The organism is Vreelandella maris, assembly GCF_013371085.1.
Taxonomy (GTDB): Bacteria; Pseudomonadota; Gammaproteobacteria; order Pseudomonadales; family Halomonadaceae; genus Vreelandella; species Vreelandella maris.
Map to the genome: position 1 here is coordinate 57,672 of NZ_JABWCV010000015.1, position 56,650 is coordinate 114,321.

The 56,650-nt window shown below is 57.3% G+C and carries 41 protein-coding genes and 1 pseudogene (1 of these 42 running past the window's edge); 15 read left to right on the plus strand and 27 right to left on the minus strand.

The window, feature by feature from the left end; all coding sequences use genetic code 11:
* The 4 genes in view from HUO07_RS13905 to HUO07_RS13920 are tightly spaced (at most 50 nt apart) and all read left to right on the plus strand, a layout consistent with a single transcriptional unit that may run on beyond the window.
* A protein-coding gene (locus HUO07_RS13905) for an FAD-dependent monooxygenase (RefSeq protein ID WP_176304084.1) crosses the window boundary here: on the plus strand, positions 1–34 show its end. Its footprint begins 1,127 nt before the window's first position; only the last 34 of its 1,161 coding nucleotides appear in the window; the start codon falls outside the window, past its left edge; its stop codon occupies positions 32–34.
* The gene (locus HUO07_RS13910; protein ID WP_176304085.1) at positions 31–849 is read left to right on the plus strand and encodes an alpha/beta fold hydrolase; all 819 of its coding nucleotides are present in this window, start codon (positions 31–33) and stop codon (positions 847–849) included. The genes HUO07_RS13905 and HUO07_RS13910 overlap by 4 nt, the downstream gene beginning before the upstream one ends.
* A gap of 30 nt (positions 850–879) precedes the next feature.
* On the plus strand, positions 880–1,647 hold the full coding sequence (locus HUO07_RS13915) for a maleate cis-trans isomerase family protein (protein WP_281362660.1): 768 nt from the start codon (positions 880–882) through the stop codon (positions 1,645–1,647).
* Between the two features lie 50 nt (positions 1,648–1,697).
* Positions 1,698–2,363 carry an isochorismatase family protein gene (locus HUO07_RS13920; RefSeq protein WP_176304086.1) on the plus strand — a complete coding sequence of 222 codons (666 nt, stop codon included), beginning with the start codon at positions 1,698–1,700 and terminating at the stop codon, positions 2,361–2,363.
* A gap of 44 nt (positions 2,364–2,407) precedes the next feature.
* Here HUO07_RS13920 and HUO07_RS13925 read toward each other — a convergent pair whose 3' ends face one another.
* Positions 2,408–2,887, minus strand: coding sequence for a MarR family winged helix-turn-helix transcriptional regulator (locus HUO07_RS13925; RefSeq protein WP_176304087.1), 480 nt, complete (start codon positions 2,885–2,887; stop codon positions 2,408–2,410).
* Positions 2,888–3,096: 209 nt separating this feature from the next.
* On the opposite strand from HUO07_RS13925, the gene HUO07_RS13930 reads away from it, so the two are divergent.
* The 3 genes from HUO07_RS13930 to HUO07_RS13940 all read left to right on the plus strand — a co-directional run bounded on the left by HUO07_RS13930 (position 3,097) and on the right by HUO07_RS13940 (position 8,586).
* Entirely contained in the window at positions 3,097–5,367 is a 2,271-nt protein-coding gene (locus tag HUO07_RS13930) for a xanthine dehydrogenase family protein molybdopterin-binding subunit (RefSeq protein WP_176304088.1), read from the plus strand.
* A complete protein-coding gene (locus tag HUO07_RS13935) occupies positions 5,367–6,335 on the plus strand; it encodes an XdhC family protein (protein ID WP_176304089.1) in 969 nt (322 codons plus the stop codon). The genes HUO07_RS13930 and HUO07_RS13935 overlap by 1 nt, the downstream gene beginning before the upstream one ends.
* A 265-nt stretch (positions 6,336–6,600) precedes the next feature.
* Positions 6,601–8,586: a methyl-accepting chemotaxis protein gene (locus HUO07_RS13940; protein ID WP_176304090.1), complete on the plus strand. Its 1,986-nt coding sequence runs from the start codon at positions 6,601–6,603 to the stop codon at positions 8,584–8,586.
* 76 nt (positions 8,587–8,662) lie between these two features.
* On the opposite strand, the gene HUO07_RS13945 is transcribed toward HUO07_RS13940, so the two are convergent.
* The 7 genes from HUO07_RS13945 to HUO07_RS13975 all read right to left on the minus strand — a co-directional run bounded on the left by HUO07_RS13945 (position 8,663) and on the right by HUO07_RS13975 (position 19,307).
* Entirely contained in the window at positions 8,663–9,700 is a 1,038-nt protein-coding gene (locus HUO07_RS13945) for a hypothetical protein (RefSeq protein ID WP_176304091.1), read from the minus strand.
* Positions 9,701–9,868: 168 nt separating this feature from the next.
* Entirely contained in the window at positions 9,869–12,022 is a 2,154-nt protein-coding gene (katG, locus tag HUO07_RS13950) for a catalase/peroxidase HPI (RefSeq protein ID WP_176304092.1), read from the minus strand.
* Between the two features lie 223 nt (positions 12,023–12,245).
* Positions 12,246–13,250, minus strand: a complete 1,005-nt coding sequence (locus HUO07_RS13955; RefSeq protein ID WP_176304093.1) for an aldo/keto reductase — start codon at positions 13,248–13,250, stop codon at positions 12,246–12,248.
* 31 nt (positions 13,251–13,281) lie between these two features.
* Entirely contained in the window at positions 13,282–15,045 is a 1,764-nt protein-coding gene (locus tag HUO07_RS13960) for an ABC transporter transmembrane domain-containing protein (protein WP_176304094.1), read from the minus strand.
* Positions 15,046–15,167: 122 nt separating this feature from the next.
* Positions 15,168–16,610, minus strand: coding sequence for an NAD(P)(+) transhydrogenase (Re/Si-specific) subunit beta (locus tag HUO07_RS13965; protein ID WP_176304095.1), 1,443 nt, complete (start codon positions 16,608–16,610; stop codon positions 15,168–15,170).
* Between the two features lie 16 nt (positions 16,611–16,626).
* Positions 16,627–18,198: a Re/Si-specific NAD(P)(+) transhydrogenase subunit alpha gene (locus HUO07_RS13970; protein ID WP_176304096.1), complete on the minus strand. Its 1,572-nt coding sequence runs from the start codon at positions 18,196–18,198 to the stop codon at positions 16,627–16,629.
* A gap of 185 nt (positions 18,199–18,383) precedes the next feature.
* The gene (locus tag HUO07_RS13975; protein WP_176304097.1) at positions 18,384–19,307 is read right to left on the minus strand and encodes a LysR family transcriptional regulator; all 924 of its coding nucleotides are present in this window, start codon (positions 19,305–19,307) and stop codon (positions 18,384–18,386) included.
* A gap of 165 nt (positions 19,308–19,472) precedes the next feature.
* Between HUO07_RS13975 and speB the strand changes: the two genes are divergently transcribed.
* Positions 19,473–20,375: an agmatinase gene (gene speB, locus HUO07_RS13980; RefSeq protein ID WP_176304125.1), complete on the plus strand. Its 903-nt coding sequence runs from the start codon at positions 19,473–19,475 to the stop codon at positions 20,373–20,375.
* Positions 20,376–20,484: 109 nt separating this feature from the next.
* Here speB and HUO07_RS13985 read toward each other — a convergent pair whose 3' ends face one another.
* From HUO07_RS13985 to HUO07_RS14020, 8 genes are all read right to left on the minus strand, one after another.
* A complete protein-coding gene (locus tag HUO07_RS13985) occupies positions 20,485–21,867 on the minus strand; it encodes an L-serine ammonia-lyase (RefSeq protein ID WP_176304098.1) in 1,383 nt (460 codons plus the stop codon).
* Positions 21,868–22,151: 284 nt separating this feature from the next.
* The gene (gene purU, locus HUO07_RS13990; RefSeq protein ID WP_176304099.1) at positions 22,152–23,018 is read right to left on the minus strand and encodes a formyltetrahydrofolate deformylase; all 867 of its coding nucleotides are present in this window, start codon (positions 23,016–23,018) and stop codon (positions 22,152–22,154) included.
* A 60-nt stretch (positions 23,019–23,078) separates the two neighbouring features.
* On the minus strand, positions 23,079–23,714 hold the full coding sequence (locus HUO07_RS13995; protein WP_176304100.1) for a sarcosine oxidase subunit gamma: 636 nt from the start codon (positions 23,712–23,714) through the stop codon (positions 23,079–23,081).
* Positions 23,707–26,757: a sarcosine oxidase subunit alpha family protein gene (locus HUO07_RS14000; protein WP_176304101.1), complete on the minus strand. Its 3,051-nt coding sequence runs from the start codon at positions 26,755–26,757 to the stop codon at positions 23,707–23,709. Before HUO07_RS14000 ends, HUO07_RS13995 begins: the two co-directional genes overlap by 8 nt.
* Positions 26,754–27,095, minus strand: a complete 342-nt coding sequence (locus HUO07_RS14005) for a sarcosine oxidase subunit delta (protein ID WP_176304102.1) — start codon at positions 27,093–27,095, stop codon at positions 26,754–26,756. The genes HUO07_RS14000 and HUO07_RS14005 overlap by 4 nt, the downstream gene beginning before the upstream one ends.
* A 24-nt stretch (positions 27,096–27,119) precedes the next feature.
* On the minus strand, positions 27,120–28,370 hold the full coding sequence (locus HUO07_RS14010; RefSeq protein WP_101145558.1) for a sarcosine oxidase subunit beta family protein: 1,251 nt from the start codon (positions 28,368–28,370) through the stop codon (positions 27,120–27,122).
* A 12-nt stretch (positions 28,371–28,382) separates the two neighbouring features.
* A complete protein-coding gene (glyA, locus tag HUO07_RS14015) occupies positions 28,383–29,696 on the minus strand; it encodes a serine hydroxymethyltransferase (RefSeq protein WP_176304103.1) in 1,314 nt (437 codons plus the stop codon).
* 297 nt (positions 29,697–29,993) lie between these two features.
* Complete coding sequence (locus HUO07_RS14020) at positions 29,994–31,100, minus strand: FAD-binding oxidoreductase (protein WP_176304104.1); 1,107 nt, start codon at positions 31,098–31,100, stop codon at positions 29,994–29,996.
* 364 nt (positions 31,101–31,464) lie between these two features.
* Here HUO07_RS14020 and HUO07_RS14025 point away from each other — a divergent pair, with 364 nt between their 5' ends.
* Both HUO07_RS14025 and HUO07_RS14030 read left to right on the plus strand, forming a co-directional pair.
* The gene (locus HUO07_RS14025; RefSeq protein ID WP_176304105.1) at positions 31,465–32,751 is read left to right on the plus strand and encodes an aromatic ring-hydroxylating oxygenase subunit alpha; all 1,287 of its coding nucleotides are present in this window, start codon (positions 31,465–31,467) and stop codon (positions 32,749–32,751) included.
* Between the two features lie 133 nt (positions 32,752–32,884).
* A complete protein-coding gene (locus tag HUO07_RS14030; protein WP_176304106.1) occupies positions 32,885–33,511 on the plus strand; it encodes a TetR/AcrR family transcriptional regulator in 627 nt (208 codons plus the stop codon).
* A gap of 67 nt (positions 33,512–33,578) precedes the next feature.
* Here the strand turns inward: HUO07_RS14030 and HUO07_RS14035 are convergent, their stop codons facing one another.
* Positions 33,579–34,385, minus strand: coding sequence for a pyrroline-5-carboxylate reductase family protein (locus tag HUO07_RS14035; protein WP_176304107.1), 807 nt, complete (start codon positions 34,383–34,385; stop codon positions 33,579–33,581).
* 173 nt (positions 34,386–34,558) lie between these two features.
* Here HUO07_RS14035 and HUO07_RS14040 point away from each other — a divergent pair, with 173 nt between their 5' ends.
* Positions 34,559–36,610: an NADH:flavin oxidoreductase gene (locus HUO07_RS14040; protein WP_176304108.1), complete on the plus strand. Its 2,052-nt coding sequence runs from the start codon at positions 34,559–34,561 to the stop codon at positions 36,608–36,610.
* A 20-nt stretch (positions 36,611–36,630) separates the two neighbouring features.
* Here HUO07_RS14040 and fdhF read toward each other — a convergent pair whose 3' ends face one another.
* From fdhF to fdhA, 3 genes are all read right to left on the minus strand, one after another.
* Complete coding sequence (fdhF, locus tag HUO07_RS14045; RefSeq protein ID WP_176304109.1) at positions 36,631–39,486, minus strand: formate dehydrogenase subunit alpha; 2,856 nt, start codon at positions 39,484–39,486, stop codon at positions 36,631–36,633.
* Between the two features lie 17 nt (positions 39,487–39,503).
* Positions 39,504–41,222 (minus strand): NAD(P)H-dependent oxidoreductase subunit E, encoded by a 1,719-nt coding sequence (locus tag HUO07_RS14050; protein WP_176304110.1) that lies wholly within the window; start codon positions 41,220–41,222, stop codon positions 39,504–39,506.
* Positions 41,223–41,401: 179 nt separating this feature from the next.
* Positions 41,402–42,592 carry a formaldehyde dehydrogenase, glutathione-independent gene (fdhA, locus tag HUO07_RS14055; protein WP_176304111.1) on the minus strand — a complete coding sequence of 397 codons (1,191 nt, stop codon included), beginning with the start codon at positions 42,590–42,592 and terminating at the stop codon, positions 41,402–41,404.
* Positions 42,593–42,835: 243 nt separating this feature from the next.
* On the opposite strand from fdhA, the gene HUO07_RS14060 reads away from it, so the two are divergent.
* The gene (locus tag HUO07_RS14060; protein WP_176304112.1) at positions 42,836–44,416 is read left to right on the plus strand and encodes a BCCT family transporter; all 1,581 of its coding nucleotides are present in this window, start codon (positions 42,836–42,838) and stop codon (positions 44,414–44,416) included.
* Positions 44,417–44,573: 157 nt separating this feature from the next.
* On the opposite strand, the gene etfB is transcribed toward HUO07_RS14060, so the two are convergent.
* The 7 genes from etfB to gbdR all read right to left on the minus strand — a co-directional run bounded on the left by etfB (position 44,574) and on the right by gbdR (position 53,794).
* A complete protein-coding gene (gene etfB, locus HUO07_RS14065) occupies positions 44,574–45,416 on the minus strand; it encodes an electron transfer flavoprotein subunit beta (protein WP_176304113.1) in 843 nt (280 codons plus the stop codon).
* A complete protein-coding gene (etfA, locus tag HUO07_RS14070; protein WP_176304114.1) occupies positions 45,406–46,710 on the minus strand; it encodes an electron transfer flavoprotein subunit alpha in 1,305 nt (434 codons plus the stop codon). The genes etfB and etfA overlap by 11 nt, the downstream gene beginning before the upstream one ends.
* Complete coding sequence (locus tag HUO07_RS14075) at positions 46,707–48,713, minus strand: (Fe-S)-binding protein (protein WP_176304115.1); 2,007 nt, start codon at positions 48,711–48,713, stop codon at positions 46,707–46,709. The genes etfA and HUO07_RS14075 overlap by 4 nt, the downstream gene beginning before the upstream one ends.
* A gap of 20 nt (positions 48,714–48,733) precedes the next feature.
* Positions 48,734–50,818 carry a dimethylglycine demethylation protein DgcA gene (gene dgcA, locus HUO07_RS14080; RefSeq protein ID WP_176304116.1) on the minus strand — a complete coding sequence of 695 codons (2,085 nt, stop codon included), beginning with the start codon at positions 50,816–50,818 and terminating at the stop codon, positions 48,734–48,736.
* A gap of 23 nt (positions 50,819–50,841) precedes the next feature.
* A complete protein-coding gene (locus HUO07_RS14085; RefSeq protein WP_176304117.1) occupies positions 50,842–51,387 on the minus strand; it encodes a DUF5943 domain-containing protein in 546 nt (181 codons plus the stop codon).
* A gap of 86 nt (positions 51,388–51,473) precedes the next feature.
* Complete coding sequence (locus HUO07_RS14090) at positions 51,474–52,451, minus strand: dipeptidase (protein ID WP_176304118.1); 978 nt, start codon at positions 52,449–52,451, stop codon at positions 51,474–51,476.
* A 200-nt stretch (positions 52,452–52,651) separates the two neighbouring features.
* A complete protein-coding gene (gene gbdR, locus HUO07_RS14095) occupies positions 52,652–53,794 on the minus strand; it encodes a choline metabolism transcriptional regulator GbdR (RefSeq protein ID WP_176304119.1) in 1,143 nt (380 codons plus the stop codon).
* Between the two features lie 384 nt (positions 53,795–54,178).
* Between gbdR and HUO07_RS22235 the strand changes: the two are divergent.
* The 3 genes and pseudogenes from HUO07_RS22235 to HUO07_RS14105 form a co-directional block, all read left to right on the plus strand.
* A pseudogene (locus tag HUO07_RS22235) lies at positions 54,179–54,283 on the plus strand (IS481 family transposase); the annotation flags it as partial.
* A gap of 45 nt (positions 54,284–54,328) precedes the next feature.
* Entirely contained in the window at positions 54,329–54,805 is a 477-nt protein-coding gene (locus HUO07_RS14100) for an NYN domain-containing protein (protein WP_176304126.1), read from the plus strand.
* Between the two features lie 338 nt (positions 54,806–55,143).
* Entirely contained in the window at positions 55,144–56,451 is a 1,308-nt protein-coding gene (locus HUO07_RS14105) for an ATP-grasp domain-containing protein (RefSeq protein WP_176304120.1), read from the plus strand.
* The last annotated feature ends 199 nt before the right edge of the window (positions 56,452–56,650 follow it).

Genomic DNA, 56,650 nt, shown 5'->3' on the forward strand with positions numbered 1-56,650 from the left:
GAAGCAACCAACCAGTCAAGGGAGCCCAGCATGAGCAGCACCTATCTCTATGGCGCCAACGTGCACGCCAATGGTATTCGTCAGCACTACCTGCGCTTCAGTGACAGCGCCGAGACCTCGCGCCAGCCGCTGGTACTGATACCAGGCATTACCAGCCCGGCCATCACTTGGCGTTTTGTGGCCGAGCGGCTCGGTCAGCACTTCGACACTTATGTGCTGGATGTCCGTGGACGCGGCTTGTCGTCTACCGGGCCCGAGCTCGATTATGACACCGACACTTGCGCCGACGATGTGATCGCCTTTATCGATGCGCTGGGTCTGAGCAATGTCATTCTGGCGGGCCACTCCATGGGTGCGCGCTTTGCGCTACGCGCCATGAATCGCGGCGCCAAGGGAATCGACAAACTGGTACTTATCGACCCACCGGTTTCAGGGCCCGGCCGCCGGGAGTACCCCAGCAAGCTGCCCTGGTACGTGGATTCGATTCGCGACTGCACACGTGGTGCCGATATCGAGACTATGCGCCACTACTGCCCCACCTGGAGCGACGAGCAGCTGCGGTTGCGCGCCGAGTGGTTACATACTTGCTTTGAGCCCGCCATCGTTCAGGCGTTTGAAGAGTTCCACAGCGTCGATATCCACCAGGATTTCCCCGCTATCAAAGTGCCCACGCTGCTGATGTGTGCAGGCAAAGGCGGTGTTATCCAGGATGAAGATCGCGCCGAAATACGCGCCCTTCTACCGACGGTTCGTATTTCTACCGCGGAACAAGCGGGTCACATGATTCCCTGGGATGACTTCGACGGTTTTTTTGCCGCGTTTGAAGACTTCCTGGGCACACAACTCTAACAAAGGCCAATGATCATGAATCACAGCACTATGTCTAACAATTCCACGACCAAAACATACCGCATCGGCCAGATCGTCCCCAGCTCCAATATCACCATGGAGACCGAAATTCCTGCCATGCTGACGGCGCGGCAGTTAATCCGCCCGGAACGCTTTACCTTTCACTCCAGCCGCATGCGCATGAAGAACGTCAGCAAGGACGAGCTGGCTGCCATGGACGCAGAGTCGGATCGCTGCGCCCTGGAGCTTTCTGATGCAGCGGTGGATGTGATGGGATATGCCTGCCTGGTTGCCATTATGGCGATGGGGCCCGGCTACCACCGAGAGTCACAAAAGCGTTTGCGCAGCCGCACCGAAGAGAACGGCTGCGACACGCCGGTGGTCACCAGCGCCGGTGCTCTGGTTGATGCCCTGGGTGTGATGAAAGCCAAGCGCGTGGTGGTAGTGGCCCCCTACATGAAGCCGCTGACCGAAATGGTGGTGGACTACATCCGTCAGGAAGGCATTGACGTGCTCGACTACCGGGCTCTTGAGATCCCCAATAACCTGGATGTCGCTCGCCACGATCCCGCCAATCTTCCCGAGATCGTAGCCAGTCTCGATTTAAGTAACGTGGACGCTATCGTCTTGTCAGCCTGTGTGCAAATGCCATCACTACCGGCCGTCGCCAAGGTCGAAGCCCTGACCGGCAAGCCGGTGGTTACCGCAGCTATCGCGACCACCTATGCCATGCTCAAGGCACTCGACCTGGAGCCCATCGTACCGGGCGCGGGCGCCCTCTTGTCAGGGGCTTACTAACAAAATCAGTTACTTATTGACGATATAGAGTACTGATTAAGGAGACGACCATGTCGCCACACACGACTGATAACAGCGATGGCGTTAGCGATAACACTGCCACGGACAACTACCGAGGCGTGTGGGATGGGCGCATCGGTTTTGGCAAAACGCCTGCGCTGCTGGTGGTTGATTTTATGCAAGGCTACACCACACCAGGTTCGCCGCTATTTGCCCAGGGCGTGGTGGATGCGGTGGCCAATATGCCGCCGCTACTCAATACCGCACGGCGCACTGGCACGCCTGTTATCCACACCAACATCCTGTATCACGCCCCGGATCAAATCGACGGTGGCATTTGGGTCAAGAAGGCGCCGGTCATGCGGGCGATGGTGGCGGGCAACCCTTACGCCGAGTTCTGCACCGAGGTGGCACCTCGTGAAGATGAGCTGGTAATGACCAAGCAGTATGCCAGTGCGTTCTTTGGAACTTCGCTTGCCTCCACACTGGTCGCCATGGGGATCGATACGCTGATCATCACCGGCTGCTCCACCAGTGGTTGCATTCGTGCCACCGCCGTTGACGGCGTACAGCACGGCTTTCGGGTGATGGTCGTGCGCGATTGCGTCGGTGACCGCCATCCCGCGCCCCATGAAGCCAACCTGTTTGATATCGATAGCAAATATGGCGATGTGATTGGACTGGATGAAACATTGGGATACTTAATGAAGCGTTAGGAGTATCCGAAAACGCAGGTAAAGCGGACGTCTCTGTTGAGTAATCAGTCCGCGTTCATTTTTTCCAACAGATGCATTAAGGCAACCCGCTCTGCCGGGTTGAGATTTTTCATGGTCTGATCGCTAATTTGCTTGGCACTGGGCACCATAGCCTCGACTAATGTCTCCCCGGCCCCAGTGATCACGACCATGACTTTGCGTTGATCATTGGGGTCGGTGGTTAGCGAGATCCACCCCCGCGCTTTAAGGCGTTTAATGACGCCACGGATAGTGGCGGGATCAATCGCCGTGGCGTTGACGATATCGGTTAACGAGCTGGGGCCACGCTCCATCACCGTGCACAGCGTGACAAACTGGATGGCCGTGAGCTGTTTATCGCTGCTGTAGCGCTGAAAAATAGCCGTATGCCGCTGGTAGGCTTTACGCAGTAGATGCCCTACTTGCTCAGAAAAATCATACCCCTGCTCTGAAGGTGTAGGGTGCTCGCCGGAAGACGAGTGGTTGAGCGCACTATCCGTTGTCATTCCATATCCTTAATCTATTGGCGACGTCGTGTATCGAGTATGGCACTGGTTAACAAAATGATGCATCAACGTATGAAATACTGCTTGCGCTGGATCAATTCATCATGCTTTTATGGCGTACACGCTATAATTTTACCTTAGTTATCGCTCTTTCATCATCTCAAATTCATCCGTACTGATCATCTTAAACACTAGCGTGGGAGGCAGACATGGCAGATAAATCAGACTATACAAGAGAGTCACTGCTGTATGGGTCTGATATTCTGGTGATCTATCGCGACCCGGTTACGCCTCCCAAGCCCGCGCCTGGACAGCCAGGTACACACTCAAACTTTACCCCACGTGAGCCTGAGATATTCATTGCTGTACTGAGCGATAGTCATATCGTGGCTTTCAACGGCCACGTAGACTTGGGCACTGGGATACGCACAGCGCTCGCTCAAATTGTCGCAGAAGAGCTTAGCGTCACGTTCGATAGCGTTACCATGGTGCTGGGCAACTCCGTTGAAGCCCCCAACCAAGGCCCCACCATTGCCAGTGCGTCGATTCAGATCACTGCCGAGCCTTTACGCCGAGCTGCGGCTCAGGCGCGGGAGTATCTATTAACACTGGCAGCAAAGCACTTTGACACCGAGCACTCGCTACTTAGCTGCCAGAACGGCGCTATTACGCCAAGTGATAATAACCGCTCATCCGTTAGCTTTGGGGAGTTACTGCTAGGCAGCCGCCATGCATTAAAGCTCGCCGATGAGGTGCTGCTTAAGCCGGTCAGCCATTATACTCTGGTCGGTCAATCGACCTCCCGCGTGGATATACCCGCCAAAGCCACCGGGCAATTGACCTTTATCCACGACTTACGCCTGCCCGGCATGCTGCATGGGCGAGTGATTCGCCCGCCTTATGTAGGCCATGATAGCGGCGACTTTATTGGCAACAGTTTAATCGCGGTAGATGAAAGCTCTGTGGCACATTTGCCTGGTGTGGTAAGTGTCGTGGTGGTCGGTGACTTTGTTGGCGTAGTGGCCGAGCGTGAAGAGCAGGCTGCCGCCGCAGCCAAACAACTAAAGATCCAGTGGCGTTCGATCAAGGGCTTGCCTCAGCTAGACAATATAGAGCAAGCACTGCTCGACCTGCCCAGCAAGCAGCGCATACTCCTCAAAGAGGGTGATCTGGACAGCGCTCTGGCCACCGCACAACATCCGCTCAATCGTCACTATGTGTGGCCTTTCCAGCTGCATGGCTCCATTGGCCCTTCGTGCTCCGTCGCCGATGCCAACGAAGATGGCCTTCACGTATGGTCGGGCACCCAAAATCCACACAGCCTGCGCGCCGACCTCGCCCGCCTTACCGGTTTGGACGAAGGCGTTATCACCATTACCCGCATGGAAACCTCGGGCTGCTATGGCCGCAACTGCGCCGACGACGTGGGTGCCGATGCGGTGCTGCTCTCTCAGGCGGTGGGCCGTCCTGTCCGCGTGCAACTAACCCGTGAGCAGGAGCACACCTGGGAGCCTAAAGGGGCTGCTCAGTATATGGCCATCCAGGGCGGCTTAAACGCCGATGGCAGCCCAGCAGGCTATCGCTTTAATACGCGCTACCCCTCTAACAGTGCGCCCACCCTGGCACTACTGCTGACTGGTGCTGCCTCACCGATTGATATCCCCTTTGAAATGGGTGATCGAACGTCGGTGCCGCCCTACCGCTACCCTCATCGTCAAATAGTGTGCGACGACGTTCCAACCCTGGTGCGTGCCTCCTGGCTGCGTGGTGTCTCGGCGCTGCCCAGCACCTTCGCCCATGAAAGCTATATTGATGAACTCGCCTACTTGGCGGATGAAGATCCTGTCACCTACCGGTTGCGCTACTTAGCCGATAACCGCGCTTGCGAGCTTGTCGAAGCGTTAGCCGAACGTGCGAACTGGAAACCCAGCACCGCCAACGCTAATCCGAGAAACGATGGCGAGTGGCGCTACGGCCGAGGCTTCGCTTACGCCCAGTACGTGCATAGTAAATTCCCAGGTTTTGGCGCCGCGCTCGCCGCCTGGGTGATTGAACTTAAAGTCAATGTGAAGAGTGGGCGGGTTGTCGTCGAGAACTTATATGTAGGTCAGGATGCGGGCTTGATGGTGAACCCCGCCGGCGTTCGCCATCAGGTGCATGGCAATGTGATCCAGATGCTCAGCCGCACTTTAAAGGAGAGGGTAACCTTTGAGGATGGTTTACCGACCAGCAGAGAATGGGGCGGCTACCCCATTCTGCGTTTCTCGGAGCTTCCTCCCATCGACGTCATGCTGCTTGATCGCCCTGAACTGCCCCCGCTCGGCGTTGGAGAATCCGCCTCGCTGCCCGGTGCTCCTGCGATTGCCAATGCGCTTTTTGATGCCACGGGGGTACGTTTTACCCATCCCCCTTTTACCCCTGAGACTATTCGCAACGCAGTTAAAGCCTCCTTTCGACTCCCCATGGAGGCAATCAGTTAATGCACCACCTTGATCTGCAGGTTATCGAACGCGCGTTGAAATGGGCCAATCAGGGGCTGACCGTTTGGCTCTGCACGGTTTTGAAAACCTTCGGCTCATCCCCCAGAGAACCGGGTGCCATGCTTGTCGCTTGTTCGACGGGAGACTATCTGGGATCACTGTCGGGTGGCTGTGTGGAAGAAGATTTTATCGCCCGACTGCAACGAGGCGAGTTTGACCAACCCGCCCAACGGATAATGTATGGCGGCGACGACAGCTCAACCACTGTTCGCTTGCCCTGCGGCGGCAGTCTGGAGGTGCTCGTTGAACAATTGGCCCCCTCTGCCGACAACCTCGTTCACCTTGAAGTGATGCATGCCACCTTGCTGGGCCGACAGCCGCTCACTCGCTGTATCTCATTGTCCGATGGGCGCAAGCGCTTCAACCCATCCACATTGTCAGAACCTGCCGTTACTTTTGATGCCACCAGCGTCAATGTCCGCATTGGCCCAGCGCTACGGCTGATCATTGCCGGCATCTCTTCGGTCACTTCGCCCTGCGCCCTGTTTGCCCAATCGCTCGGTTTTGAAGTCATTGTCTGCGACCCCAACGATGATGCTCGCAAGAATTTCGACGTGCCTGGCGTGGAAGTGCAAGCGGTACTGCCTTCCGTTTTTATCGCCTCGGGCGGCTGCCATGTCAATACAGCAGTGGTCGCGTTGACTCATGATCCGCGTATTGATGACCTGGCGATGATCGAAGCCGTCCGCACGGAGGCGTTTTACATTGGCGTGATGGGGTCTCAGCAAACGTCGCAACAGCGAGCAGCACGGCTATTGCGCTCCGGTGGCCTGAAAGACACTCAGCTGGAAAGGATTACCATGCCTATTGGTCTCAATTTAGGCAGCAAAACACCGTCCGAGATTGCATTAGCAGTCATGGCCGATATTGTGCGTCTTTATCGTGGAAAAAACCGACATGAGCTGTAGCTATATAAAGTCATTAGCGATAAAGCAGGCAAGCTAGGCCGCTTTAGTTATTTTAAACTATAATTTTTGCTGCCTCTTTTTAGGTAAAAATAACGATTAAATTAAAAAAGATGTGACAAAAAATATTTTAGATTTAAGTTTAAATATTAGCAGCCGTTAATAAGTAGCGGTAGTAAGAGAACTTCCAGGGAACCATAAAACAGCCAGAGCCCGGCACTGCCTTATCGACAGTACCCTGCTACTGGCCAACACATCGAGGCAACAAATGAAAAAAATTTCTCGTCTCTCACTGACGCAGAAACTGCTGGCTGCTGTCGCCATTCCGCTGTTAGCGGTGGCTGTCATTCTGGGTATTGTCGTCAATCAACAGTTGAACCGGGCAGTCACTGATCTGGTGGAAAATGCCAGTACCAAACAGGTAGAAGCACGGGCAGATGAGATCAGCCGTTGGGTTGAAGGCCACCGCGATTGGATCGCCGTATTGGCTCAAGACGAGCGGCTGGCGGCGGACATTCCCATCAACGATCATCTGGACTGGCTGGCAAAACGCCACCCTGCCGGAACCACCATCGAATCACTATTTTTTAGCAATGCCTCTGGTGCTACTTTGACCCACGCGGGCGTGGAGCTGGATGTCACGGAGCGCTCCTATTTCAAGACACTGGTTACCGAGGGCACCAGCGATAGTCTGCTGATTGATCCGGTGGTGTCGATGGTGAGCGGCCTGCCCACTGCGATCGTGGCCGACACGGTCTTCGATGATCGCGGCAATCGGGTGGGCCTGCTGGGCATGACCGTTTCCATGGCGGCGGTCTCTGATATCACCTCGGCCATTGATGTCGGGGAAGGTAGCTACGGGTGGATGATCGATAGCCAAGGGCAGGTCATCGCCCACCCTGATGAAGCAGCACGAATGACGCTGAACTTCACCGATGCCGACCAGCATGGTTACCAGGGAATGGATGGCCTGAGCCAGGAAATGCTGAATGGAACCGCCGGGTCCGGCGTGGTCACACTGCCTAACGGGCAACAGGACGCCATCATGTGGAGCCCGGTAGAAGGAACCTCATGGGTAGTCGGCGTCAATGTGCCTGTCAGCACCTTCACCGCGGTTACCAGCGACCTGCTTCAATCACTACTCATTGCTGGTGCGCTGCTGCTTATCCTCTTGTTGGTCATCGTGGCCTTCGCGGCTCGACGCGCGCTCGCACCGATCAAGCAGACGGCCAATGCCATGGCGGATATTGCCCAGGGCAAAGGTGATTTGACACGGCGCCTGGAAGCCAAGACGCAGGATGAAATTGGCGACCTCGCCCATGGCTTCAATGCCTTTGTGGAACGTATGCAGTCCACACTTCAGGAAGTACGCCAAAACGCGCGCACGGTATTATCGGACGCTAGCGATATGGCCGATGGTACGCAGGAGCTTTCATCGCGTACCGAACAAGCAGCCGCCAACCTTCAGGAAACCTCCGCTTCCATGGAGCAAATCCACTCCACAGTGGCGCACACTTCTCAGGCCTCTGAACAAGCCAATAGCCTTGCACTAGAGGCTGCCAATGCCTCTGAACGTGGCACTGAATCCATGAACCAGATGGAAGCCAAGATGGCGGCCATCAGTGATTCGGCCAACAAGATCAGCGATATCATTGGCTTGATTGATTCGATTGCGTTCCAGACCAATATATTGGCACTCAACGCTTCGGTAGAGGCCGCCCGTGCCGGTGAACAGGGCCGCGGGTTTGCCGTGGTCGCCAGCGAAGTGCGCACCCTCGCCAGTCGCTCGGCTTCTGCTGCTCACGATATTCGTGCGTTGATCGATATGTCCGTTAGCCACTCAAAAGAAGGCGGCGACATCGTCAAGGCAGCGGCTGAGCGAATGCAGGAGATCCGCCACAGTGTCACCCAGGTATCTGATGTGATTGCCGAAATTGCCGCAGGTGCACGAGAGCAGACAACCGGTATCCAGCAGGTCAACACCGCCGTGGCAGAGATGGATATGATGACCCAGCAGAATGCCGCCATGGTCAGCCAAAGTGCAAACCTTGCCGCTTCCATGCGTGACAACGCCCGCAGTCTGGATCAGTTAATGAGCGAGTTTGTGCTCAGTGATGGCGCCACCGAGAACTCAGCACTGCCCTATACGGCAGCGCATCAAGCACGCGCAAAGACTTCTTTACCCCAAGCATCTAGCCACCGCCCACAGGCCGCCCAGCAAAAGCATGAAGTAGCGGAGTGGGAAGAGTTCTAACCCCCCTCATAAGAAACGCCAAAGGCACCCGTTTGGGTGCCTTTTTTCTTAATGCTAGTCTGATAGCGTGCGGGCGTTACTCCATATGCAAAAGCGTATAAAGCGCTTCGCTGGCATGGCGTTCATCACGCTCGTCGATGCTGCCCACGCCCATTTCACGGTCATTGTCGTACACCACAAAGACACGCTCATGATCCAGCACGGCCAACCCTTCAGCCTTGTGCTCGAATTCAAACGGGGAGCCATCCATCCCACGGACCAAGGCAGGTGGCTCGCCAGTGGTGAGGTTATCCAGCTCCATCAGCCATAGGTAGCCACCAATGCGGGCGACGTTATCGACCTCCGTCTCAAAACTGGTCATCAGATAAAGCCGGTGGTGGTAAGGGTCATACTCAAGGCTCGACAACCCGCACTCAATCGCTACCCCTTCATGATCAGTCGGTTCAAAAGCGTAAAGTTCGCGCAACTCATCGATAAACTCGAGATTGCCAGACGCATTTACCACATAGTGGGCACCCACTACACGGCTCACATAGGAGAAGTCATCATGACGCTGCCCCTGCTCGCGTACGCCGAAAAGCAGCAGCCCATCGCCTCGCTCGCCCGGCACTGCCGCCAGCCCTTCAATCTTGTAGTAAGGTAAGCCTATCGCATGGTTCAGCTTATTGCGTAACTCCAACGACCCTTCAACCCCGTCACGGGGGTCAGGGTCCACCGCCTGGGCTTTTTCAGGCTCGCCCAGCGGCCAGATCAATAGATGGTTATAAGCATTCAGGTCATGGGTCACATCATCGATGCGATCAAAACCCGTCGTGGCCAATACATGCTTACCATCGGCGGTCAGTGCAAAGTCTTCATACTTCACCGCGCGCTTAATCAGCGGCGTTGTAAAATACTCAAGCTGCGAATCATCCGGCCTGTCATCCGTCATGGGCAAGGCAAAGACCGCGGAACGATGCTCTCCTGGAATCGGCTTATCGCTGGCCAGCAGTAACCGCTCACCGTCGTACATAACGGCCGACACTTCGGCATTGGCGAGCTTTCCCTGCTCATCGCGCAGGCCAACGGGGAAGCAGTGAATACTGCCCTGCTGCAAGATTCTGGCTTTCTGCATCGTTATACTCCTTGGAAAGGTCACTTCTACTGACAGCGTCAGGGCGAGAAAACTCCCGCCTCAAAAACGCCATGCTGTTAAGCAATCGATGGTCACCCTATCAGCAAGTAATAAAAAACCCGCATCTTTCGATGCGGGCTTGGGTAGAGACGTAACGCTTAGTGTTGGTTACGCGACATCAAAGCGGTCCGCGTTCATCACTTTCGTCCAGGCGGCGACGAAGTCTTTGACGAATTTCTCGTCGTTATCGTCCTGGGCGTAGACTTCCGCGTAGGAGCGCAGCAGCGAGTTAGAACCGAACACCAGGTCAACGCGAGAAGCAGTCCACTTAACGGCATCCGTTTGACGATCACGGATTTCGTAGGTGCTTTTACTCACTGGCTTCCAGGTGTTGCCCATATCGGTCAGGTTAACGAAGAAGTCATTGGTCAACTGGCCTTCACGGTCAGTGAATACGCCATGCTTGGTGCCACCATAGTTGGTGCCCAGCACACGCATGCCGCCGAGTAACACGACCATTTCTGGACCAGTCAGCCCCATCAACTGCGCGCGATCCAGCAGCAGCTCTTCCGGCTTCACGACGTAGTCTTTCTTCTGCCAGTTGCGGAAACCGTCGGCCAGCGGCTCTAGCGGCTCGAAGGATTCGCCGTCAGTCATCTCGGCAGAAGCATCGCCACGGCCTTTCAGGAAAGGTACGCGAACGTCATAGCCTGCGGCTTTAGCGGCTTTCTCGATCGCGACACTACCGGCCAGAACGATGACATCGGCAAGGCTAGCGCCGGTATCAGCAGAAATCTGCTCGTACACGGCTAATACGCTGGCAAGACGCGCAGGCTCGTTGCCTTCCCAATCCTTCTGGGGCGCCAAGCGAATGCGCGCACCGTTGGCACCGCCGCGCATATCAGAACCACGGTAAGTGCGCGCGCTGTCCCACGCGGTGCTAACCATATCGCTGATACTCAGGCCGGCATCGGCGATTTTCTGCTTAACCACTTCTTCGCTGTAGTCGGTGCTGCCAGCCGGAATCGGATCCTGCCAGATCAAGTCTTCAGCGGGCACTTCCGGGCCGATGTAGCGTGCTTTCGGGCCTAGGTCACGGTGAGTCAGCTTGAACCACGCCTTGGCGAAGGTCTTCTTGAAGTACTCCGGATCCGCCATGAATTTTTCACAAATGGCGCGGTAGGTCGGATCCACCTTCATGGCCATATCCGCATCGGTCATGATCGGATTGTGGCGAATGGAGGGGTCGCTGGCGTCAACCGGCTTATCCTCTTCCTTAATGTTGATGGGTTCCCACTGGTGAGCGCCAGCTGGGCTTTTGCGCAGTTCCCACTCATGGCCGAACAGCAGGTCGAAATAGCCCATGTCGAACTTGGTGGGGTGAGTGGTCCAGGCGCCTTCAATGCCCGATGTAACGGCATTGCTCGCCTTGCCACCCATGGTCGGGTTGCCCCAGCCAAAGCCCTGGTTCTCAACATCAGAGGCTTCTGGCTCAGCCGCCAGCGCTGCCGCGTCGCCGTTACCGTGGCACTTACCCACGGTGTGGCCACCGGCAGTAAGGGCAGCCGTCTCTTCGTCATTCATTGCCATGCGGGCAAAGGTTTCGCGAATCTGCTGACCGGTTTTCAGCGGGTCGGGCACACCGTTAACGCCTTCCGGGTTGACGTAGATAAGCCCCATCTGAACCGCAGCAAGCGGGTTTTCCATGGTTTCTGGCTTTTCAACATCGCCATAGCGCTCGTCAGAAGGCGCCAGCCACTCTTTCTCATCGCCCCAGTAGATATCTTTTTCGGGTTCCCAGATATCCTCACGGCCAAACGAGAAGCCGTAAGCAGGCAGCCCCATCGATTCATAGGCAACGGTACCGGCCAGGATCATCAGATCGGCCCAGCTGATTTTATTGCCGTACTTCTTCTTGATTGGCCACAGTAGACGACGCGCCTTATCAAGGCTGACGTTATCCGGCCAGGAGTTGAGGGGTGCAAAACGCTGGCTACCGGTACCGCCGCCGCCACGACCGTCGGCAAGACGGTAGGTACCAGCAGAATGCCATGCCATGCGGATCATAAGACCGCCGTAGTGACCCCAATCAGCTGGCCACCACGACTGGCTGTCAGTCATCAGCGCGTGGACGTCTTGCTTGAGCGCGTCAAAATCGAGTTTTCTGACCTCTTCCCGATAGTCAAAATCCGCATCCATCGGGTTCGACTTACGGTCTTGCTGGTGCAAAATATCCAGGTTGATTCCTTCAGGCCACCAGTCTTTATTCGACGTACCTGTGGAAGTATTACCACCGTGCATTACAGGACATTTACCACTCATCACGCTCTCCCATCACTTTATTTTGTGTTAGCTGCTTTTTTCTTGGTGGCGCTCGCTTTCGAACTACCAAGTCAACTGACGTTGAGCGTCCCGAACAGTGCCTTTGCTACTAGTACGGACGCATCATGAACTTGGTACTTTTTAAAGCAGTTCCCTTATAGCCACAATTTACTTTTTGCGACTGCTCCAATAGTTTTTACCCATCGCACTCTGCTTCACCTAACTAAACGGTGAATTCTTCTGTATCGATATCCGCCTGCTGCGCCTCGCTATAACGGGCACCCACGACTTGGTCGGGCGTCATCATGGCATCCAACTGCTGCATTGCGGTGACATCCAGGCGCAGCGATTCCGCCGCTAAGTTTTCCCGCATATGATCAGGCGAGCGGGTACCCGGAATGGGAATAATGTCGTCGCCTTTGGCCTTCAACCAAGCCAGTGCCAGCTGCCCCGGCGATCCGCTCAAGGCCTGCGCCAGCGCCGCAAGGCGTTTAAATAGTTTTATATTATGCGGGTAGTTCTCGGCGCTGAAGCGCGGCATATTACGGCGCATATCGCCCTCTTCAAGGCGCGCGGGATCTTGAATGGCGCCGGTTAAGAAGCCTCGCCCCAGAGGACTAAATGCGACCATGGCCGCGCCCACCTCTCGGCACGCATCGATCAGGGCGATTTCAGGGTTGCGCGTCCACAGCGAATACTCCGACTGCACGGCGGCGATAGGATATTCAGCTGCCGCACGGCGCAATGTTAGCGCAGAGATTTCCGACAACCCCACGCCTCCAATTTTGCCCTCTTCCATCAAGCGCCCTAGCGCGCCGACGCTCTCTTCAATGGGGACCTGGCGATCCAAGCGGTGCAGGTAGTAGAGATCCAAATGATCGGTACGCAGGCGCGCAAGGCTTGCTTCGCACTGTTTGCGCAGTGTTGCCGGGCGGCCGTCAATAACGCGTTTGCCTGACTCAGGGTCCATCGCCATGCCGCATTTACTGGCCAGAAAGAGCTGATGCCGCTTGCCCTCCAAAGCGCGCCCGACCACTTTCTCATTGGCTGTGGCGCCGTACAGGGTGGCAGTGTCAAAGTGGCGATAGCCCATCTCAAACGCCTCATCCAACGCTCGTATGGCCGCGTTTTCAGGCACGATGCTGCCATAACCGTGGGAGAGGTTCATACAGCCCAGGCCAATAGACGGGGCATTAACAGCATTAAGGCGTTGGAAAAAACTCGTCATAGCAACTCCTGGCGTTAACAAAATAATTTCATCATCTTTCACCGCCAAACTGCAGCGCAGCTAAGTGGCGATAGAGTGGGCTGGTGGTGATCAATTCGTCGTGGGTGCCCGCCGCGATTAGCTTTCCACCATCAAGCACTAGCAAGCGGTCGGCAGCAATAACGGTGGCGAGCCGATGGGCGATCACAATACTGGTGCGCCCCACCATCAGTCGATCCAGCGCCTGCTGTACCAGCCGCTCGCTTTCCGCATCCAAGGCGCTGGTGGCTTCATCCAACAACAACACGGCAGGATTTTTAAGCAGCGCCCGAGCAATAGCCAGCCGCTGGCGCTGGCCGCCGGAGAGCTGCACGCCACCGGGGCCAAGGGGCGTATCAAAGCCCTGGGGGAGCGCTTCGATAAAATCGAGGGCGCTGGCATCCTGAGCGGCGATGCGCAGCCGCTCATTGTCCGCATCAGGGTCGCCATAGCGAAGATTATCGGCCACCGAGCCACTAAACAGCACCGGGTCCTGGGCAACCAGCCCCATGGCGCGCCGTAATGCAGCAAGGTCTAAGTAACGGACATCGATCCCATCCAGCGTTATACGCCCTTGGCTGGGGTCATAAAAGCGCAGCAGCAGTGCCAACAGGGTGCTTTTACCCGCGCCTGATGGGCCCACCACCGCTACCCGTTCTCCCGGCTGAATATGCAGATCAAAGCCGTCGAGCGCTGGCGTTTCCCGGCCGGGGTAGGTGAAGCTGACGTTCTCCAGCACAATGTCACCTTGTGATGGCATTGGAAGAAGATGGGGATTCGCTGGTGACTGGATAGCGGGCTGAGTATCGAGCAGCTCCAATAAGCGTTCCGCCGCCCCTGCCGCACGCTGCACATCTCCCGCGACTTCAGCCAAGGTGGCGATAGCCCCCGCTGCCAGCACGGCATAAAAAATAAACGCCGACAGCTCGCCCGCGCTCATGGTGCCATCTAACACCGCCTGACCACCCTGCCAGAGCATTAAGCCAACCGCCGTAAACACCACTAGCATGGCGATCCCGGTCAACCAGGCACGCTGCTGGGTGCGCTCAACAGCGCTGCCGAACGCCTGCTCCACGCGCTGACCGTAGTGGGTTTTATCCGCCGCTTCATGGGTAAACGCCTGGAGGGTTCGAATACCACTCAGCGCCTCCTCGGCATAGCGGCCCAGTTCGGCCACGCGATCCTGGCTGGTGCGCGAAAGTCGCCGCACCCGCCGGCCGTACCACACGATGGGCAAGAGCGTCGCCGGAATCCCGACCAGCACCATCGCCGAGAGCCACGGTTGGGTGATCAGCATTAGCACCACGGCGCCTACCAGCATGACCAGATTACGCAGCGCCAGCGAGACCGAAGAGCCAAACAGGCTCTGCAGTACGCTGGTATCCGCGGTTAATCGTGAGGCTATTTCCCCCGCGGCACGGCCGTCGCTTGCGCTCTCAAAAAAGCTGGGCTCCAGGGTGAGTAAATGATCGAACACCCGCTGGCGTAGGTCGGCAGCCAAACGCTCGCCAATCCAGGTCACTTGGTAGTAACGCAGCGCGGAAGCGAACGCCAACACCGTTACTACCACCAGCATCAACACCAGCGCTTGGCCTAGCGCCTGTGCATCGGCATCTAAAAAGCCGCGATCAATGACTAACCGCAGCCCGTTGCCTAGCAGCAGTACGCTGCCTGAGGCCAATAACAGCGCCAGACCCGCCAGGGCCAAACGTAGCCGATAAGGACGTAGCAGCCCCAGCAAGCGCAACAGCACGCGGGGATTAGGGCGTTGATTCATGGAAATAAATGCTCAACAAAGAGAGGCAGTACTCGACCATAGCAGGAGTGCCATTGCCATGCACAGAATCAAAAAAGCCCGCGATCTCTCGCGGGCTCAGTACCGAATGGTTAGGCCTAGACCTAATCAATCAGCGGCAACAGCGTATTCAAGCTATCCCGGGCATCGCCGTAGAACATGCGCGTGTTCTCTTTGAAGAACAGCGGGTTCTCGATACCCGAGTAGCCGGTGCCCTGGCCGCGTTTGCTGACAAACACCTGCTTGGCCTCCCACACCTTCAATACTGGCATACCGGCGATGGGGCTATTGGGATCTTCTTCGGCCGCAGGGTTCACGATGTCGTTGGAGCCAATCACGATCACCACGTCGGTGGTGGCGAAATCGTCATTGATTTCATCCATCTCCAGCACGATGTCGTAAGGTACCTTGGCCTCCGCCAGCAGCACGTTCATGTGCCCTGGCAAGCGGCCCGCGACCGGATGGATACCGAAGCGCACGGTCTTGCCCGCTGCACGCAGTTTACGCACCAAATCGCTCACCGCCGTTTGCGCCTGGGCCACGGCCATACCGTAGCCCGGCACGATGATCACGCTGTCGGCATCGTTCAGGGCGCTTGCTACGCCACCGGCGTCAATCGCCACCTGCTCGCCTTCGATCTCCGCCGCGGGCCCTTGGCTGCCACCAAAGCCGCCCAAAATGACGTTGATAAAGTTGCGGTTCATCGCCTTACACATAATGTAAGAGAGAATCGCACCGGAGGAGCCCACCAGCGCACCAGTGACAATCAGCAGGTCGTTGGAGAGCGTGAAACCGATAGCGGCCGCCGCCCAGCCGGAGTAGCTGTTGAGCATTGAAACGACCACCGGCATGTCGGCGCCGCCAATGCCCATGATCAGGTGGTAGCCGATAAAGAAGGCCAGCGCAGCCAGCACAATCAGCGTCCAGAAGCCCGCACCGTTCAGGTAGAGAATTGCCAGCAGCAGCGACAGTACCGCCGCCCCGGCATTCAGCATATGCCCACCGGGCAACTGGCGGGGTTTACCATCGACCTTGCCAGCCAGCTTACCAAAGGCAATCACCGAGCCGGTAAACGTCACCGCGCCAATAAAGATGCCTAACACGACTTCGACTTGCAGGAACATCAGTTCGTCGGGGGCTTTGGTGGCGACCAGCGCGGCGAAGGCGGAGAACTGATCCAACGACGCCTCGGCAGCACGCGCGGCCATCACCCGGCGGCGCTCTAAATCCGCGCTCCAGGCCACCAATACCGCCGCCAAGCCCACAAAGCTGTGGAGTGCGGCCACCAGCTGAGGCATTTCGGTCATCTCGACCTTGCCCGCCACGTAGGCGCCAATACCAGCGCCGATCAGCATCATCGGGATCAGCCACCAGTAACCGCCAATGCCTGGGCCGAGAGCAGTGAAGAACACCGCCACCGTCATGCCCACGATGCCATACCATACGGCCCGCTTGGCTTTCTCCTGGTTACTCAAGCCGCCCAGCGACAGAATAAACAACACACTTGCCGCAATTGCCGCGGCAGATACGAATCCTTGCTCTAACATATCGTCTCTCCGCCGCTTAGGATTTTTGGAACATGGCCAGCATCCGGCGTGTCACCAGGAAGCCACCCACGATATTGATTGATGCGATCAGTACTGAAATCGCCGCCAGCACGCTCACCACTGCGCTGCCGGAGCCAATCTGCAGAATCGCCCCCAAAATAATGATACCCGAGATCGCATTGGTCACCGCCATTAGCGGGGTATGCAGCGAGTGGCTCACTTTCCAAATCACCTGGAAGCCGATAAAGCAGGCTAGTACAAAGACAATGAAGTGCTGCATAAACGAGGCTGGCGCTACTTGACCCAGCAACAGCATCAGTACGCCGCCAACAGCCAATAGGCTCACTTGACGCTTGGTTTGCGCTTTGAAGGCGGCTAGCTCAGCGGCCTTTTTCTCTTCCGGCGTGGGCTCTTTCTCTTTCTTCTTGGGTTTTGAGGCGCCAATCGCTTTCACTTTGGGCGGCGGCGGCGGGAAGGTGATTTCGCCCTGATGCGTCACCGTAGCGCCACGAATCACGTCATCTTCCATATTATGGTTGATTACGCCGTCTTTCTCGGGCGTCAGATCGGTCAACATATGGCGGATATTGGTGGCGTAGAGCAGCGATGATTGCGTTGCCATGCGGGAAGGAAAATCGGTGTAGCCGATGACTACGACGCCGTTATCCGATACTACGCGCTCATCAGGCTTGGTCAGGTCGCAGTTACCGCCTTTCTCAGCGGCCAGATCAATAATCACCGAGCCCGGCTTCATCGCCGCGACCATATCTTCCAGCCACAGCTTGGGCGCAGGTTTGCCGGGAATCAGCGCGGTGGTAATCACGATATCCACGTCCGGCGCCTGCTCGCGGAAGCACGCAAGCTGCTTTTCGCGGAACTCCGGGCTTGAAGGCGAGGCGTAGCCACCGCTTTCGGAACCGTCCTGGCTATCCTCGAAATCGAGGAACAGGAATTCGGCGCCCATGGATTCAATCTGCTCAGAAACCTCGGGACGCACGTCAAAGGCGCGCACGACGGCGCCCAGGCTGGTAGCCGTACCGATCGCCGCCAAACCTGCCACACCGGCACCAATCACCAGCACTTTGGCGGGGGGCACTTTACCCGCCGCGGTTACCTGTCCTGTGAAGAAGCGACCAAAGTTATTGCCCGCCTCGATCACCGCGCGGTAGCCGGCAATATTGGCCATGGAGGAGAGCGCGTCCATTTTCTGCGCCCGTGAAATCCTCGGCACCATATCCATGGCAATCACGGTGGCGCCCTGGGCCTTGCACTTTTCCAGCAGCGCTTCGTTTTGCGCTGGCCAGAAGAAGGCAATCAGCGTTTGACCTTCACGCAGCCGCTCGGCCTCTTCATCAGAGGGCTCGCGGACTTTAATGACCACCTCAGCGTCGCGCCAGAGTGCATCGGCACCCTCCACCACGGTAACGCCAGCATCGCGATAAGTGTCGTCATTAAAGCCCGCGGCCAAGCCAGCGCCGGTTTCCACCAAGCACTCGTGGCCTAGCTTCTGAATCTGTTTGGCGCTCTCAGGGGTCAGCGCGACACGCGCTTCCCCCCGGGCACTCTCCTTCGGTGCACCTATTTTCACTCGCGTTCTCCCATTATTGATAGTTCTGCCCCGCCACTACCCAGCTGGGCGCGACACTATAACGACGTCATTCATAACGCCTTTTAGCAGCCTAGGATCTAACGGGGTGACTGCCAGATACTATTCAACCTTTGATACAACAGCGTTGTTTAATTACAACATAGGTAGTATGCATGATGGCTAACCTAACGTCTAAACTCGTTAGCAAACTCAGTAAGCACTTGATAGAGCCACACGTTAGCAGGATCGTTGGCATACAGCCCATGCTGAATCAGGGTCATTTTCAACGATGGTAGCTCCTTGGGTGGCTCCACCAAGCGCACCGGCAGCATGGTCACAAAGCGCTCCGCCATTTGCCGCGGCAGCGTCATGATCGCTTCCGTCAGCGCCACTACGCGGGCCGCCGCAATGTAGTTAAGGTTTTTAGAGATCACCCGCCGGGTTAAGCCGTGCTGCGCTAAACAGCTATCAATGTTGCTGGGCAGCAGGCCGCTGATATCAGCCAGTTCCACATGGGTCTCTCGGGCAAACTGCGCAATATCCAGTGCCTCGCCTACGCGCTCGTTATGGCTAGCAGCCAGGCAGACCAGTTCCTCGTCCATCCACGGAGTCTGAATCACGCCGCTGGGTAGCACACTTTGGCTATCCAGCCCGACGACCATATCCACTTGGCGCTGCTCTAACCCCTCGCTCAACACTTCCTGGGTAATGAGCTCAATGGAAAAACTGATACCCGGCGCATAGGCCAGCAGTTGACTAAGAAACGTTGGGTACATCACTTCTTCAAAATAGTCCGTCGTCGCCAGCGTAAAACGACGGGTGCTATTGGCGGGTGAAAACAGCGCAGGCGGCGCCAAGCCTTCCCTCAAAAGCGCCAGCGCTTGCTGTACGACTGGCTGCAGCGCCTGTGCCCGTGGGGTTGGTTGCATGCCCTTTTCGGTACGAATAAACAGCGGGTCATCCAGTGACTCACGCAGGCGTTTTAGCGAATGGCTCAAGGCTGGCTGGCTCAAATAAAGTCGTTCAGCCGCGCGCGTCACGTGGCGTTCACGCATGAGCGCCTCGAATACTAACAACAGGTTTAAATCAAATTGGCGGAGCGAACGCATAACGACTCACTATTGATAGGAAGAATGATTTCATTCTAAACATTCATTTTATTCATCGCTAAAAATTCCTTATCGTCGCGCTTCTTTGTAGCCAACACCCCTGCGCCAGCCGCACTTTTACTGCACGCCGATAGGAGAACACTCTAGGTGAACCAATCGCAGATCATGCCCAGCCTGTTTGGTGATGTTATCTCCACGTTCATGGGCGTGCCCAAAGCCACTGACCCGCACGCGACGGACGCTGAGGTCGTGGTGAGCGGCGTGCCCTTTGATCTGGCGTGTTCCGGCCGTGCAGGTACTCGCATGGGGCCGAATGCTATTCGTCAAAGTACCGCTAACTTGATCTGGGAAGGCAAACGCTGGCCCTGGGATTTTGCCTTGGAAGAGCGCCTCAAGGTATGTGATTCAGGCAACGTGGATTACGCCTACGGCGAGCCCGAAAGTTTGGTCGATAATCTGGAAAATCATGCCCAGCGCTGGCTAAGTGCGGGTAAAAAGATGCTCACCCTGGGCGGCGACCATTACATTAGCCTGCCGCTACTGCGCGCTCACGCACGCGTGCACGGGCCGCTGGCACTGATTCACTTTGACGCCCACACCGACACCTACGAACAAGGCACGCGCTTCGACCATGGCACCATTTTCCATCACGCCCTCAAAGAGGGCCTGGTCGTGCCCGAGCACTCGCTGCAAATTGGTATTCGCACCAGCTACGACCGCCACAATCACCCTTATGAAGTGCTGGATGCGGACTGGGTCAACGACCACGGTGCCGCCGCTGTACTGGAGCGTATTCGCGCCAAAGTGGGTCATCATCCTGCTTACGTCAGCCTGGACATTGATGGGCTGGACCCCGCCTACGCCCCCGGCACCGGCACCCCGGTCTGCGGAGGCATGTCTACCGACCTGATGCTGAAAGTCATTCGCGGCATGGTGGGCATGGAATTGGTTGGCATGGATGTGGTGGAAGTCAATCCTGCCTACGATCACGGCGACATTACGTCGCTCGCTGCTGCGACGTTAGGGCTTGAGTTTTTGTATACGCTGGCGGCGTCTAAGCGGGGTTGATTGCCGAAAACGTGATGGTTGGTTTGATAAGCCCCTGAATAAGCAAACTATATAGGTCACATGTTGCTTAAGAAGGGGCTAAATTTTCAAGAGTTCACGTTAAAACTACTTAACACTCAATGGCATTAACGGCTAACCCACCTTTGGATGTTTCTTTGTATTTATCCAACATGTCTCTCCCTGTATCGCGCATGGTACGAATGACTTTATCCAACGATATAAAGTGAGTGCCATCGCCGCGTAATGCCATCTGAGCGGCATTGATCGCCTTTACCGTTGCGATGGCGTTGCGCTCGATACAAGGAATCTGAACTAATCCACCCACAGGATCGCAGGTTAATCCTAAATTGTGTTCCAACCCAATTTCTGCTGCGTGCTCTACTTGTTCCGGCGTTCCTCCCATCACATCAGCTAAACCGGCTGCCGCCATGGCACATGCCGACCCGACCTCCCCTTGGCAGCCCACTTCGGCGCCAGAAATAGAAGCATTTTTCTTGCAGAGAATGCCAATGGCGCCAGCCGCCAACAGAAAATCCACCACATTTTTCTCGCAGGCGTTGGGCTGAAACTTCATATAATAGTGTAAGACGGCGGGAATAATGCCCGCGGCGCCGTTGGTGGGCGCCGTGACCATGCGCCCGCCCGCGGCGTTTTCTTCGTTGACGGCGAGGGCAAAGATATTCACCCATTCCATCGCAGAAAACGTCGAGGCGATCAGGCAATCATTCTGCTCTGCCGCTTGAAGGCGTTGGTGAAGCAACTTGGCCCGTCGTTTGACGTTCAAGCCACCAGGCAATACCCCTTCATGGGCCAATCCATTGTCAATGCATTCACACATGACTTGCCAGATACGCCACAGCTCGTTTCTAACCTCCTCCTCTGTCCGCCAAACCTTCTCATTTTCCAGCATCAATCGGCTGACGCTTAGCTGCTCCTTTTTACATAGCGCTAAGAGCTCATCGGCGGTGTCAAAGTTGTACGGAATAATAGCCCCATCCAAATCGTCTAGCGGCATATCCACTTGGGCTTGCTCTACTACAAAACCACCACCCACCGAATAATAGGTGTTCTCATACAATAATTGGCGTTGAGGCGTAAACGCAGCCAGCCTCATGGCATTGGGGTGATGAGGCAAACACTCTTCATGAAAATAAATATCGCTATCCCACGTAAAGGTTACTTCTTTTTGTCGACCCAGATTTAACCGCCTACTCTCTTTTAGCGATTTTATGGATGGCTCAATCAGCGTGGGATCAATCGTGTCAGGACGTTCTCCCATCAGCCCCATAATGATCGCATGATCGGTGGCATGCCCAACCCCTGTCGCTGATAGCGAACCATAAAGATGAACCTCAAGATGTTCCACATCATTAAGCAGGTTGTTTTCGCGCAGCGCGTTTACATACTTAAAAGCTGCCTGCATAGGCCCCACGGTGTGTGAACTGGAGGGGCCCACTCCAATCTTAAAAAGGTCGAAGACACTGATAGGCATTGGCTCACCTTTTGAGATTTAAATAGGAGAAATCAGGCGACGCCTGAGATTTACAGAATCATTAATGTGGCGATAAATACTTTTCATCATCTTTCTTGATAGTTTTTATACTTATCAAACAGCACTGTTAAAAAAACAGCGCTATTAAAACAAACGGACTATTAAGCACGTCAAATAAAGGGTTTCTTAGCACGCTAAAATAAGCCTGTTCCTAGCGATAGCAACCCCATTATAAAAACGCACTTTAAACATCAGCGTTAATTAAATACGTATTATGAAAAGCATTAATTACCAAAAACCACCGTGCGCCCTGAATAGAAAAACACACGGCGTTCTAAGTGATAGCTAATCGCCCTGGCCAACGTTAAGCATTCGATATCACGCCCCTTGGCAACCAGGTCTTCGGGATAATGAGTATGGTCGACGGGCTCGACCCCTTGGGCAATAATCGGCCCTTCATCAAGGTCATTATTAATATAATGCGCCGTTGCGCCGACCAGCTTAACCCCTTTCTCATACGCTTGGTGATAAGGCTTAGCGCCTTTAAAACCAGGTAGCAAAGAGTGATGAATATTAATCGCACGCCCTGCCAACAGTTCACACATGGAGGGCGAAAGCACCTGCATGTATCTTGCCAGCACTACCAGTTCCGCGTCAGTTTCCGCAATGATGGCGCGTACTCGCGATTCCTGCTGCAATTTCGTCTCTGGGCTGATCGGCAGATAGTGATAAGGCAGGCCATGCCACCTTGCCAAAGGCTCCAGATCCGGATGATTGGAAATCACCGCTTTAATATCCAGTGGCAGTTGCCCGGTACGATAACGATAGAGAAGATCATTTAAGCAGTGATCCGCTTTCGAAACGAGGATCACGGTTCCCGTGCGTTTTCCTGGCGCAGTCAGTTCAAAATGCATGTCGAATTCGTTCGCCCGCGCTGCAAAATCGGTATGGAAGCGCTCTTCATGGAACGCGTCTCGCTCTGGGCGAAACTCCGCGCGAATGAAAAAACGGCCACCGAGCCGATCATCGAAAGAGTTGAGTTCAGTGATATAACACTGCTGCTCTTTTAGAAAGCGCGTGACGACGTCCACCGTCCCTAAACGGCTTGGGCATTGGGCGGCAAGTATCCAGGTATCACTCATTCGGCTCATAGTGCATGTTTCTCGGTTAGCGGCAGGCGTAGGGCTGGAATGCAGTTCCGGCCTGCCCGCTTATTGTTGTACGTTAACGCCGAATTCTGCCCCGGCATCCAGTAACCAGCGGTAGCAGTAGTCGGCAAAGCTGCGCCGCACCACTAGCTCCCAACGATCCTCGCTGGGGCGGCGAATAATGGTGGTCGCCTTGGCGAAGACGGTCGTGACGCCCTTGCCCACCGGGAAGTTGCTGGGATGAACATCGTAGATCACCGTTTTCATCAGCAACTCTCGGGCGGCCTCGCCTGAAATCTCTAACAACGTCTGACCACCGCTGACATCGCTGATCGCAAAGTGGGCGCTGCCCAAATGCTCGCGCAGCTTGGTCTCCAGCGGAAATTCCTCACCGCCGGGTACGATCACCAGCCACTCGTCCGGGGAAAGCCACTGAATAGAGCGCTCGCCGCTGGCGTCCTGCACCAGCGTCTGGGGCCGGCCGGGCAGGTTGAGCCCCAGCACGTCGCGCACCGCCTCGTCGAGAACGATGGCGCCGCCACGCAGGATCAAATGGCCCAGCATCGCCCGCTCGCGCAGCTGGAGCCGGCTTGAGCCGCCGGCCTGAGGAGCGCCGCTGCGGCGATAGCTATAGGCTAACGGGGACTCTACCGGAATAGCGGTATCAGTACGGGTGTCGAAGGTGGCCGCGTTAGACATTCTGGCGCTCTCCCTTGGGGTCGTAGAAAATGGTGCTGACGATTTCGGCCTCAAAGGTTTGGCCGTCCGCCATGGGCAGATAGACAGTCTCACCCAACCTCTGGTGGCCACCCTTGACTACCGCTAGCGCAAAGCCTGAATCCAGGATCGGGCTGTAATAGCTGGAGGTCACGTGCCCCACCATTGGCATAGGGATCGCATGCTTGGGATCAAGCACGATCTGGGCACCCTCTTCGAGCACCACCTTCGGGTCTTTCGGCCTGAGCCCCACCAGCTGCTTGCGGTTCTCGCGCTTAGTGTCGGAACGGGTTAGGGCGCGCTTGCCAATCCATGAGTAGGGCTTGTCATAGCCGATTGCCCACTGCATACCCAGGTCTTCCGGCGTAACAGAGCCGTCGGTTTCCTGACCCACGATAATAAAGCCCTTTTCCGCCCGCAGGACGTGCATGGTTTCGGTGCCATAGGGCGTCAAGCCATACTTCTCGCCATGCTTGAACAGGGTCTGCCAGACATGCATGGCGTAGTTGGCTTGCACGTTGATCTCAAAGGTCAGCTCACCAGTAAAGGAGATGCGGAAGACCCGTGCAGGTACCCCCGCCACTTTCCCGGAGCGCCAATCCATAAACTTAAAGCTATCGCGATCAAGATCGATATCACTGATCTCAGCGAGCAGCTTGCGCGCTTCCGGGCCGGTGATCGTCATGGTGGCCCAGTGGTCGGTCACTGAAGAGAAGTAGACATCCAGTTCCGGCCACTCGGTCTGATGCCATAACTCCAACCATTCCAGAATCGCGGCAGCGCCACCGGTGGTGGTGGTCATCAAAAAGTGGTTTTCAGCAAGACAGCTCGTCACGCCGTCGTCGGTGACCATGCCATCGTCCTTGCACATCAGGCCGTAACGGCACTTGCCGACCGCCAGTTTCTCCCACTTGTTGGTGTAAACCCGCGCTAGAAACTCACGCGCATCCGGCCCTTGAATATCGATTTTGCCAAGCGTCGAGGCGTCGAGGATACCGACCTTCTCACGCACCGCCAGGCACTCGCGAGCAACCGCCTCCTGTATCGTCTCGGCCTTGCCATTCACCTTTTGTGGATAGTACCAGGGGCGCTTCCACTGACCGACATCCTCGAACTCGGCGCCACGCTCCACGTGCCAATGGTGAAGCGCGGTGTAACGTTCGGGATCGAACAAATCACGGCAGTGGCGACCGACGATGGCACCGAAAGTCACCGGGGTATAGTTGGGACGGAACACCGTGGTGCCCACCTCGGGGATGGATCGTTTCAGACAGCGGGCTGCAATCGCCATGCCGTTGATATTGCCCAACTTGCCCTGATCCGTACCGAAGCCCATCGCGGTATAGCGCTTAATGTGTTCAATGGACTCGAAGCCTTCCCGGGTCGCCAGCTCGATACCCGCCGCCGTGACGTCGTTCTGCAGGTCGACGAACTGTTTGGGACCACGCAGCGTGGACTTCTCGTGGGGCACCTGGAAGAGCGCCACCGCAGGCCCCTGCTGAAGGCGTTCAGCGCTAGGCAGGCTGACCGTCTGGGCGGTGTATCCCGTGGTGGCTGCCGCCCGGATACCCGCCTCGACACCCTCGGCGAGTACATCGCCCAATGTATAGGTCCCCTTCGCCCCGCCGCAAGCCTGCACGCCCTTCACGAGCCCCGGCACGAAGCCGAGAATATCTTCGCGCCAGGTAGGCCGAGCGCCGGTATGAGAAGCCAAGTGAATCACCGGGCTGTAGCCGCCGGAACTAGCAATGGTGTCGCAGGCCAGTTCCTGAACCGGGCCGCTCACTTTGAACGCGTCAATATCGATCTTGGCAACTCGTGCAGCGGTGACCCGATTGCTGCCCTTCGCCTCAATCACGGCACTACCAGTAATGATTTTGATGCCCTGGGCGCGAGCGGCATCGACCCAATCGCCCGCCGGCGCCTCGCGGGCGTCCACGATCGCGACGACCTCGCAACCGGCCTCTTTCCAGTCCAGGGCAGCGCGGTAGCCGTAGTCGTTGCTGGTGGAGAGCACCAGCTTGCGGCCCGGCGCCACGCCATAGCGGCGAATGTAGGTCGACACAGCGCCGGCCAGCAGGTTGCCCGGCACGTCATTGCCCGCGTAAACCAGTGGTCGCTCGTGGGCGCCCGTGGACAGGATCACCTGGCCGGCGCGAACCCGGTGCAGACGCGCGCGTACCTGACGGTGGCCATTTTCCACCGGCGCCGTATCGCCCAGATGCTCGGTGCGCCGCTCATGCAGCGTCACAAAATTGTGATCGTGATAGCCGTTGGCCGTGGTGCGCGGCAGCAGCGTGACGTTCTCGTAGCTCGCCAACTCGCCCAGCACCCGGGCCACCCACTGGTCCGCCGGCTTGCCTTCCAGAGTTTCGCGGCTGGCCAACAGCGATCCGCCCATTTCTTCCTGCTCATCGGCAACGATCACCCGAGCGCCGCTGCGCGCGGCGGCCAGCGCTGCCGCCAGACCCGCGGCGCCTGCGCCGACGACCAGCACATCGCAGTGCTGATTGAAGTGATCATAGCTATCCGGATCGGCTTCCATGGGGCTGCGCCCCAAGCCAGCAGCCTTGCGGATGTACTTCTCGTAGGTCAGCCACATCGAGGCCGGCGCCATAAAAGTCTTGTAGTAGAAGCCCGGCGGCATAAATTGCCCGCCCAGCTTGCCAACCAAGCCCATTAGGTCGCGCTGCACGTTCGGCCAGCCATTGGTGCTACAGGCGGTCAAGCCGTCAAATAACGCCTGCTGGGTGGCGCGTACGTTGGGCACCTGGGCCGCTTCGTTGCTGCCCAACTGCACGATGGCATTCGGCTCTTCAGCACCGGCGGCAACGATGCCGCGAGGCCGCGAGTATTTAAAGCTGCGGTTGACGATATCCACGCCGTTAGCCAGCAGCGCCGAGGCCAGGGTATCCCCTGGGTGTCCTTGGTAACGCTGACCGTTAAAGGTAAAGCTCAACGTGCGGGAGCGGTCGATGCGCCCGCCCGTGTTAAGGCGGAACATTTGTTGCTTGGACTGGCTCATGCCCGCACTCCTTCTTGTTGGCTTACCGCGGCGGCCTCGCGAGGCTTAGCCTGGCTGTCGGCGGTAATCGACGGCTGCTCGCCCATTTTGTAGGTCTCGAGAATCTCGTAGCTCACGGTGTGACGCGTCATGTTGAAGAACTTACGACAGCCCACCGCATGCACCCACATTTCATGGTGTACGCCACGGGGGTTGTCGCGGAAAAACAGGTAGTTACCCCACTCTTCGTCACTACACGCCTCGGGTTCCTTGGGGCGCTCGATATGCGCCTGGCCCTTGGGGTGAAACTCCTCTTCCTCACGGTGTTCGCCGCAGTAGGGGCAGTAGATATAGAACATGCGAATACTCCTCTCGTATGAACCCTAGTGGGCCACGCCAGCAGCGCCGTGCTCGTCGATCAGCGCACCGCTGTGGAAGCGGAACATGGAGAACGGCTCGGCGATGGGATGCATTTCCCCCTTGGCCAGGCTGGCGGCGAACACATGCCCCGACCCTGGCGTCGCCTTGAAGCCGCCGGTGCCCCAACCGCAGTTGAAGTACAGCCCTTTCACCGGTGTTTTGGAGATGATCGGGCAAGCGTCGGGGCAGGTATCGACGATGCCGCCCCACTGGCGGTTCATGCGCACCCGAGAGAAGATCGGGAACATCTCGACGATCGCCTGAAGGGTATGTTCCACGGTGGGATAACTGCCACGTTGCCCATAGCCGTTATAGCCGTCGATGCCCGCACCGATGACTAGGTCACCCTTGTCGGACTGGCTGATGTAGCCATGCACCTGGTTGGACATCACCACCGTATCGAGAATAGGTTTGATCGGTTCGGACACCAGCGCCTGCAATGGATGGGATTCCAGCGGTAAGTTAAAACCTCCCATCTTAGCCAGCACGCTGGAATTACCGGCGGCCACGCAGCCCACGGTCTTGGCCTCGATGTCGCCACGGTTGGTGTGTACGCCGTAGATCTGACCGTCACGAATCTTGAAACCGGTGACTTCGGTCTGCTGAAGGATATCCACGCCATGGGCATCGGCGCCGCGGGCATAGCCCCAGGCCACGGCGTCGTGGCGCGCCACCCCGGCGCGCGGTTGCCATGAAGCGCCCATCACCGGGTAGCGAGCATTCTTGGAGCAGTCCATGATCGGCACCAACGCCTGTACGCCCTTAGCATCCAGCACCTCGCCATCGATACCGTTCAGGCGGTTGGCGTTAACCCGGCGTTGGATATCGCGCATGTCCTGCAGGGTATGCCCGAGATTGAGCACCCCTCGCTGCGAGAACATCACGTTATAGTTCAGATCCTGCGAGAGCCCTTCCCACAATTTCATGGCATGTTCGTAAAGGACGGCCGATTCGTCCCATAAATAGTTGGAACGCACGATAGTGGTATTACGGGCGGTGTTGCCGCCGCCCAGCCAACCTTTCTCAATCACCGCCACGTTTTTGACGCCGAACTCTTTCGCCAGGTAGTAGGCCGTGGCCAAACCGTGGCCGCCACCGCCGACGATGATCACATCGTACTGCTTCTTGGGTGTGGGGTTGCGCCACTGGCGCTCCCAGTTCTCGTGGTGGCTCAGCGCGTGCTTGACCAGGCCGAAGCCGGAATAACGTTGCATAGTGGTCTCCTCTCAAGCAATGGATTCGACGGCTTCAGCAGCAGTTTCAGCGTAGACAGGATGCCGGGCACACACATCAGCCACTTTGGCTTGCACTTTAGCTTCAATGGAAGCGGTGTCTTTGCCTGCGGCCAGCTCGTCCAAGATGTCGCAAATCCATCCCGCCAACTCACTACACTCGTGGGCATCAAAACCACGCGTGGTGACCGCCGGGGTACCAATACGCAGGCCGGACGTTACGAAGGGGCTCTGAGGGTCATTGGGCACCGTGTTCTTATTGACCGTGATATGCGCGCGGCCTAGTGCTGCATCCGCATCCTTACCGGTAATGCCCTGGCGAATAAGGGAGACAAGGAAGAGGTGGTCATCGGTACCGCCAGACACCACGTCATAGCCGCGCTCAACGAACACATGGGCCATCGCCCGAGCGTTATCAATCACCTGCTGTTGATAGCGCACAAACTCCTGGTTCATGGCCTCCTTAAAAGCCACCGCCTTGGCGGCGATCACATGCATCAACGGCCCGCCCTGCTGACCTGGGAACACGGCCCCATTAAGCTTTTTATAGAGCGCTTCGTCGCCATGGGCAGAGAGTATCAAACCACCCCGAGGGCCACGCAGCGTTTTGTGGGTCGTCGTGGTCACCACATGCGCAAATGGGAGCGGGCTTGGGTAGAGGCCAGCGGCAACCAAGCCCGCAACATGCGCCATATCGACCATCAACCAAGCGCCCACTTCATCGGCGATAGTGCGAAAACGCCGCCAGTCCACTACGCGTGAGTAAGCAGAGAATCCCGCAATGATCATCTTCGGCTGATGTTCACGCGCCAGGCGCTCAACTTCTTCGTAGTCGATTTCGCCGGTTTCCGGCTTGAGGCCATACTGTACGGCGTTGTAGTGCTTGCCCGAGAAATTAGGGGCTGCGCCATGGGTTAAGTGGCCGCCGTGGGCCAAGCTCATCCCCAACACGGTATCGCCCGGAGAGACCAGCGCCATGAAGACGGCGGCATTAGCCTGAGCCCCGGAATGTGGCTGCACATTGGCATAGTTGGCGCTAAATAAATTACAAGCTCGCTCAATGGCGAGAGCTTCAACCTTGTCAACGAACTCACACCCGCCGTAGTAACGGCGACCTGGATAACCTTCAGCATACTTGTTGGTCAGCTGTGTGCCTTGCGCTTCCATCACAAGTTTGCTGGTGTAATTTTCGGAGGCGATCAATTCAATATGCGCTTCTTGGCGAACCGTTTCTTCAGCAATTGCCTCAGCAAGCAACGAGTCGTAATTGGCCAAGCGGGCGTTGGGCGAAAAATTATTTTGAAGCATTACCGCCTCCTGATGAGTCACTTTTTTATTAAGTGCTGGACATACTCTTTAATGCTGATAAACCCAGGTCGCTTTCAACCAAAGTCCCTATCAACGCGTTGTTACCGCGATACTATCGTTGGTGTCCGGCCCCAAGATGCTTGCCGACGTCACCACGCGATGCATTTGCGACATCCGCATCATTTAGGATGCTTCGTAGAAGGGACGATGACTTATTACCCATAAAAGCAAAGCGCCCTAGACGGGCAGTAACCGTTTAGGGCGCTTGAACCTGGGTAGCAAGGTGCTAGCCGTGGGCTAAAAATCCACCACCAGATCCCCTTTAGGCCGACTACAGCAAGACAGAATGTAGCCCTCTTCAACATCTTCTTCAGTAATACCGCCGTTATGCTCCATTTCCACTTCACCTGATTTGAGCTCTACTCGGCAAGTACCGCAAATACCCATACCGCAAGCCTTGGGAATATGCAGCCCCAGCTTGGCCGCTGCCGCATGTACCGTCTCACCCGGCTGGATACGGACACTTTTCCCTGATGAGGCGAATTCGATGCTGTGCAGATCGCTGGTGTCGACATTTTCGGCGTCGACCTCTGCCTGTTCGGCCAGCTCACGGACATCCTCACGCACTTCAACTGGTGTAGCACCAAACGACTCTTCATGGTAATGATCCATGTTGAAATTGTTGCTACGCAGAATATTTTTGATGGCGTTCATGTAGGGGGTCGGGCCGCAACAAAAGATCTCCCGCTCCATAAAGTCCGGCACCATCAGTTCGAACAGCGGCTGGGTGAGGTAACCACGGTAGCCAGCCCAAGCCTCACCAATATCTTCCTTGCTCTCGCAAATGATATGCAGCTTGAATTCAGGGATACGCGAAAACATATGCACCAGCTCACGGTGATAAATCACATCACGCGGGGCGCGGGCACTGTGTATGAACTCAACATCGACAGCGGCATTGGTATCGAAAAGCCAGCGCGTCATGGACATCAAGGGCGTAATGCCCACACCGCCAGAGAGAAACAGCACTTTCTCGGCGGGGTAATCAATCGAATTAAAATTACCGACCGGCCCGTGCACGGCCAGCTCATCGCCCACCTTTAGATTTGCGTGTAGCCAATTGGATACCTTGCCCCCCGGCACCTGTTTAACGGTGATTGAAAAGCTGTAAGGAATAGAGGGAGAGCTGGAAATCGTATAGGAGCGCATGATCGGCTGATGGTCAATCTCAAGCTCCAGCGTGACGAACTGACCGGGCTTGAAGAAGAACAGCACAGGCTGCTCAGCCATGAAACAGAACGTGCGCACATCCTGGGTTTCCTGGATCACCTTGACGCAACGCACCTGGTGGCGGCCATTGGTCCAGGTTTGGGTCGTGACCGGATTGAAGAAATTAGTTGTCATTATCGCCTCTGCCTGAACAGCCTTCATCACTATGCATCGCCGAACCGTATTTGCGATACAGCCAGCACCTTTGAGCTGCATTTTGGGTATGCACTCGCTAACCGACTTACCTGACAGCGACTCACACTTACCTCGTGCCACTCTCTATCGTTTAGAAACCTCTTTTTTAGTCGCCGCTACGCCATCTAATGTCGCGGGCAGATAATTGACAGTGCAGCGCCTGCAACACAATCGGTGCCTGACGTCAGGCCACATTTAAATCAAACGCCAGGTTACGCAACAGAACAACAAGAGACGCAATCTTGACTATCGGCCGATTCGCAGCCCTTTGAGGGGGGAGCGGAGGTTTACGAGGATACTGGTAATGGAAAAAAGTGTTTCTAACCGGATGGATGACCCACTCGCCGCGGCGCGTGCGGCAACGGTCCAGATGCTGCAGGAAAGAGGGCGTACCTTTTCGCTTCCGCAGCCGTTTTATAACGATGCCCGCCTGTTCGCGCTTGATATGCAGGAGGTCTTCGAGAAGGAATGGCTGTTTGCTGGCATGACGTGCGAGATCCCGGCCAAGGGTAACTTCATGACACTGGATATTGGTGATAACCCCATTGTCATCGTGCGAGGCAGTGACGGCATTATTCATGCGTTTCACAATGTCTGCCGCCACCGCGGCTCGCGTCTTTGCGTAAAAGATAAGGGCAAGGTGGCCAAGCTTGTCTGCCCCTATCACCAGTGGACCTATGAACTTGATGGCCGCTTGCTGTTTGCCGGTAGCGATATGGGCACTGACTTCAAGCTCGATCAATTTGGCCTCAAACCGGTCAATGTGCGCACTGCCGGCGGTTTCGTCTTTATCAACCTGAGCGATGAGCCGCCCGCAATTGATGACTTTCTAACAACGCTTGAGCACTATCTCGAGCCGTACCAGATGGACAACGTCAAGGTCGCCACCGAGTCCAGTATCGTTGAGCAAGCCAACTGGAAGCTGGTGATTGAAAACAACCGCGAGTGTTATCACTGCAACGGCGCTCACCCCGAGTTGCTGAACTCGCTGCAGGAGTTTGATGACACCGACGATCCGCGCGCAACGCCCGCCTACAAAGCGTTGGTGGCCCGCAAACAGGCGGATTGGGATCGGGAGCAGGTTCCTCACCAGTTGACGCGGCTTGGCAGGCGCAACCGCTTGACCCGCACGCCGCTGCTGGATGGCATTGTGTCGATGACGATGGACGGCAAACCGGGCTGTCAGAAGCTGATGGGCCGCTTATCAAACCCTGACATGGGCTCTCTGCGCATTCTGCACCTGCCCAACTCATGGAACCATTTCATGGGCGATCACGCAGTGGTCTTTCGCGTGCTACCGCTTGGCCCGCAGCAAACCGTGGTGACCACCAAGTGGCTGGTTCACAAGGACGCCGTGGAAGGCGTTGACTACGACCCCGAGAAGTTGCGCCGCGTGTGGGATGCTACCAACGACCAGGACCGCCAACTCGCCGAGGAGAACCAGCGTGGCATTAACTCCAAGGCTTACCAACCCGGCCCATATTCCGAGACCTACGAGTTCGGTGTTATCGACTTTATCGACTGGTATGCTGCTCGTATGCTTGAGAATTTAGAACACGATGCGCCGACGTTACATTTAGCCCAAGGTTAAAACGTGAAGTATTAAGGCAGCGATAGTGACCGTCACTAGGACTAGGACAGAGTAGCTGACACCGTGTACACAGAAGAGACACCTGTGTACACTTTGCCACACTATTCCTAGACTATTCTTAGAGACCTGCTCAATGCCATCCACCGATATTCCCGCTGCCAAGGGTTCTCAAGACGTCTGGCTTGATGCGGCGTTTGAGCTGCTACTCGAATCGGGCGTCGATAGCGTGCGCATTCTTTCCCTAGCCAAGCGACTAAAGCTTTCTCGAACCAGTTTCTACTGGTTCTTCAAGGATCGCGAGGCGCTGCTGGAGGCACTAATCGCACGCTGGCGTGAAAAGAATACCCAAGGGCTAGTGCATCAAACCGAAGCCTATGCCGAAAATATCGTCGAGGCGATGCTCAATGTCTTCGACTGTTGGCTGGACCCTAACCTGTTCGACTCCCCGTTAGAGTTCGCCATGCGCAGCTGGGCGCTACAGTCAGCATCCGTAGTGAGTGAAATCGATGCGGCTGATGCCACCCGTATCGAAGCACTGGCGCGAATGTTCCAGCGTTACGGCTATGATCCGCTGGCGGCCAACGTTCGTGGTCGCACCATCTACCTAACCCAGATCGGCTATATCTCGATGAAGACCCAGGAACCGCTCGAGGTGCGCATGCAGCGCATCCCCGCCTATGTCGAAATCTTCACCGGCCAGCCGCCTGGCGCAAGGGAATTACAACGCTTCCATGCCCGCCATGGTTATATAGCGAAATAAAGCGCCTAAGAGGCGCAGTGTTCTGTTCGGCGCCCCCCAGACGTTTGCCTTCAGTTAGGTGTTGCGCCTATGAGGGCGCCTTACCCGTGCCATTGGCTACCCGGTGGGCCGCCTCAAGACCACGATGAACCGCTTGGTCGATACCTTCATCCAGCATTGTTCGCAGCCCCTGGGCCGTAGTGCCGTCATAAGCAATCAGTCGCTCAACCATATCACTGGGATCGGTTCCCAGCCTTTCCAGCAACAGGCTGCCGCCTACCAGGGTCTGCATGACGGCCTCAAGTGCGATATCGTCGGCGATCCCCATCTGCTTAGCGTGCTCCAACATTGATTGCGCCAGCAAAGCGGGGTAGGCAGGCCCAGCCCCGCTCAAGGCCGTCAGATAATCGAGATCACGCTCGTTGGCGACCTCCCGTGCTTTGCCGCAGCTCTCCAACAACGTTTGCACCAGCCGTTTGTCAGCCTCTGTGACCTGCTGGGCGGCAAACCAGGGAAAATAGGCCCGACGGATTTCCGCCGCCGCGTTCGGCATGGCGCGCACTACCCGGCCACTCCCCACTCGACTAGAGACTTCCTGCAAGGAAGCCATCGCCAGCAGGGAGATAACCAACTTCCCGCCAGCATCGATATCGACGCTGGTGAGATCTTGCGGCCGCACCGAAAGAATGATGACGTCAACCAACCCAACCAATTCACGGTTGTTCTTAACACAGCGAACGCCACGCCAATCGCGGTAAGCATTGCTGCTCCCGGAGCGCGATGAGACGACTAATCGATCAGCAGACACGATGCCCTGCTCCAGCAGGGCAAGCCCGAGGGCCCGCCCCATCCACCCCTGCCCACCGATGATGCCGATCACGATGTCTTGCCTCATGTTTCCACCTCCTAGGCCACGAACCAACCTCGTGTCAGCAACGCTCCAGCTGCGTGATAGCGACCTGTACCGGCCACAGCCTTGCCGCTATGTACATTGATGAACATTATATTGACAACTATGAACATTGGCGCCTAAATTTGTCAAATACACAACAAAATAGAGCGCTACCCATGGTTAACGATCCGCTGCTGCAGCCCTTCCAGCTAAAACATCTCACCCTAAAAAATAGGCTCATGATGACAGCCCATGAGCCCGCTTATCCTGAGGATGGAATGCCCAAGGCGCTCTACCGTGCCTACCACGTCGAGCGCGCCAAGGCAGGCCTTGGCCTGACAATGACAGCCGGATCCGCCGCGGTGGCCAAGGACAGCCCGCCCGTATTCAATAACATCCTCGCCTATAAGGATGAAGTAGTGCCCTGGATGCGTGAGCTGACCGATGCCTGTCACGAGCACGGCACCGCAGTAATGATCCAACTCACCCACCTGGGTCGGCGCACCCGTTGGGACAAGGGCGACTGGCTGCCAGCAGTGTCGCCCTCTCACCGTCGCGAAGCGTCCCACCGCGCATTTCCCAAGCAGGTAGAGGATTGGGATATCGAGCGCCTGATCCGCGATTACGCCGATGCCGCCGAGCGCATGCATGCCGCCGGTCTCGATGGCATCGAGCTACAGGCCTATGGCCACCTGATGGATCAGTTCTGGTCGCCACTGACCAATACCCTTGAGGAACCTTATGGCGGCGATCTCGATAACCGACTGCGTTTCACCTTCGACGTGCTGCGCGCTATTCGCCAGCGGGTGGGTGACGCGTTCATCGTAGGCGTGCGCTACACCGGCGACGAGATGCTGCCGGGAGGGCTGACATCCGGCGATGGAATGGAGATATCGCGACGCTTGAAGAGTAGCGGCCTGGTCGACTTCCTCAACGTGGTTCGCGGCCACATCGACACCGACGCAGGGCTCACCGACGTGATTCCCATCCAAGGCATGCCCAGCGCCCCACACCTGGATTTTGCCGGCGAAATACGTCGTGAGATCGACTTCCCCACCTTCCATGGCGCCAAAATCCAGGATGTCGCCACTGCCCGTTATGCCATCGCCTCAGGCAAGGTCGACATGATCGGCATGACCCGCGCCCACATGGCTGACCCACACATCGTGCGCAAGATCGCCGAAGGGCGAGAGGAAGAGATCCGCCCCTGCGTCGGTGCCAACTACTGCCTTGATCGCATCTATCAAGGCGGCGCCGCCTACTGCATCCATAACGCCGCCACCGGGCGCGAAACCACCATGCCGCACACCATTCCCAAGGCGGCACTGCAACGGCGAGTCGTGATTATCGGCGCAGGGCCAGCAGGATTAGAAGCCGCTCGTGTTGCCGGTGAGCGTGGCCATTCGGTGGTGGTGTTCGAAGCCGCCAGCGATGCTGGCGGGCAGATACGCCTCACGGCGCAGAGTGAGCGACGTCGCGAGATGCTGGGCATAATCGATTGGCGCCTGTCGCGCTGTGAAGCACTCGGCGTCGAGATCCGCTACAACGTCTGGGCCGAAGCCGAGGAAGTGCTCGCCGAAAAACCGGATGTGGTGATCGTGGCTACCGGTGGCTTCCCGATGGAAGACCAGCCCGCGGTCGGCAGCGACTTAGTCGTCAATACCTGGGATATTCTCTCGGGGCACGTGCTACCAGGCAAACGGATATTGCTGTTCGACGACGCAGGCGACCATGCTGCCCTGCAGGCGGCGGAGATCATTACCGCTGCGGGGGCCGAGCTCGAGATTATGACGCCGGACCGTACCTTCTCGGCAGAGATTATGGCCATGAATCTGGTGCCCTACATGCGTTCCCTACAGCGCGCTAATGTCACCTTCACACCGACTTACCGGCTGAAGTCCGTGCAGCGCGACGGCAGCCAACTGCTCGCCGAAATCACCAGCGATTATGCGGTTCATGGTCAGCAGGATATAAATCATGAGCGGCGTATCGACCAAGTGGTGGTCAACTACGGCATTACACCGATGGCCGACATCTATTTCGAGCTAAAACCGCACTCCAGCAACCGCGGCGAGGTGAATTACGATGACCTGATCGTGGGCGCCCCCCAGAGCGTGACTAGCAACCCGGATGGCCGCTTCCAGCTGTTCCGGATCAGCGATGCCGTCGAGTCCCGGAACACCCACGCGGCCATCTATGACGCGCTCAGGTTGGTCAAAGACCTTTAATACAACCGCCGATCCACTACCTATATAGTTCCACCATCGGCGGGCAACTTTCCGGCAGAGGAAAGGCTGCAGGCCGCATACTTGAACTCCGGTATCTTGCCGAACGGATCCAGCGCTGGATTAGTCAAGAGATTCGCCGCCGCTTCTCCGTAGCAGAAAGGCACGAAGACCATACCTTCGGGCATCCCAGAATCCGTTCTCGCCTTGAGGGTAATGGAGCCTCGCCGGGTGGTGATTGTTAGCTCATCGCCCGGCGCCATCCCCAGCCGGATAAACTCAGCAGGTGCTAAGCTTGCCACGGCTTCCGGCTCCAAATCATCGAGCACTTTGGCACGACGGGTCATGGAACCGGTGTGCCAGTGCTCCAGCTGACGCCCGGTGGTCAGTACCGTTGGGTAGTCGTTGTCGACCGGCTCATCCGGGGGCAGCGGCCGCGTGGGCGCGAATTTCGCCCGGCCGCTGGCGGTGGGGAAGGCGTCGCTGAAGACCACGTCGTGCCCCGGTGCGTCTTCCGCTGGGCAGGGGTAGGTCACTGACTGCTCGCGCTCCAGACGCTCCCAGGAGATATTGTCAAGAGAGGCCATGCCTTGCTTCATCTCGGCGAAGACGTCCCGCGGGTGCTGGTAGTGCCAGCCCAGGCCGAAGCGTTTGGCAATTTCCTGAATGATCCACCAGTCCGGCTTTGCCTGGCCGGGGAGCGGCACCGCCGCACGCCCCAGCTGTACCTGACGATTCGTATTGGTAACCGACCCATCCTTCTCCGGCCAGGCAGAGGCAGGCAGGATGACATCGGCGAACTGGGCGGTCTCAGTGACAAACAGATCCTGCACCACCAGATGTTCCAGCTTGGCCAGGGCAGCCCGCGCATGGGCGAGATCCGGGTCGGACATGGCCGGATTTTCGCCTTGGATGTACATGCCACGAATGGTGCCTGCGGTGATGGCATCCATGATTTCCACCACGGTGAGGCCGGGCGTGGGGTCCAGCTTGGTATTCCACAGCTCTTCAAACGCCGCGCGTACCTGGGCGTCGCTGACCGGCTGGTAGTCCGGCATCACCATGGGGATCAGCCCGGCATCAGACGCTCCTTGAACGTTGTTCTGCCCCCGCAAAGGGTGCAGGCCGGTGCCAGGTCGACCGGTCTGGCCGCAGGCCAACGTCAGCGAAATCAGGCAGCGGGCATTATCTGTTCCGTGAGTGTGCTGGGAAATACCCATGCCCCAGAAAATCATCGCCCGCTCGGCGTTGGCGTAGAGCCGTGCCACCTCGCGGATGGTCTCGGGCTCGACGCCGCACAGGCCGCTCATCGCTTCGGGGGTCATGTCCACCGTGTGCGTTTTCAGGGCCTCGAAGCCCTCGGTATGCTCGGCGATATAGGCCGTGTCATAAAGTTCTTCGCTGATGACCACATTCAGCATGGCATTAAACAGGGCCACGTCGGCGCCCGGTGAAAAGCGCACGCTCAAGTGGGCGTAGGCATCCAGCGCCTGACCACGGGGGTCGATAATCACGATCTTGGTGCCACGTTTGGCGGCCTGTTTAAAGAAGGTGGCCGCCACCGGATGGTTCACTGCCGGGTTGCAGCCGGTAAGAATCACCACGTCGGCCTGGCTGGCCTGCATAAAGGAGGCGGTCACCGAACCGGAACCAATGCACTCCATGAGTGCCGCTACTGAACTGGCGTGGCACAAACGCGTGCAGTGATCCACATGGTTGGAGCCAAAACCGGTGCGCACCAGCTTCTGGAACAGCCACGCTTCTTCATTGGAACACTTGGCGCTGCCGAACCCCGCCAGGGCGTCAGAACCATGAACCGCCTTGAGATCAACAAGTCCCTTAGCGGCGAAGCCCAGCGCCTCATCCCAACTGGCCTCGCGAAAATGCGTAAGCGGCTTAGCGGGGTCGAAATCCGGATCGATGCCCTTGGCAACGCCCTCACGACGAATCAGCGGGGTGGACAGCCGAGAGGGATGGCGCGGATAGTCGTAGCCAAAGCGACCTTTGACACACAGCCGGTTCTGGTTGGAGGGGCCGTCGCGGCCTTCCACATAAAGGATCTCGTCGTCCTTGATATGGTAAGTGAGCTGGCAGCCTACCCCACAGTAGGGGCATACCGAGTCGACCTTGCGGTCGGCCACGGCAGAATCGCCGCGCCCTGCCTCATCCACCAGGGTAGCAGGCATTAGAGCGCCGGTGGGGCAAGCTTGAACGCACTCGCCACAGGCCACGCAGGTGCTATCCCCCATGGGGTCGTCGAAATCAAACACGATCTTGGACGCCGCTCCGCGATGTGCCAAGCCGATAACGTCGTTGACCTGCACCTCGCGGCAGGCGCGCACACACAGGTTGCACTCGATACAGGCATCAAGATTGACGCGCATGGCAGAGTGGCTGCTGTCTTGCGCCAGGCTATCCGCCCGGGAGACCACATGGTGCACGGTGGGCGTCTCGCGCTCGTCGCGCCGAGGGAGCTTGCGGCGCACCGCCGTGGCATCAATAGCCAGTTGGTCGGCCATGGTCCAGAAATGGCTGGCACGGTCGGGGCTATCCTCCCGCTCCGGTTGGTCGACCAGCAGCATCTCCATGACCATCTTGCGGGCCGTGTGCGCGCGTTCGGAGCTTGCACTATTGACCACCATGCCGGGGGCTGCTTCGCGCAAACAGCTGGCGGCCAGGGTGCGCTCGCCCTCGATTTCCACCATGCAGGCGCGGCAGTTGCCGTCGGCGCGGTAGCCGCTGGTGTCCTTGAAACACAGGTGAGGAATGGTCTCGCCAGCGCGCTTGGCCACCTGCCAGAGACTTTCGCCGGGGTGCGCGCTGACTTCTACGCCGTCCAGCGTCAGCGTGAAGCTGGAGCCTAGGGTCTGTTCGCTCATGCTCATGTTCATCTCCCCTACCCCTTGACGATAACGTTCTGGGCGGCAAGTTCGCCGCGAAAATCCTTGAGCAGCCCCAGCACCGGGTTAGGCGCCGCCTGGCCCAGCCCACAGATGGAGGCATCGATCATCACCTGGGAGAGCTGCGTCATCAGCCCGGCATCCCATTCATTGCGCTCGAGCAGGGTGAGCATTTTTTCCGTGCCCACCCGGCACGGGGTGCACTGGCCACAGGATTCATCGGCAAAGAACGCCAGCAGATTGGTCGCGACCCCGCGCAGATCGTCCTGATCGGAGAGCACGATCACCGCGGCCGAACCGATAAAACAGCCGTGCGCCTGAAGCGTATCGAAGTCAAGGGGGATATCGGCCTTGGCTGCGGGCAAAATACCGCCCGAGGCGCCGCCGGGCAGGTAGGCGGCCAAACGGTGGCCGTCAGCCATACCGCCGCCATACTCGTCAATCAGTTCATTGAGGGTGATGCCCGCTGGCGCTAAATACACACCAGGACGCTTGACCCGGCCCGACACCGAGTAGCTGCGCAGCCCCACGCGACCGTTGCGTCCTTGGCTAGAAAAGGCCTCCGCGCCGCGCTGCCAAATAATGGGAATCCAATAGACGGTCTCGACATTATTGACCAGCGTTGGGCGGTCAAAGAGCCCCTTCTGAGCCACAAATGGCGGGCGGTGACGGGGCTTGCCCGGTTTGCCTTCCAGAGACTCGATCATCGCCGACTCTTCGCCGCAGATGTAAGCACCCGCGCCACGGCGCAGCACGATGTAACCCGGCGCCACCAGGCCCGCAGCCTCAAGCTCACCAATCGCCTCGCGCACCACGCCATGCAAGGCCGGGTACTCATCGCGCAGATAAATATACAGTGCCTCGGCGTCTACCGCCCAGGCACTGACCAAGGCGCCTTCAAGAAACTGGTGCGGCGAGCGCTCCAGGTAATAGCGATCCTTAAAGGTACCAGGCTCGCCCTCGTCGGCGTTGATGGCGCAGTAACGGGGACCCGCCTCCTGGCGAACGAAAGACCACTTCTTGAAGGTAGGAAAACCCGCACCGCCCAGGCCGCGCAGATTGGCCTGCTGCATGGCTTCCATCAGCGCTTCCACCGTGACCTCTCCCTCGCGGCAGGCTTGCAGTAGCGCAAAACCGCCCTCGCGGCGATAGTTGTCCAATCGCTGCCAGTCGACGGGATCCGGGTGAAAGTGACCCTTTTCGATCACAGACGCGATCCGCGCCTGGGTGGCGAACAACACATGATGATGCCCCACCTCGGCTACCGGTGCCGTATCGCAGCGCCCCATGCAGGGCGCCCGCAGCACCCGTACCTGTTCGGTATCCATGTTCGCGTCCAGCTGTGCTTTAAGCGCCTCGGCACCGGCTAGTTGGCAGGTCAGGGAATCGCAAACGCGGATGGTCACCGCGGGCGGCGGCAGCTGGTCGTCGTGGATGACGTTAAAGTGCGCATAGAAAGTGGCGGTCTCGTAGACCGCTGCCATGGGCAGGTTCATGTAAGCCGCCAAGGCACGCAGTTCCGCCAGCGGCAGATGACCCCGGGTGTCTTGAATGACATGCAGGTGTTCAATCAGTAGGTCGCGGCGGCGCAGCGTGGCGTCCTGGCGTTCGTCGCCCAGCAGCTCACGTAACCCCTCAAGTAGACGAGGATCAAGTTCACGGCCACGGGGCTTACCGCGGAAGCGGCGCTTGGGGGTCACGGTCTGGACGGTCATTGAATACCTATTATTATCTTGATCGGCTTTATGCCGAATGAACGAAGACGGCACCCCGCGGGGCGCCGTCTAGGGTCACACTAACCTGCCCTCAGGCAGGGGCCAGGGCTTGTTACTCAGGCCTTGCTGCTCAGTGCTTATACCCAGTACTTATTACCCGATCCTTATTAAATAAGTTATTAAGCCACACTGCCATGGGGGTCAATGACAAATTTCTTGGCAGCACCGCCATCGAAGTCAGCATAGCCTTGGGGCGCTTGGTCCAGGGTGATCATCTGAACATTCACCGCATCGGCAATATTAACCTTACCGAACAGGATCGCCTGCATCAGCGGCCGATGGTACTTCATCACCGGGCACTGGCCGGTGTGGAAGCTATGGGATTTAGCCCAGCCAAGACCAAAGCGCATGCTCAGGGCGCCCTGTTTGGCGGCGTCGTCAGCTGCGCCAGGATCTTCGGTCACATAGAGGCCCGGGATGCCGATCTGGCCACCCGCACGGGTCAGCGTCATCGCAGAATTGAGCACGGTGGCAGGCGCTTCCTTACCGTGGTTACAGCCACAGGCGTGAGCCTCGAAGCCGACGCAGTCGACAAAGGCATCAACCTCACGCTCGCCGAGAATCACCTCGATCTTATCCGCCATGTCACCGTCCTGGGTCAAGTCGATAGTCTCGCAACCAAAGCTGCGAGCCTGAGCCAGTCGCTCTTCGATCATATCGCCGACGATCACGCAGGCCGCACCCAGCAGCTGAGCAGAGACCGCCGCCGCCAGCCCGACGGGCCCGGCACCAGCAATATAGACAGTGCTACCGGGGCCCACACCGGCGGTCACGCAACCGTGGAAGCCAGTGGGGAAAATGTCAGAGAGCAACGTCAGATCCTTGATCTTCTCCATGGCCTGATCGGCATCCGGGAATTTCAGCAGGTTAAAGTCGGCATAAGGAACCATCACGTATTCGGTCTGGCCGCCGACCCAGCCGCCCATATCCACATAGCCGTAGGCGGCGCCAGGACGGGCTGGATTAACGTTGAGGCAGATACCGGTGCGGCCTTCCTTACAGTTGCGGCAACGGCCACAGGCAATATTGAACGGCACCGAGACTAGATCGCCCGGACGGATGTACTCAACGTCGCGGCCGCACTCGACAACCATGCCGGTGATCTCGTGGCCGAGTACCAGGCCCGACGGGGCGGTGGTACGGCCACGCACCATGTGCTGGTCGCTGCCACAAATATTGGTGGTCACGACCTTGAGAATCACGCCGTGCTCACATTTGCGATTGCCGAGGGCGAGCTCAGGATAAGCGATGGACTCAACGGCGACTTCACCCGGCCCCTTATAGATCACTCCGCGGTTGGCTGCATTCATGGCTGGCTCCTGTGATTATTGTTGTGTTTGTCATGGTTGATGGCGCTTTCCCACCCTAGCCCCTCCGCGTCTTAGGACTTACCCCAAAAAGGCACTCACATATCTATTCAAGACATCCTAGTCAAGATGAATAGCTGGAGGTCGCTTTCACGATACTGCTGCTTTGAAACAGGCTCAACACTTCCTAGCGTCGGCGATATCACGCAATGCCGACGCCTAACAAGAGCCAACCAAGGAACCCCAATGAAGAACAATGACGACCCAGTTCTGTCGCCTGGACAGGACAATACCCAGATAATGGGGTTGGATTTTCATAACCCCGTCTTTCCACTCTCCGCTCTCGCTATTTTGCTGTTTATTCTTTACGCATTGGTCTACCCGGATGCGGCTAATACGCACCTGGGGCTTGCCAAAAACTGGTCGATTGAACACTTCGACTGGTTGTTCATGATTGCAGGCAATGTGTTTGTGGTGTTCTGCCTCGTACTGATCTGCTTGCCGCTAGGGCGGATTCGTCTGGGTGGCAAGGATGCAAAACCGGAATACACGCGCACCTCCTGGTTCGCCATGCTGTTTGCGGCAGGTATGGGAATCGGTTTGATGTTCTGGAGCGTGGCCGAGCCGGTGGCCTACTACACCGATTGGTACGGAACGCCTTTGAATGTTCCAGCGAGCACGCCGGAAGGCGCCAGCGCCGCCATGGGTGCGACCATGTTTCATTGGGGCCTCCACCCCTGGGCCATTTATGGGGTGGTAGCCCTCTCACTGGCCTTCTTCTCTTATAACAAGGGCTTGCCGCTTACACTTCGCTCCGCCTTCTACCCAATTCTGGGCGAACGAACCCGTGGCTGGGCAGGCCATATCATCGATATCCTTGCCGTGCTGGCTACTATCTTTGGTTTGGCTACCTCGCTTGGTTTTGGCGCTACCCAAGCAGCTAGCGGCCTCGCCTATCTGTTCGACATTCCCAACACCATCGGCACCCAGCTGGCAATTATCATTGTGGTTACGGTGCTCGCTCTGATCTCGGTATGGCGGGGGATCGACGGCGGCGTCAAGCTGTTCTCTAACATCAACATGATTATCGCGGCGGTGCTGCTAGTATTTGTGGTTGTAGCAGGGCCTACCCTAATGATCCTGACCGGCATTGGCACCACGGCGTTGGACTACGTGGGCCACCTTCTGCCGCTGTCAAACTGGGTTGGTCGCGATGACGACACCTGGTATCACGGCTGGACCATCTTCTACTGGGCGTGGTGGATCTCCTGGTCCCCGTTTGTCGGCATGTTCATCGCCCGCGTATCCCGGGGCCGTACAGTGCGTGAGTTTCTGATCGCGGTGCTGTTGGTGCCCACTCTGGTCACGCTGGTATGGATGAGTGCCTTTGGTGGTACGGCGCTTTACCAGGCTGCTAACGGCGTGGGCGAACTGGCCAACGGCATTGGCGATGTTTCACTTGCTATGTTCCACATGCTGGAACAGCTCCCCCTGACCAGCATCACCTCGACGCTGGCTATTATTCTAGTGCTGGTGTTCTTCATTACCTCCTCGGACTCCGGCTCGCTGGTCATCGACAGTATCACCGCCGGCGGCAAAACCGATGCCCCCAAGAGTCAGCGGGTTTTCTGGGCCACACTGGAAGGCGTGATTGCCGGTGTGTTGCTCTACGGCGGGGGAAGCACCGCCCTCAGCGCGTTACAGGCGGGCGCGGTGGCCACAGGGCTCCCCTTTACCGTGGTGCTTCTGGTGATGTGTTTCAGCCTTTACAAAGGGCTTCACAAAGAGTGGGGGGAACTCAACGCGGTACCAAAAACCGCTAGTTAATACCCTTTCAACCGCCCGTCTACACGGCGGGCGGTTGTCTTCTTGGTTATTCAGGCCTTGCTGGCCAATCGACAATAAAAAAGACGTGGACCACCGTTCAAGCCCGCCACAAAAGGCGGGCTTGAACGGTGGTTAAAAGCCTGAAGAGCAAAAAGCTTTAACGCAGCACATCCTCTTCCTTGAGCAGCTTGTAAATCGCCTCGGCACCTTGCTCGGGGGTCACATCGGTGAGCACTTGCCCGCCCTTGCCCTCAGACTTGGAGGCCGCCGCCTTGAAGCGATCCCTGGCCGACGCGGCTTTGACGATTTTTAGACGCTTTGGCCGTTTACGAGCGGGTGCCAAGTGCCACTGCGCCAGCTCGCTGTCGGCTTCAGGGCTAGTGGGCGTAATCTCAAAGGTGGCTCGACGCGCCGGACCGAAGGCGCTTTGACGCGCCGCTGGCGCCGCTTCATCCACACTAATAATGGCGGGCAGGCGCACTTTGAGGCGACGACGCTGGCCCCGTGGCAACGCCTGAAGCAGCGTTACCACGCCATTTTCCACCTTTTCTACCGACGCTAAACTATTAACCAATGGCCAGCCGAGATGTTCTGCCAACGCATAGGGCAAAAGCCCAGAGCCTTCACCGCGCTCTGCGCGGGCGCCGGTGATCACTAGCTGAGGAGAGGTTGCGGCCAGGTGTTTCGCCAGGGCCGGAATGGCATCGCTGCCCTCAGGCTGCTCGAGCAGGGTCATGGACTCGAGCCCCATGCCGACTCCCGTGGCCATACCTAAGTAGCCGCGCAGAGCTGCTTCGCTGCTATCGTCCTGGGAACCCGCGTGGAGCATGCTGATCCGGGTGCCCGGCAGCTCGGCTTCCATGGCCAGCGCAAGCTCCAGACCCCGGGCATCCTGCTCTGCGCGCCTCGCACGGCCGGTGGTAGGGTGACGGCCGATGGAGACCAGCACCGCCACGTCGATTCCCTGTTGTTGTTGCTTCTGGTGTAGATCAGGCTGCATCGCGCTGCCCTCCCCGCTGCTGTTCCACCATGGTCACTAACGCGGCCAGGATTTGCGTGCTGTCGCCAATCACCGCCAGATCAGCGCGCTTGATGATGTCACACCCCGGATCGAGATTGATTGCCACTACCTTGTCGCAGCGCTGAATGCCCTGGAGGTGCTGGATAGCGCCTGAAATACCCACCGCCATATATACCCGCGCGGTTACCCAGGTGCCAGTCGCGCCCACCTGACGATCGCGGGCCATAAAGCCGTCATCCACTGCGACACGCGAGGCCCCTTCGGTAGCGCCGAGGACTTTCGCGGCGTGATGGAAGGCGCCCCATTCCTTGACGCCGTTGCCGCCGGAGAGGATGAATTCGGCCTCAGCCAGCGCCACGCCAGCGGGGTCCACCGCCACCTGCCCCAGATCTTCAATGCGCGATAGAGTGGTGGGAATTGACGCTGCCAGGGTCAGTTGCTCGGCCGCATGCCGGGTCTCATCCACCGGTTCGGCGCACTCGGCCAGCGCCAGTGCAACCCGCGGCAGAGGGCGCTGGATATCCAGACTCCCAGCGCCGCCACGGGCCGTGCAGCGCCAACCCAAAGAGGCCTCATTATCTGCCTCCACCTGCCACACCCCCGTGGCAGCGCGTTCACCCAGGCGTAAAGCAAGCCGCCGCCCCAGATCGGCTCCGCCCAGGGGGGAGTCCGGCAATAGCCAGAAGCGCGGCATCATCTCCCGTTCAACGGCGCTTAAAGCCGCCAGACGCGCTTCAGGCGCAAACCCCGCGTAAAACTCATCATTAAGATGCACGACGCGATCAATCCCGGCGTCCCCCAGCGCCTGCTCCTTAAGCTCGCCGTCCCCCTCGCCCTTATGCTCACCAAACAGAATCGCCACCACGGCGCCGGGCTGGTCGGCGTCGGCATCCGCCACACGCCGGGCCAGCCCCAGCAGATCCTTATCATGAGCGGAGAGGCGCCCGCCGGTTAGGTCGGGCACCACGGCCACCAGGAAGGCGGGTTGATCAATCGTCACCGTTCGACGGCTATCTTGCGCAACAGGCGTTGTCGCAGCCGACTGCCCGCCTTGCTGGAAGCCGCTACGGTCAATCCGTTTGACGTCATTGGGGCCGATAAAACCGATGGCATGGGGGTTCTTGCGCACCACGCCGTGGGGGCCCAGCCATTCACTGACTGCTGCGCCGCCCCTGTTTACACCAAGGGCGGCAAGCACACTGGCGTGATCTGGATGCAGGCGGTTACGGGCAATCCACTCACGACGTGGATCGCGGCGAATAATCTCACTCATACGATCACCTCTTCAGCCATCGTCGTTGCAGTAGGCCGTCGGGACGTATCGGCGGCGGGAGACTCGACCAGGGCATCGGCCACCAGCTCCGCGATATCGCGTACTTCAGCGCTGGCATCCACCACGCCTTCCAGCATGGCGGTGCACTGCGGGCAGCCCACTGCAACCACCTCGGCACCACTCTCTTTGACGTCGTTCATGCGCATATCGGGAATCCGCCGCTCACCGGGAATATCGGTAATCGGTGCCCCGCCACCGCCGCCGCAGCAACGCGAGCGGAAACCAGAGCGTTCCATCTCCTTGACCTCGATGCCCAGTGCCTTAAGCACGTTGCGAGGTGCCTCGTACTCACCGTTATAGCGCCCCAGGTAACACGGGTCGTGATAGGTAACACGACCGCCTTTCCAAGGGGTAAAGGTCAACCGACCGGCATCAAACAGCTCGGCGATAAAGGTGCTGTGGTGGCGTACATCATAAACACCACCCAGTTCGCCATACTCATTGCCCAGCACATGAAAGCTGTGGGGGTCGCAGGTAACAATCTGCAGGAAGCGATACTTGGCCAGAGTGGCAATATTGCGCTTCGCCAGGGATTGAAACGTCGCCTCATCGCCTAGTCGCCGGGCCACGTCGCCGCTATCGCGTTCCTCAGTACCCAACACCGCGAAGTCTACCTCGGCGGCGCGCAATACTTTGACCAGGGCGCGCAGGGTTCGCTGGTTGCGCATATCAAAGGCGCCATCACCCAGCCATAGCAGCACGTCGACCTGTTTGAGAACGGCCATGAGCGGCAGGTTAAGATCCGCCGCCCAGTTGAGCCGCGAGCTAGGATCGAAACCGCCGGGATTGTCGGTGGCGATCAGGTTATCGAGCACCTCGGCGCCTTTATTGGGCGTTTTACCGCGCTCAAGCGTCAGGTGGCGGCGCATATCGACAATCGCATCCACGTGCTCAATCATCATCGGGCACTCTTCGACACAGGCGCGGCAGGTCGTACACGACCATAGGGTATCGGCGTCGACCAGGGCCTTCCCCTCTTTCATCACAACAGGCGCCACAATCGGCGCATGGGGAGCGCCTGCGTGTTCACCTACCGGCTTACCAGGGTAGGGGGAGCCAGCATAGGCAGCATCGCTGCCTCCTGCCATGCCCACCACCATGTCCTGAATCAGCTTCTTAGGGTTGAGCGGCTGACCGGCGGCAAAGGCCGGACACACCGCCTCGCAGCGGCCGCACTGTACGCAGGCATCGAAGCCCAGCAGTTGGTTCCAGGTAAAGTCGGCGGGCTTTTCCACGCCCAGAGGCGCCGCTTCATCCTCCAGGTTTAACGCCTTGAGACCTGTTGAGCGGCCGACGCCCCCTTTTTTCGTGGAGAAGCGCTCGGCGCGTCGGTGGAAGGCCAGATGCAGGGCGCCGGCGAAGGCATGCTTCATGGGGCCGCCCCAAGTCATGCCGAAAAACATTTCACCCAGCCCCCAGGCTACGACGCCCGCTAATACCAGCGCCAGCAACCAACTACCGCCACCTTCAAGTAAACCTTCGGGCAGCAAACCTACTGTGGGCAGCGTGATCAGGAAGACGCCTATCGAAAACGCCATCAAACTCTTGGGCAGGCGCATCCAGGGCCCCTTGGAGAGCCGCTTTGGTGGGTTAATGCGTCGGCGAGCGACAAACAGGCTACCGACGAACATCGAAGCGCTGGCCAGTAGCAGCAATCCGCCTAGCAATGGGTTGGCGATACCCAGGCCGTGTACCAGAATCATCAGCACGGCGGCAGCTACGAAGCCACCGGCGGTAGCCACGTGGGTGTTGGAGATCATTTTGTCACGCCCTATCACATGGTGAAGATCCACCAGGTAACGGCGCGGCAGAGCCGCCAGCCCCTTGAAAAGATTGACCGGCGAGGGGCGACCCTGACGCCACAGGCGGATACGGCGCACGGCGCCGATCGCCGCCAGGGCCAGGGCGGTGAAGATTAATATCGGCAAGAGCGTTTCGAGCATGGTGCCTCCCTCCTTAGCCGTCAAAAGTCTTTGCAGATTCGCAGGGCGTCGTAGATGGCCGCATGGGTGTTACGCGGTGCCGTGCAGTCGCCCAGGCGGAACAGCAGGAAGCCCTCCCCCTCTTCGCCGCTCTCATCAACCAGGCAGGGTTGCGGCTGAATAGCGTAAAGCGCTTCCAGATCCACCTGCCCTTTGTTGCGGGACTGCTCTTTGAGGGCGTAGTAGAGCGCCTCATCGGGGCGCACGCCGTTCTCAACGACCACCTGATCGACCACACGCTCTTCCAGGGCACCGGTGTACTCATTTTCAAGCACCGCCACCAAGCCGTCGCCCTCGCGGTAAACCTTATGCAGCATCAGATCGGAGGTCATGATCACCTCTTTCTCGTAGAGGCTGCGGTAATAGGTGGGGAAGGTGGTGCCACCCACCGCCGCACCGGGTTTGATATCGTCGGTGACGATTTCCACCTTGGCGCCTTTGTCGGCGAGAAAATCTGCTGCAGAGACGCCGGAGAACTCACAGATGGCGTCATAAATCAGCACGTTTTTACCTGGCGCCACTTTGCCTGAGAGAATATCCCAAGTGCTGACTACCAAGCTCTCTTCGGCATTCTCCGAATAGCCCCACTCTGGGTGCTGGCTAAGGAAGGGCTGGCCGCCGGTGGCTAGCACGACGATATCCGGACGCAGGTCGAGCAGCGTCGCCTCATCGGCGCGGGTGCCCAGTCGCAGGTCGACTTTAAGACGCGCCAGCTCCAGCTGGAACCAGCGAGTGATACCGGCGATCTGGTCACGCTGAGGTGCCTGGGCGGCAATCGTGATCTGCCCGCCCAAGGCGTCAGCGGCCTCAAACAGAGTGACATCGTGACCGCGTTCAGCGGCGACGCGCGCCGCCTCCATGCCGCCGGGGCCACCGCCCACCACGACGATTTTGCGCTTGGCGCCCTCGGTTTTCTCAATGATGTGGGGCAGACCCATGTACTCCCGGGACGTGGCGGCGTTTTGGATACACAGCACATCAAGGCCCTGGTACTGGCGGTCGATGCAGTAGTTAGCGCCCACGCACTGCTTGATCTGATCGATCTGGCCCATCTTGATCTTGGCGATCAGGTGAGGGTCGGCAATATGTGCCCGGGTCATGCCCACCAGGTCTACGTAGCCGCCTTTGAGGATACGCTGGGCCTGATTGGGGTCTTTAATGTTCTGGGCGTGGATCACCGGGACGTTCACCACTTCCTTGATCCCCGCCGCCAGGTGTAAAAAAGGCTCCGGCGGGTAGGACATATTAGGGATGACGTTGGCTAGGGTATTGTGAGTATCGCAGCCAGAGCCGATGACGCCGAAGAAGTCCACTATGCCGGTAGCATCGTAGTAAGCGGCGATCTGTTTCATGTCGTCGTGGGAGAGACCGTCCGGATGGAACTCGTCGCCGCAGATACGCATGCCGACGCAGAAGTCATCCCCCACTTCGGCACGCACCGCCTTAAGCACTTCCATGCCGAAGCGCATACGGTTCTCGAAGCTGCCGCCCCACTCGTCCTCGCGTTTATTAACCCGCGGGCTCCAGAACTGATCGATCAGATGCTGGTGTACCGCGGAAAGCTCAACGCCGTCGAGCCCGCCTTCCTTTGCCCGGCGCGCGGCCTGCGCAAAGTCGCCGACGATCCGCCAGATATCCTCTTCCTCGATGGTCTTGCAGGTAGAACGGTGCACCGGCTCGCGGATACCAGAGGGCGATAGCAGCGTCGACCAGTCAAAACCGTCCCAACGGGAACGACGCCCCATGTGGGTAATCTGGATCATGATCTTGCCGCCATGCTTGTGCACGGCATCGGCTAGGTTCTGAAAGTGAGGAATGATGCGGTCGGTGGAAAGATTCACCGAACTCCACCAGCCCTGGGGGCTATCGATGGATACCACTGATGAGCCACCGCAGATACAAAGACCGCAGCCGCCCTTGGCCTTCTCTTCGTAGTACCTGACGTAGCGTTCCGTCGTCATGCCGCCGTCGGTGGCATGCACCTCGGCGTGCGCGGTACTCACTACGCGGTTGCGGATAGTCAGCTTGCCGATCTCGATCGGCTCGAAGATTGCGTCAAATGCCATGATGTTCTCTCCTCGTAGCCGGGTTAGCGGGCGGCATCAGTCAGCGGCTTAACGACGAAGATGCCAACGTCGCAGCCAGGCTCGGCAGCGCTTTGGGTCTGCTCGGCGACGGTACGCAGGTCGCTGCCGCGCGCGGCGAGGATCTGGTCCATGGCGCCTGCGAACCAGCCGGTGAACATGTACTCCACCTTACGTCCCACCTTGCCTATCTGATAAACGAAGGCGCTGTGTTCGAGGCGCACCTGAGCGGTACCTGACTCAAGGTCAATCTGTTCAGTAATGAAAAGCCCCCAACCGCGCTGAGAGAGGCGCAGCATATAGTGCTCAAAGACGGCCTCCCCGCTAATGCCGTGTAGTTCGGCCTCTTTTTCGCACCAGTGCCAGGCGCTTTTGTAGCCTGCGTGATAGAGGATCTCAGCGTACTTCTCGGCACCCAGCGCCTCTTCGACGGCCACATGGTTGTTGATAAAGAAGTGTCGTGGCACATACAGCATGGGTAGGGCGTCGCTCGTCCAGACACCGGTTTCGCTATCCACTTCGATGGGCAGTGCGGGGGCCAGTTTGGTCACGGTTGTATTCCTCGGATCGTTGTTATGTCAGGTTATCGACGGGGCTCCCGGCGCCCCTCACTTCGGAGACAGCCGCCTGCGCTTAGTCAGGCGCCCCATACATCCTTAAGCACACGCACCCAGTTCTCGCCCATGATCTTGCGCACCTGGGTCTCACTTAAGCCGCGCTTGAGGAGTGCCTCGGTGAGATTGGGGAACTCCCCAATGGTGCGAATTCCTTTAGGATTGATGATCTTGCCAAAGTCAGTGAGGCGGCGAGCGTAGCCCTTGTCATGGGTCAACCACTCAAAGAAGGCTTGATCGTGCCCTTGGGTGAAATCAGTACCAATCCCGATGGCGTCTTCACCCACGATGTTCATGACGTACTCGATAGCTTCACAGTAGTCTTCGATGGTTGAGTCAATGCCCTTTTTGAGGAACGGGGCGAACATAGTGACGCCAACAAAGCCGCCGTGGTCGGCAATGAACTTGAGCTCTTGATCGGACTTATTGCGCGGATGCTCTTTGAGGCCGGAGGGCAAACAGTGGGAGTAGCAGACCGGCTTTTTGGACTCGAGGATGACTTCCTCAGAGGTTTTGGCGCCGACATGAGAGAGGTCGCACATCATGCCAACACGGTTCATCTCAGCCACGATTTCGCGGCCAAAACCGGAGAGGCCGCCGTCGCGCTCGTAGCAGCCGGTACCCACCAGATTCTGGGTGTTGTAGCACATCTGCACGATGCCCACGCCCAGCTGCTTGAATATCTCGACATAGCCGATCTGGTCTTCAAAGGCGTGGGCATTCTGGAAGCCGAAGATGATGCCGGTCTTGCCCTCTTCTTTCGCGCGAGTGATGTCAGCGGTGGTGCGAACAGGGCGCACCAGATCGCTACATTCAGCCATCAATTGATTGGAGGCGACAATGTTATCGACCGTGGCCTGAAACCCTTCCCACACCGAGACGGTGCAGTTGGCAGCGGTAAGGCCGCCGCGCCGCATGTCTTCAAGCAGCTCACGGTTCCATTTGGCGATGATCAGACCATCGATGACGATAGCGTCGTCGTGCAGTTCAGAGGGGGTCATGGCTAAGCTCCAACATTGGTTAATGCAGCGAGCATAGCGCTGACGTTAGCTTAGACGGCGCTTGGAAACGACGGCGGAAATTCCAAAAGCGTCATTGTGTCGTAAACACGACAGCTACCCGCGCCATAAAAAAAACGTGCTGCCCGTCACCGAGCAGCACGTTTCAAGCACGTTTCAAATTATTGATGACGCCGTGGGCATCAGCTTAATAGCCGCACGCTGGCAAAGGTGGGCTCGCCTTGGGCGTTTGCCAGAGCCTGACGAGCGCACGAGGACGGCTCGTTGGCAGTGGGCTCTTCTCCCCAGCGCTTTATAAGAGTCGGCGTTTTGCTGCTATTTCCCTGCCTGTCGTGGCTACCCAGGCGCTCGTTCCTCGGCGGTACACCAAAGTATTCGCGGTAGCACTTGGAAAAATGGGGCGTGGAAACGAAACCGCAAACAGACGCAATCTCGATGATCGACAGCGGCGTTTGCTTGAGCAATTGCCGCGCACGCACCAGCCGCAGCTTGAGATAGTAGCGAGACGGTGAGCAAAGCAGGTAGCGTTGGAATAATCGCTCTAACTGACGGCGCGACACATTCACATAGCTTGCCAGTTCATCGAGCTCGATGGGTTCTTCCAGGTTGGATTCCATCAAGGCAACGATTTCCAACAGCTTGGGCTGAGTAGTGCCCAGCACGTGCTTAAGAGGAACACGTTGCTGATCATGTTCGTTACGCACGCGCTCGTAGATAAACATTTCAGAAATGCCTGCCGAAAGCTCACGGCCATGGTCATGCGTAATCAAGTTGAGCATCATATCGAGCGGCGCGGTGCCGCCCGAAGCGGTGAATCGATCCCGGTCGATGGAGAAGAGATAGGTCGTCAAGATGACGTTCGGAAACGCTTCCTGCATGGAAGCCAAACACTCCCAATGGATACTGGCTTCATAGTGATCAAGCAACCCCGCCTGGCCCAATGCCCAACTGCCCGTACAGACCGAGCCTAACCGCCTGAGCTTACGCGATTGCGACTGAAGCCAGCGCACATGCTCACGGGTAACGCTGTGCTGCGGGCCTACTCCGCCGCAAACGACCACCCACTCCAATGACAGCGGCGCGTGCATGGAGGCATCAGGCGTCACCTGCACCCCATCGCTGGCACGCACCGGCAAACCATCTTGTGTCAGGGTGTACCAGCGATACAGTTCACTGCCAGCCAGTTGATTGGCCATCCGCAAGGGCTCTATTGCCGACGCCAGGGAAATCAGTGTGAAGTTATCTAACAGTAGAAAGCCAAGGGTCTGCGGTTCGCCGACACGTTTGGGGTTTACTGCCGGGTTTGTTGCTTGATTTGAAGTCATCGCTTTACCCTCCGTCACCTTTAGAGCATTATATTTTTTCTTGTTAGCGTAGGTGTCGCTGGCGTCTTTTAGTTGCCCTTTACTGCGTTAAACTTTCACACGTGCAGGGACGGCATTGCTCTTTAGTCGTATATTGGCACGAACAGGGCGGATAGCGACAAAACTATCGCGTAGATCTAAGTTTTTGTCGCAAATGAAACGCTAGAGGTCGTTCCCAAAACCAATGTTCAGTGACAATCTGTTTCAAGAAGGAAGCGCCGTTATCGTTGCGCTGACTTGGAGTAAGGATCAAGGTCATATCAGCAAAGCTACGGTCCAACCATCCTAGAATACTGCCGCCCAGTCCCTGAGGCCGCCTAGGTTGTGCCATAGTGTGCCCACTGACTGTACAATCACTATATTCCGCAGAAGGCGCTGCGCCAACGATTGCCGATGACAGCGATGAAAGAAGAGCAGGCTAAACGTTCATGTTATTTACTCACTAGGTAATTAATTACGCGACAACCGACAACTAATGAGAAAAGCTTAATGCCTATAACAAAAGTGGCGATATTTGTTGATATTCAAAATGTCTACTACACCTCACGCCAAGCCTACGGCAGGAACTTTGATTTCAATAAATTTTGGGCACAAGCAACCGCTAATAGAAAAGTGGTGCAAGCTTTTTGCTACGCCATCGACAGAGGTGACCAAAAGCAAAGGGAGTTCCAAACTATACTCAGAGCTATTGGTTTTAACGTAAAGTTGAAACCCTTTATCCAACGCTCAGATGGTTCTGCGAAGGGTGATTGGGATGTAGGCATTGCGCTTGATGCCATGGAATACGCTGAGCAGGCGGACGTTATTGTGCTCGTGTCCGGCGATGGAGACTTTGATCTTTTAGTCAATAAAATACGCGTTAAGTACGGTAAAAAAGTTGAAGTGTATGGTGTTCCTCAGCTCACCGCAGCATCTTTAATTAATGAAGCTAATAAGTTTATCGCAATAGATAAGTCGCTTTTGCTAGATTAACTACATATTAATACCTAACAACCTATTCAATAATGACCTAGCTACCGCTCTTTCATGCTGTTGTTGTATGAGCTTTCACTGATTTTACTTATGTGCGTTTGAAAAAATAATCAACTCCCAAGCAGAAAAAAAGCTCTACAGCTATTTAACAATAACTCTACAGTTTAATTGCCATTTGTAACAATATCGACTAGGTTAGTTACAACGGGTGCGCTAATAACTTTTCTAATACTGGCTGACTCAATCGTTCCTGAACACTTCTGAGTGTGGCTCAGATCACCTGGTGCGCTCCAACCTCAGCACAGTCAATTTGGGTCAACCAGCAAGGAGAACATCGAATGTCGATTACATCAGAAAAGCAATTACCCGAAGCAGTAGCGTCTTGGCGTGATCCGGAAATGGACTCGGTCAAAGGTACCGAAACTCCCAAAGACCCCAACAAAGGCTATATCGCCTTGCTTGGCTGGAGTGTCAACGCGATCAAGGCTGCGCAGAAATTTGATCGTCGATATATCGTTGTTGCTCCTGAATGGGCAGCGGATTTCTGTACCGCGAACAACATTCCTTTTCTTCCGTGGGACTTTATCCGGCTAAACGACCGGTCCATGGAAATCGCCGAAAAGCTAAAAGAGGAAGGCGTCGATATCGCCATCCCCCTGTTTGAAGAAACCGTTGAATGGTCCGGTGCGATCAACTCGGTTCTTCTCGACAGTCCTCGTATGTTCGGGCAGTCCATTCTGTTCCGTGACAAGGCGTTAATGAAGCGTCGTGCCCAACTTGGCGGTATTCGCGTCGGTATTTTCGAAGAGGCGCATGAGAAAGAAGACATCGTTCGCTTCATGAAGCGCGTCAACCAAACGCTGCTTAAACTTGATGGCGACCCGGATGACCCAATTCACGTCAAGGCATTCGACAAAGCCGGTTGCCTCGGTCACCGAATGATCCGCAAGATCGAAGAGATCGACAACATTCCGGACGAAGAATATCCCCTCCTAATGGAAAGCCATCTGGATGGCTGGGAGTTCGCCGTTGAGGCCTGGATACACGATGGCAAAATCCAGTTCCTGAATATTTCAGAATACGTGACGCTTGGCTATTCAGTATTCGTACCCGCGACGGCGGAACTCGAGAGCTGGCGCACTGCGATCACTAAACAGATCGAACTGCTGATTAAAACGTTCGATATTCAGTTTGGCTTGATTCACCCCGAGTACTTCGTCACAGCTGATGGTGAGATGTACTTTGGCGAGGTTGCCTACCGCCCACCCGGCTTCAAAGCTTTCGAGCTGATCGAAAAAGCTTACGGGTTCAACGCCTATCAAGCATCGATGCTCGTGTTTGATCCGAAAAGCACAAAAGAGGAAGTGGCAGCGTTCTTCCCCCGTGAAGTGGTCGATGCGAAAGGCTACGCTGGCTGCTTCGGTGTGTACCCACGCCGCCGGGTGGTCAGCAAGCTGGAAATGCCCAAAGAAACGATTGAGCATCCCTATTTCGAGTCCCACGAACTGGTCGCGCCAGCAGAAGAAACCGTTCCTGACCGCTCAGCCTTCGGGACACACTGGGGCCTGCTCTTCTTCTTTGGAGATGACCCCATCAAAATGCGCGATCTATTGAAAGCGCAGGAAGATCTGGATTTCTACGTCTAAAAAGCTTCAAAACAACTGGTTTCATTATGGGCGCCCTATCTGCAATCGATGCTGATAGGGCGCCCTCTTTTTACCCGCGCTAGGAGTCTGCGCGGCAGGAGCCACCTTCTGGCATAATACGTAAAAATTCTTCAGCACCGGAGAATCCGATGGGAACCACCTTCCGCCCCTATTCACCTGATCAGGAACTGCTTCTTCC

Bases quoted from the DNA above. Each gene is read 5' to 3' on its own strand.
- HUO07_RS13910 (WP_176304085.1), top strand. From the start codon at position 31: ATGAGCAGCACCTATCTCTATGGCGCCAACGTGCACGCCAATGGTATT.
- HUO07_RS13915 (WP_281362660.1), top strand. From the start codon at position 880: ATGTCTAACAATTCCACGACCAAAACATACCGCATCGGCCAGATCGTC.
- HUO07_RS13920 (WP_176304086.1), top strand. From the start codon at position 1,698: ATGTCGCCACACACGACTGATAACAGCGATGGCGTTAGCGATAACACT.
- HUO07_RS13925 (WP_176304087.1), bottom strand. From the start codon at position 2,887: ATGACAACGGATAGTGCGCTCAACCACTCGTCTTCCGGCGAGCACCCT.
- HUO07_RS13930 (WP_176304088.1), top strand. From the start codon at position 3,097: ATGGCAGATAAATCAGACTATACAAGAGAGTCACTGCTGTATGGGTCT.
- HUO07_RS13935 (WP_176304089.1), top strand. From the start codon at position 5,367: ATGCACCACCTTGATCTGCAGGTTATCGAACGCGCGTTGAAATGGGCC.
- HUO07_RS13940 (WP_176304090.1), top strand. From the start codon at position 6,601: ATGAAAAAAATTTCTCGTCTCTCACTGACGCAGAAACTGCTGGCTGCT.
- HUO07_RS13945 (WP_176304091.1), bottom strand. From the start codon at position 9,700: ATGCAGAAAGCCAGAATCTTGCAGCAGGGCAGTATTCACTGCTTCCCC.
- katG (WP_176304092.1), bottom strand. From the start codon at position 12,022: ATGAGTGGTAAATGTCCTGTAATGCACGGTGGTAATACTTCCACAGGT.
- HUO07_RS13955 (WP_176304093.1), bottom strand. From the start codon at position 13,250: ATGACGAGTTTTTTCCAACGCCTTAATGCTGTTAATGCCCCGTCTATT.
- HUO07_RS13960 (WP_176304094.1), bottom strand. From the start codon at position 15,045: ATGAATCAACGCCCTAATCCCCGCGTGCTGTTGCGCTTGCTGGGGCTG.
- HUO07_RS13965 (WP_176304095.1), bottom strand. From the start codon at position 16,610: ATGTTAGAGCAAGGATTCGTATCTGCCGCGGCAATTGCGGCAAGTGTG.
- HUO07_RS13975 (WP_176304097.1), bottom strand. From the start codon at position 19,307: ATGCGTTCGCTCCGCCAATTTGATTTAAACCTGTTGTTAGTATTCGAG.
- speB (WP_176304125.1), top strand. From the start codon at position 19,473: ATGCCCAGCCTGTTTGGTGATGTTATCTCCACGTTCATGGGCGTGCCC.
- HUO07_RS13985 (WP_176304098.1), bottom strand. From the start codon at position 21,867: ATGCCTATCAGTGTCTTCGACCTTTTTAAGATTGGAGTGGGCCCCTCC.
- purU (WP_176304099.1), bottom strand. From the start codon at position 23,018: ATGAGCCGAATGAGTGATACCTGGATACTTGCCGCCCAATGCCCAAGC.
- HUO07_RS13995 (WP_176304100.1), bottom strand. From the start codon at position 23,714: ATGTCTAACGCGGCCACCTTCGACACCCGTACTGATACCGCTATTCCG.
- HUO07_RS14000 (WP_176304101.1), bottom strand. From the start codon at position 26,757: ATGAGCCAGTCCAAGCAACAAATGTTCCGCCTTAACACGGGCGGGCGC.
- HUO07_RS14005 (WP_176304102.1), bottom strand. From the start codon at position 27,095: ATGTTCTATATCTACTGCCCCTACTGCGGCGAACACCGTGAGGAAGAG.
- HUO07_RS14010 (WP_101145558.1), bottom strand. From the start codon at position 28,370: ATGCAACGTTATTCCGGCTTCGGCCTGGTCAAGCACGCGCTGAGCCAC.
- glyA (WP_176304103.1), bottom strand. From the start codon at position 29,696: ATGCTTCAAAATAATTTTTCGCCCAACGCCCGCTTGGCCAATTACGAC.
- HUO07_RS14020 (WP_176304104.1), bottom strand. From the start codon at position 31,100: ATGACAACTAATTTCTTCAATCCGGTCACGACCCAAACCTGGACCAAT.
- HUO07_RS14025 (WP_176304105.1), top strand. From the start codon at position 31,465: ATGGAAAAAAGTGTTTCTAACCGGATGGATGACCCACTCGCCGCGGCG.
- HUO07_RS14030 (WP_176304106.1), top strand. From the start codon at position 32,885: ATGCCATCCACCGATATTCCCGCTGCCAAGGGTTCTCAAGACGTCTGG.
- HUO07_RS14035 (WP_176304107.1), bottom strand. From the start codon at position 34,385: ATGAGGCAAGACATCGTGATCGGCATCATCGGTGGGCAGGGGTGGATG.
- HUO07_RS14040 (WP_176304108.1), top strand. From the start codon at position 34,559: ATGGTTAACGATCCGCTGCTGCAGCCCTTCCAGCTAAAACATCTCACC.
- fdhF (WP_176304109.1), bottom strand. From the start codon at position 39,486: ATGAGCGAACAGACCCTAGGCTCCAGCTTCACGCTGACGCTGGACGGC.
- HUO07_RS14050 (WP_176304110.1), bottom strand. From the start codon at position 41,222: ATGACCGTCCAGACCGTGACCCCCAAGCGCCGCTTCCGCGGTAAGCCC.
- fdhA (WP_176304111.1), bottom strand. From the start codon at position 42,592: ATGAATGCAGCCAACCGCGGAGTGATCTATAAGGGGCCGGGTGAAGTC.
- HUO07_RS14060 (WP_176304112.1), top strand. From the start codon at position 42,836: ATGAAGAACAATGACGACCCAGTTCTGTCGCCTGGACAGGACAATACC.
- etfB (WP_176304113.1), bottom strand. From the start codon at position 45,416: ATGCAGCCTGATCTACACCAGAAGCAACAACAACAGGGAATCGACGTG.
- etfA (WP_176304114.1), bottom strand. From the start codon at position 46,710: ATGAGTGAGATTATTCGCCGCGATCCACGTCGTGAGTGGATTGCCCGT.
- HUO07_RS14075 (WP_176304115.1), bottom strand. From the start codon at position 48,713: ATGCTCGAAACGCTCTTGCCGATATTAATCTTCACCGCCCTGGCCCTG.
- dgcA (WP_176304116.1), bottom strand. From the start codon at position 50,818: ATGGCATTTGACGCAATCTTCGAGCCGATCGAGATCGGCAAGCTGACT.
- HUO07_RS14090 (WP_176304118.1), bottom strand. From the start codon at position 52,451: ATGACCCCCTCTGAACTGCACGACGACGCTATCGTCATCGATGGTCTG.
- gbdR (WP_176304119.1), bottom strand. From the start codon at position 53,794: ATGACTTCAAATCAAGCAACAAACCCGGCAGTAAACCCCAAACGTGTC.
- HUO07_RS14105 (WP_176304120.1), top strand. From the start codon at position 55,144: ATGTCGATTACATCAGAAAAGCAATTACCCGAAGCAGTAGCGTCTTGG.